We start from the raw sequence: 57,671 nt of genomic DNA, 5'->3' as shown, positions 1-57,671 counted from the left end.
ATACAGCGCATTTATACTTTTATTTACTATGAATATAATTAATGTATTGGTAGACAAGCATTGGATTGATAATAGGAAGAATTTTATTTTTTTCTTAATATCTGCTTTTGGAGTTATGTTTTTTAGACACAATGGAATACTTCCCTTCATGGGTACAATGATACTACTGATTTGTTTCTATAAAAGGAATAGTAAACCCTTTATTATAACAGTAGGAAGCATAATAGTTATTTTCTTTTTAATTAAGATTCCGCTATACAGTTTGATGAAGGTTCATCCTGCTTCTTCCAGTGAAGCTTTTGGAATACCTACACAGCAAATTGCGGCGGTTATAAAGGAAAAGGGATATCTCACTGAGGAGCAAAAAACCATGATAAATGGAATTATGCCATTAGATTTATGGGCAGAAAATTATATGCCTGGAAATGTTGATTATATAAAATTTCATAAGGAATTTAAAACAGATAAACTTATGGAGGACAAAGTAGGATTTTTAAAGATGTGGATAGATATATGCAGGCAAAATCCATGGATAGCCTTAGAGGCATACGGGGATCAAACCTCAATAGCTTGGTCAGTTAAGGGATATACTAACTGGGGTAGCAGAAAGATATATGCAAATGAATTTGGATTAGAACAAAAGAATATTGCTCAGCCAGTTAACTATATTGCTAATAAAGCATTAAATTTTACCCAAAAGAAAGGAATAGACCAATTCTTCTGGAGGCCTGCTATGCCGATGTTTCTTATATTACTGTTTGGGTTTGCAGCTATATTAAAAAATGGTTTGAAAGCTACGCTGGCTATAGTTCCAGTGACCTTAAACATGGCAACAGTTTTAATTGCTACGCCTGCACAGGATTATAGGTATTTATATGCAAGTACCTTGGTTTATTTAATAATTATCTTATTTGCTTTCGTTAAAATACCAGCTAACACATATAAATATTAGCACGGCTGTTGGATTACATTGTATAAATCCAGAATCAGTCTGAAAGTAATTTGTCACTTGTCAGGTGCCTGGCACTTGTAAAATACTGGAGGTAAAAGCGTTATTGCTTGCGGAAGTGCTTTCCATGGTAAGACTAAACTTAAAATCAAAATTGGGGTATAGCTGTGTATGAGAATATTCCTATAGCTTCATATATATAACATAATAGGTATATCTCTATTTCCGGTCCATGATACTTTATAATTCTAAATGAATATATATAACATAATAGGTATATCCATGCAGCAATATCTAAAGCACTAGGGTGGGATTATATCCGGATTCTTATGTTATAAGTTAATTTATAGGCATGAAGTTATAGGGTAAATGTAAGAGAAAATTGAAATTTAAAGCTCTAGAGTCAGGTTTACAGGACTCTAGAGCTTTTTTTGTGTGCAGCTTATTTCTTTATATAATCACTCCATTTAACTTGAAATTTATCTCCATTTTCTTTTGAATATTTATAAAAGCTTGATAAAAACTGAGCTCTACTCTTACTGTAGAAGGATTGTATCTCCTTTTCGTCAAAACCAGCAAGTGCAAGCTGTCTTTTAATTATTTCATCATAAGGTACTGTTTTAGCGTTTTTAACTATGTCATACATAATCATAAAAGTAGTAGTTCTCCCTACACCCTCCTTGCAATGGAAATGAATCCATGTATTTGGAGGCTGAGCCTTAACAAAATCAATAAAATAATCCACCATACCATCTGTAGGAAGCTTACCGTCAGTTACAGGTATGCGAAGGTATGATAGGCCTTTAGATGAAACAAGCTGATTTTCGCTTTCTACCTGTGTAGGAACCACCTTTATTTCAGGGTGATTATAAAAGCTTATAGGTTGATTTAACTTGATGCTTTTTAAAAGCTCATTTTCTTTAGCAATTATCTGTTCCAAGGATAACCCCATATTGGCATTATTTTTTTCGTTTTTCCAGCTAACAGGTATTCCATTTATAAAACCGTGGGATTCCTGTCTTAGGTCAACATCGATTACGGGCATGGCGGTATTTATAGCCTTTAATACAAGAGGCAGATTAAAGGCTGAAAACTGTTGGCTTCCAGAGATGTTTAATCTGTCTAATCCTTTTAGATTAAGTTTTTTATTGTCTAGTGCAGTTAAGCTGGAAGTGGTTCTAAAATGTTTGGGCATGGTGTCATATCTTAATGAATCTATAATAAGATGAGCTTCGTTATTGCTGGAATCTTCCTTTGCAGGTTGTAAGGCATTAGCCATGATGGCAGGGGTGAATATAGAAAAAAATAAAAGTGTAGCAGCTAAACAGAATTTCGGTTTAAAAAATGTTTTCATAAAGATCACCTTCCTTTATAAGATAATATCTTAATAATAAGCTTTTCTTAAAAAGCAGCTTAAATATAATATAGCTTTTTAGGTGGATTATTATACTAAGTGCCAGGAGCCTAACAAGTGAGAAAAATAATTTGTCACTTGTCAGGTGCCTGGCACCGTTTAATAGTTATGGGGTATATCAATTATAGATTAAACATGATATAATATATATGTATATTATATGAGCTATGGAGGGTCTTTATGGATATTAACCAATTTAGAAACAATCTTCAGGAACTTTTTAGAGATACAAGCTCAAAAATAAATAATGTGTTTTTGCCTGTCTATGAATCTTGCAAGCTAACCATGACACAGGCTCTTTTGCTTAATGAAATTCAGCGACATGGTAATACTACTATTGGAGAGCTAGGAAGAGAGCTGAATATTGCAAGAGGCAATACATCCACTATGTGTAAAAGGTTGGAGAAAGACGGGTATATAACCAGAACCAGAGATAACAAGGATGAAAGAATAGTGAATGTTACCTTAACAGAAAAAGGAACCAAAGCCCTGGATAAGCTTAATTACTATTTAAACAATAAGTTTGCTCAAGCTTTAGAAAATGAGGATAAAGACCAGATAGAAGCTATAATTAATGGAATTGAAAAATTAAATCACATTTTGAGCAAAATGGAAGGGGATTGTTAAGGAGAGGCTAGTAGATGTACAATTTAATAATCAAGCTTTTATAAGCTGAAAGATTATAAATAGAGAAATAGAGGAGGTATTAATATTGAAGGAAAAGAAAAACCCTAAGAAACCCTTAATTTATTACTATGGAGTCACTTTGATTATTGTTATGCTGCTCAATGCTCTGATTTTTCCTTCACTTCTGAACATAAGGCAAAAAGAGATTGACTACAATACATTTATTACTATGCTGGAAAAAGGAGAAGTTTCCAGAGTTGAGGTAGATGACAATCAAATAGCAATTTTATCTTCAGAGGATAAAAATAAGATGGTTTATATAACCGGAAGGATGAATGACCCTGAATTAGTAAGCAGACTTCAAAAAGCAGGAGTATCCTATGGAAGAGTAATTCCAAAGGAAAATTCTCCTCTCCTAAACTTTATTTTGACCTGGATATTCCCTATAGGAATATTTATACTCATTGGACAGCTGCTTTCCAAATCCCTGCAGAAGCGCATGGGAGGAGGGAATGCTATGGCTTTCGGTAAAAGCAATGCTAAAATTTACGTAGCTGCTGAAACCGGAAAGACCTTTGCAGATGTAGCAGGTCAGGACGAAGCTAAAGAAGCTTTAACTGAAATAGTAGATTTTCTTCATAATCCGGAAAAATATAAGGAGATAGGTGCTTCAATGCCTAAAGGGGCTCTGCTGGTAGGACCTCCGGGAACAGGAAAAACCCTGCTGGCAAAGGCTGTGGCAGGAGAAGCAAAGGTTCCTTTCTTTTCTATATCCGGATCTGAATTCGTTGAGATGTTCGTTGGTATGGGAGCTGCAAGAGTTCGTGATTTATTCAAGCAAGCTCAGGAAAAAGCTCCCTGCATAGTGTTCATAGATGAAATAGATACTATTGGTAAAAAGCGTGATAATGGAGGAATAGGCGGAAATGACGAGAGAGAGCAGACGTTAAATCAGCTCCTTACTGAAATGGATGGATTTGATGGGGGATTAGGAGTAGTTATACTGGCTGCAACCAACAGACCTGAAACCCTTGATAAAGCTCTTTTAAGGCCGGGAAGGTTCGATAGAAGGATTCCTGTAGAGCTTCCAGACCTTAGAGGCCGTGAAGATATATTAAAGGTTCATGGGAAAAAGGTTAAGGTATCTGAGGCTGTTGACTTCAATGCTATTGCAAGGGCTACCTCCGGCGCATCCGGTGCAGATCTTGCAAATATAATAAACGAAGCTGCTTTAAGAGCTGTAAAATGCAACCGTCATGAAGTGGAGCAAAATGATTTGGAGGAAGCGGTAGAGGTAATAATTGCAGGATATCAGCGTAAAGGGGCTGTAATTTCTCCAAAAGAAAAGAAAATTATTGCATATCATGAAATAGGCCACGCGTTGGTAGCTGCGATGCAGACAGAATCTGCTCCTGTACACAAAATTACAATTATTCCCCGTACCTCCGGTGCCCTTGGTTATACCATGCAGGTAGCTGAAGATGAAAGCGTGCTTATGTCTAAAGAGGAAGCTTTTAATAAGATTTCAACTTTTACCGGAGGACGTGCAGCTGAGGAGCTTATATTCGGAACCTTCACTTCAGGAGCCAGTAACGATATTGAGCAGGCAACAAAGCTTGCAAGAACTATGGTAACACGCTTTGGTATGAGCAAAAATTTTGATATGATGGCCTTGGAGACAGTTAACAATCAATATTTGGGCGGAGATACCTCACTTGCTTGTTCTGCTGTTACAGCTTCCAAAATAGATGAGGAAGTGCTGGATATAATAAAGAAAGCCCATGAAAAAGCAATGAACATATTAAAAGAAAACATCAATAAGCTTCACGAACTTTCAGCATATTTAATAGAGAAAGAAACCATAACTGGCGAAGAGTTTATGAAAATACTTAATTCATAGATAAATTTATATACAGGGTGAGGAGAACTTTATGAATATTCTTGTAACATTAAATTCTAATTATATAAAGCAGTTAATTATAATGATGAATTCACTGTTAAAATCCAATCCTACAGATAACTTTAAATTTTATATAGCACATTCCTCTTTAACTAAGGAGGATCTTATAGTAATCAATAGTAAGATCGATAAAAGCAGATGTGAAATTATTGAATTAAAAATAAACTTGGAGACTTTAAATAATGCACCGGTATCCAAACGCTATCCAAAGGAAATGTACTACAGAATATTTGCAGCGCAATATCTACCTAGGGATATGGAGAGGATTTTATATCTTGATCCTGATATTGTAGTTATAAATCCTATTAAGGACTTCTATAATATAGATTTTAAGGGGAAGCTTTATGCTGCTTCCTCTCATCTGCCAAGAAATTTAAGGATAATAAATACTTTAAGGCTTAATCTGCCTTCAGATAATTATTACATTAATTCCGGAGTAATGCTTATGAATCTTTCTCTGCTTAGAGAAAATCAGGACATGCAACAGGTATTTGATTATATAGAAAAATATAAAAATGTACTGCTTTTTCCTGATCAGGATGTGATAAACGGTGTATACTGCAATGATATTTTACCTGTAGACCCTTTGAAGTATAACCTTAGTGAGAAATACTATATGTACTGTAAACTAAGACCGGTGAATTATAAAGTGGGTATAAATATTGACTGGGTTCGCTCCAACACCTGCATAATTCATTATTCAGGAAAGAATAAACCATGGAAAAGAAGATATATAGGAGAACTTGGAGTGTTTTATAATGAGATTAAGGGTAGATAAAATATCAATTTAATTCAATATAACAAAATCATTAATATATTTATATATGAAAGTATTGTGGAAGCTCAAGAATTTAATTAAATATAACCTTTCTCATCAGGGTAAAGGCCTAGAGGAGAAGCTCCAGAGGGCTTTGAATCTAACTAAAAATAACATCCCCCTAACAACTTTGCTATGTTAGGGGGATGCTGTATTTAATATGAAACTTTACTTATTTTAATGTATAAGCTTGAATATTATATATTCTCATCATGATACTATATAGCTCTTGCTACTTCAGCGGCTTCCGCAGTAGAATTTAAAGCTCTTCTAGCTCTCAAAGCATCTCCTATAATATGATAAGGAATATTATTTTCTTCACAGAAGGATGTGATATCATCAAATCTTCGGGATCTTGAGCCTATAGCAACCACTACAGAGTTGCATTCAATGCTTTGAAGCTCTCCAGATTTTTCAACTACAACAGCATCAGGTTTAATCTCAACGCATTTAGCACTGGTAACAGTTTTAATTCCTGAGTGATGCAGGCTTTCCATAACGCATATCCTACGAAGATCGCCAAGATCCTTAGCTACCTGATCAAGCATTTCCACAACAGTTAGGCTGTCAGCCTTTTCTGAAAGATATTCAGCTACCTCTAAACCTACAAGTCCTCCTCCGATTATTACAACCTTTCCTGATGGTGAGGTTTTTCCTGCAAGTACATCATGAGAGTTAGTTACATGAGGTAAATCTGCACCGGTAAGATTTAGCTTAATAGGCTCTGATCCGATGGCTATAATTAATTCCTCAGGAGCTATTTCCTCTAATAATTCCTTTGTAAGAGGAGTGGAAAGCCTGATGTCTATTCCTTGTCTCTTAGCCATTTCTCCCATAGCTATCGCAGCCTGCTGGAGCTCTTCTTTTCTAGGTGCTGCACCAGCTAAAACAAGCTGTCCGCCAAGAGAGTTTCCAGCTTCAATTAAGATAGGGTTATGACCTCTCTTCTTTAAAGTCATTGCCGCTTCTAATCCGGCAACCCCTCCTCCTGCTACTAAAACCTTCTTTGGAGAATCTGTCTTTATAATTTCATATTCTGCTTCTCTTCCTAAGGCAGGGTTTCTTAGACATGTTATGAAAGGAACTTCTGTAGAAACGAATCCATCATAACAGCCTTGATTACAGCCAACGCAGCGTACTATATTATCTACATCACCTGAAGCTGCCTTGTTGCAGAAGTCAGCATCTGCCAGTTGAGCTCTTCCTATTACCACCATATCAGCTTTACCACTGGCTATGATATCTTCAGCCTGCTGAGGATCGTTTATTCTTCCTACAGCCATAGTAACCATTCCAGTTTCATTCTTAATTCTTTCAGCATTATGAACATTGAAGCTTCTTGGTAAATCTACAGGTGGAACCTCGTATTTTACCGCAGCTGAAGAGAAGTTACCTCTAGATACATTAAGAACATCAACCCCAGCTTTTTTGGCTAATTTACAGAATTCAATTGTATCTTCTATAGTTAGTCCATTTTCTAAATAGTCATCATGAGCTACAATACGCATAAATAATGGCATGTCCTCGGGAATATTTTTTCTTATGGATTCTATACATTCTATTAAAAATCTTACGCGGTTTTCAAAAGAACCGCCGTATTCATCTGTCCTTTTGTTAAAATAAGGACTTAAGAAGGAGTGAGGCATATAATTATGACCGGCATGAAACTCTACACAGTCAAATCCAGCTTCTACTGCACGTCTGGCAGCATCTCCGAAAGACTCAACTACTTCTTTTATAAGCTCAACACTTGCTCCGGGAATAACCTTATCAGTACCTCTTATAGGCATATCGCTGGGAAGGATTATAATGGCTTCTTCATAACTTGCAACAGCTAGTCCACCCTGCCATAGCTGAACACCGGCTTTTCCTCCAGCTTGGTGAATAGAATCTGTAAGCTTTTTCAGTCCAGGGATAAATTTATCATCAGAAATTGATAAGAATTTTTTTGGCGCAGATGGAGTATGTACCGATGCCACTTCAGTAAAGTTTAATCCGTTACCGCCTTTTGCTCTTGCAGTATGGTAGTCAATAAGCTGCTGTGTCACAAATCTGTCATCTGATGCCATTTTTGTTCCCATGGCAGGGAAAACTACTCTGTTCTTAAATTCCATACCTCTAATTTTTATTGGGCTGAAAAGTTTATTAAAAGCCATAAAATCTCTCCTTAATATTTAAATTTTATTTTTATTCATATTTTATATAGTAGTATTATTAACAAATTATGCTTTAATATAATGATTGTTTTTATGTAGGATATATATTTAAGAATACAAATCTCATTTTAGAAATGTTGAAATATACCCCTTGACGTATAATTTAATATTTAACAGCTGTTAATTATGATTATAGAATATTTAACAAAGTAAATCAATATGTTTTAAACAAATTGTTTTATTTTTTTATTTTAATTTGCTTTATAGATTTTAATGTAATAAAAAAAGACCGCTTAATACTAAAACGATCTTTGTAAACCTCAATATATGGATTTCCGCATAGTGTATTATAAATTGCTGAGGGGAGGGAGATCCTTGCTGGCTTTAAGCATATTAACTAGGTACTTTATGTATCTCAGCCTGTATTCTCTGCTGCTTAAATAATCATTATTAAAATTTACTGTATCCTTATTAATAATTGGATAGAGAATTGAAGAAAGGAATATTCTTCTGTTATATTCGAAGTTTTCTTTGCTGCCATCTAATACTCGATCTAAGACCTTATCTAATTTGTTATTCATATCTTCTGTAACAGCCATTATTTTATATGCATACTCATCCTTTTCTTTGGAATTAACAGATTCTTTAAGTATGGTAATTATTCCTGGATAACGCAGACTATATTCCATAATTTCATTAGCTACTAATATTACTTTTTCTTCATCTTCATAGTCATCATTTTCAAGTTTTGAATATGCTGATAAGGTGTTATTTATGTAAAATTCTTTTACATGTTTAAGCAATTCGTCCTTAGAGCGAAAATGATAGTTTATGGCACTGACATTTACCTCTGCTTCCTTAGCTATAGCTCTTACGGACACGTTAGAGGAGCCGTTTTTACCAATTAAATATAAAGTTCTGTCCAATATTTTTTCTTGAACGCTGCTTAGCTCTCTCATTTTATCCTCCTAAATTCTTTATGCTTTATTATAAAATAAAAAACTTAAATTACTTAAAGGGTAATAAGTTAAGTTATTTATTTTATCATAGGTTCTTAAATATTATACCAAAAAAATGAGCTATGTTAAAACTTTCATAATTAATTTAATCTGGAAGAAGGTTTATTGAAAGTAAGTATAATTGCAAAAATTCTGTAATTTGTTGTTTTATAAATGGTAAAACAGCATGCAAGGTGAATAAAAGGATTTTTCGTTATAGAAAAGTTTTAAAAAATTAATAGATAGTAATTAAAGGAATAAATTATTTAAATTTATCTTCTTATAAATGAATAAAAATTAAAAATTATAAATAAAAAGAGAATTTTATGAACAAAATAATAAATTTATGTAGAAATTTGTCGTAATATGTAATATAATATGAATAAATAATTTATAACCCATTATAACACTTTTAATAAACAGAGAAAATAAGTATTTAAGCAGAGGTATAAATGAAAAAATGTCTGTAAATGATTACATTTTTAAGTTTGAATCTTATTTTAAATCTTAATAATCTGAAAATTAACGCCGCAAAAAAATATTAAATAGTTTTTACTATTTATATTTTTTATATTTAAAACTAATTAACAAAGGAAGTTAGGAGGGGAACAATGAGACGTTATATTGGAAAAAGGGCATTAACAGGTATTATGATAGTTCTTATTTCTGTCTGCTTCAATTTTGCTTTGATAAGAATGGCTCCAGGAGATCCTATAACCATCATGGCTGGTATAGATAATCCAAATCCGGACATGATAGCAGCTCTTCAAGCAAAATACGGATTGGACAAACCTGTTTTTGAACAATTTATGATGTTTCTAAAGAATGTTGCCAAGGGAGACTTAGGTTATTCTTATGTAAGCGATCAGCCTGTAGTAGAAATGATCGTAGAAAAGATAGGACCAACTTTACTGCTTTCCCTTACAGGCGTAATAATATCTGTGGTGGTAGGGACCATACTGGGAATTTATGCAGCCAGAAAGAATGGATCGTTTTTCGACAAATTTATTTGTAAAATATCCTATTTCTTTGATGCTGTTCCTGGTTTCTGGTTAGGATTAATAATGATTTTGATATTTGCTTCAACCTTGAAGATTCTGCCCACAGCAGGAATGGTGAATCTGAGAGCAAATTATACTGGATTCCGAAGGGTGTTAGATATAGCAGAACATTTAATCCTTCCGGTAGTAACCTTATCTCTGGTTCAAATACCTTATTATTTTAGAATTGCAAGATCTTCTGTGCTCCAGGTTATGTCAGAGGATTATATAACAACACTTCGTGCTACAGGTATGAAGGAATCTAAAATATTTAATAAGTATGTATTAAGAAATGCTATTTTACCTACAGTTACAGTATTTGGAATGAGTCTGGCATTTTTAATTTCCGGTACAGTGCTTATTGAAACGGTATTTGCATGGCCAGGAATGGGAAGACTCCTTATGACTTCCATAACTAAACGTGATTACCCATTATTAACAGGGTTATATTTGGTGATTTCTGTTTCCATTGCTACTATGATGATTTTAGTAGACATAGTTTATGGATTTATCGACCCAAGAATAAGATATGACTAGGAGGTGGCGGAAATGAAGGAAAAATTCAAAAATATACTTAGTAAAATCAACTCAAATGCTCAGTTAAGAAGTGGAATTATATTGCTGCTGTGTTTGCTTTCCGTCGCTATGTTAGCACCGCTTATAGCAACTCATGATCCATATGGTCTATATGAGAAAATTCTTGCTAAGCCAGGTGAAGGCGGTCATATATTAGGAACAGATGGATTAGGACGTGACGTATTCAGTCAGATAGTATGGGGTGGAAGGACATCTATAAAGATAGGTGTAATTGCCGCCGGTATTTCAGCTATAGTTGGAACTTGTATAGGTGGAGTTGCTGGATATTTTGGCGGAAAAGTAGATAGGTTTATAACCGAGTTCATGAATATATTTTTAATGACTCCAAGCTTCTTTTTAATTTTAATCATCATAGCTTTATTTGGAAGCAGCATATTAAATATGATGATTGTTATAGGACTTACATCGTGGACAAGTAATGCCAAGCTTATGAGAGCTCAGGCTATCTCCATAAAGCAGAGGACATTTATAAAAAGCTGTCAGGCAATGGGAGAAAGTAAAGCGAGTATAATGTTCAAGCATATTATACCTAACGGTATCTTCCCTATCATAGCTAACACTACTATGAATGTATCCAGCGCGATACTTACCGAGGCAGGATTATCATTTTTAGGATTAGGTGATCCCAATGTAGTAAGCTGGGGGCAGATTATTTATCATGGTAAAGGCTATCTGCCATCTGGATGGTGGATTTCCATATTCGCCGGATGTGCAGCGGTAATTACTGTATTGACATTTTTCTTAATTGGTGACGGACTAAATCGTGTGCTGAATCCTAAAATGCACGGTAAATAATAAGGAGGCATTATGGCACTATTAGAGATTAGAGATTTAAACGTAACATATAAAACTAATGAAAAAAACGTATATGCTGTACAGCATGTTAATTTAGACATATGTGAACAGGATTCTATCGGAATAGTGGGGGAATCCGGCTCAGGTAAGTCTACTATGGCAATGGCTATATTACAGCTGCTGCCAAAAGATATAACTGAAGTTACTGGAAGTGTTGTATTTCAAGGAAAAGATTTGTTGAAACTCAGCGAAAGTGAATTAGCTGAATTAAGGTGGAAAGATATTTCTGTTGTTTTTCAAAAAGCATTAAACGCCTTAAGTCCTGTTCATAAAATTGGAAAACAGATGGCAGATGTTTATAGAGTTCATTATCCTAATGAAAACAAAGAAGTAATCAAGAAGCGTGTATATGAAATGCTTGAATTAGTTAATTTATCAGACAGGGTTTATGACTCCTATCCTCATGAATTATCCGGAGGAATGATGCAGCGTGTATCCATTGCATTAAGCCTTCTTCATAATCCTAAACTTCTTGTATTGGATGAAGCAACCACTGCTTTGGACGTTGTGACCCAGAGCCAGATATTGAAGGAAGTCATGGAACTGGAAGAAAAAATGAAGCTTACCAGAATTATGATAACTCATGACGTATCTGTAGTGGCATCTACCTGTAAGAAAGTTGCCGTAATGTATGCAGGATGCCTCATGGAGGTAGGTAATGTAACTGACGTACTTCTTAAGGCAAAGCATCCATACACTCAAGGGTTATTAAAGTCTTTCCCATCCTTTAAAGGAGAAAAGAGTAATTTAAGAGGAATTCCAGGAAGTTTAATAGATTTAGCATCTGTTCAAAAAGGATGTCCTTTTGCAGCACGCTGCAGTAAGGCTACAGATATATGCTTTAATAAAAAACCTGAGATTAGAAGCTTCTCTGATACCTGGAAAGTAGCATGTCATAAGGCAGGTGAAGCAAATGAGTGATGTAATCAGCGTAAAGAATGTAACTAAATGGTATATTCAGAAAAAAGTAACCAAGCAAAACGGTAAAACTAGCAAAAAGCAGACAATCAAAGCAGTTGACGGCGTCACCTTCTCCTTACAAAAAGGAGAAACCTTAGGTGTTATAGGAGAGTCCGGATGCGGTAAATCTACCTTAGGAAAACTGCTCATTGCCTTAGAGGATCCTACTACCGGAGATATCCTAATCAATGGTACTTCTACTAAAGAACTTATAAAAAAAGATAGATTAGCCTTTAGAAGAATGGTGCAGATGATATTCCAAAACCCCTTTGATACCTTCGACCCAAGATACACTATATATAAAGTTTTTATGAGCGCTTTAGAGCTTCATAATATAGGAAAAGACAAAGAGGAAAGAGAAAAAATCATAGTTGATACTCTGGAAAAAGGAGGATTAGTACCTGCTGCAGATTATTTAGCAAGATATCCCCATGAGCTATCCGGAGGACAGCTTCAAAGAATATCAATTTTAAGATCTATGCTTTTGAATCCTTTGTTTTTAGTAGCGGATGAGCCGGTATCAATGCTGGACGTTTCTATAAGAGCAGATATTATAAATATGCTTCAGGAATTAACTACTAAAAAAGATACTACATTGGTTTTCATAAGCCATGACATAGCAACTACAAGATATATATCTCAAAAGGTTGCGGTTATGTACTTAGGAAGAATTGTAGAAATGGGATTAACTGATGAAGTGCTTCATAATCCTCAGCATCCTTACACTAAAGTATTAATTTCAAACTGCGCTTCACTGGATCCATTGGAGAAGAGAGAGATTATTCATATAGAAGGAGAACCTCCTACACCTATAAACAATGGACCTGGATGCTACTTTGCACCAAGATGCTACAAGGCTTGTGAGAGATGTTTTAAAGAGTATCCTGAATTCACTGATTTAGGAAATGGCCACATTGCATCCTGCTTTAACCTGATGGATAAGAAAGAATAGAAGGGAGCTGTTAGAATGGATTTTACTAAAATAGTAAAAAATGTTCCAGACTATAAGGAATTTTTAACTGTAGATGAAATGGATGAAAGCTCTAAGAAATTGGCGCAGGAATATCCTGACATAGTTTCCTGCTTTGAAGCTGGTAAGTCCAGAAAAGGTCATCCAATATATTGTTTAAAGATAGGTAATGGTTCTAAAAATGCTCTTATGTTTGGATGTCCTCATCCAAATGAGCCAATGGGAGCTATGATGCTTGAGTATTTCAGCAGAGCTATTACTGAAGATAAAGAGCTTAGAGAAGAATTAGATTATACCTGGTATCTAATAAAAAGCATAGATGTAGATGGTACTAAACTAAATGAAAAATGGTTTAAAGGTCCCTACACTTTAAGTAACTATGCAAGAAATTATTTTAGACCGGCAGGATATGAGCAGGTTGAGTGGACATTCCCCTTTGAATATAAAAAATATTCCTTTAATAATCCAATACCTGAAACTCAAATCTTAATGAAGTTAATAGATGAGCTTAAGCCTACCTTTATGTACTCACTGCATAATGCTGGCTTCGGGGGAACTTACTGGTATCTAACCAAAGAGATGAAGGAAATTTGGGATAGGCTATATGAAACAACTAAAAAGGAAAATGTTCCTCTGCATTTAGGTGAGCCTGAGGTTAATTACATCGTTCCTTACGCTCCAGCTATATTTCCAATGATAAGTCAGAGAGATACTTATGACTATAATGAAAAATACGGCAGTAAGTCACCGGAAGAAGTTATGAGCTGTGGTTCCAGCAGTTCTGATTATGCCGAAAAATATGGCACAGTTACTTTAGTTACAGAGCTGCCTTACTTCTATGAACCAAGAATAGAAAGCGATAAGCTTATGGACTTTACAAGAAGAGAAGCAGCTTTAAAGAATCTGGAAGCAAGCAATGAGAACGCAAAAGCTACCGGTGAATTATATAAAAAGATAAAAGCTTATATATCAGATGACAATCCATTTTCAAAGATGGTTGAAGTATCCTTGAAATTTAATGAAGAAGACTATGATGCTTCTAAGAAATTCATTATGGAAAATGAAGAGTATGCAGGCTTGTGCAAGGAATCAGAAGCCTTAGATAATCTTGATATTCCTAAATTCCACCGTTTATTCATGTGGACTCTGCTTATCCGTTCATGTGAGCATGAGCTTGAGAAAAATCCGGAAGCAGCAGTAAGAAAAGTTCTGGAGGAAGTTCATAAAATCGGAGAAGAAAACTTTAAAAATCTCTCAAATGTGGCTGAAAAATCATTAAACTATCAAGTTGTTCCAATACGTAAGCTTGTGCGTATTCAGCTGGAAAGCGGTTTAATAGTAGCAAGCCATATTAGAGGATTAAAATAAACAATCTAAGGAGGAAAACAATGAAAAAACTAATTTTAGCCTTAGCGCTTATCTTAGTACCTTCAATGGCTCTAACTGGCTGCGGTCAGCAATCAGGAAGTGCAGAAGCAAAAGATAAAACGCTTATCACAAGTGTTGCCGGTGACCCTATAAATTTTCATCCTGATTTAAAAGCTGATGATAATGCTTATGGTATGAACCAAAACATATTTAATCGTCTTGTTAAATTGGGACCAAAGAATAATGTAATACCAGACCTGGCAAAAAGCTGGGAATTTTCAGAGGATGGACTTACATTAACCTTCCATCTTCATGACAATGTTAAATGGCATGATGGAACAAAGTTTACTGCAGCAGACGTTGTGTGGACCTTTGAAACTATGCGTAAAGAAAAATGGAGAGCCAGCTCCTCCTTATCTTCAATTACAAGTATTACTGCTCCAGATGACAATACTGTTGTTATGAAGCTTTCACATCCTGATTCCAGCATACTTGGCATGATTTCCTGGTATGGAACCTTCATTATGCCAAAGCATTTATATGAAGGAACTGACCAGTCCAGCAATGAATACAATAATAAACCTGTTGGTACAGGTCCCTTCAAGTTTTCTAGCTGGGAAAAAGGTGTTAGTGTAAAGCTTACAAGAAATGATGATTACTTCAAAACACCAGCAAAGGTTAAGGAACTTGTATACATGATAATTCCAGATCAAACTACTGCATATCAATCTTTCATTAATGGTGAAATAGACGTATTAGGCGGAGCACCACCAAGTGCAGAAGCTGGCAGCTTAGACAATAATCCTGATTATAATGTATATACTGAATTATGGGCAAACAGAACTTACTTAACCTTTAACTCTAACGATCCACACTTCAAGAAAAAAGAGGTTAGACAGGCAGTTGCATTAGGTATCGACCGTGACTCAGTATTTAAAAGAGCTGCTAAAGGTCAAGGAGCAAGAGCTGATTTCTTCATATCACCTTTATATGAAGAGTACATTGACAAAGATGTAAAATTACCAGAATACAATAAAGAAGCTGCAATTAAGCTTTTAGAAGATGCAGGATATAAGAAAGATGCAAATGGATTCTATTTCTCTACAACTTTAGATGGATTTGAAGACGGTAACTTCAAAGATATAGCTACTATAGTCCAAGCAAATCTTAAGGAAATAGGTATTGATGTAAAAATAAATATGATGGAAAATGCTGCGTGGTCAGATAAAGTACTGAAGAACAAGAACTTCCAAATGACTATGCTTGCAGGATATCAGGGACCAGACGTATCAGGAGTAGCAGGACGTATTAAATCTGACGGTGCTACAAATATGATGAGCTACAACAATCCTAAAGTAGATGAATTGCTTACTAAGGGTGTTCAGGTATCTGACAAGGAAGAACGTATAAAGATTTACAAAGAAGTTCAAAAAATAATGTCAGAGGATATGCCGCTTGTTCTATTAGTAGACAATGGTTCTAAGACTCCTGTTAAGAAATACATAACAGGTTTACCAGTACAGAACCCTGATGAATTGTCTTCTAATGAGTTTACACTTGTTGATATCAATAAGTAATTAATTAATATAAATATAAGAAAAGCGCGGATTAATAAAAGTATCCGCGCTTTTTCATAAGGTATGAGAACAGGAGGAGTAATATGATTACTATAAAAAACGGCTGTGTACATATAGGAAATGGTACAGTCCTGCATAATGCAGATGTAAAAATTGATGAAGGCAGAATAACTGACATAGGAGAAAATCTGGAGGGTGAAGGAACTATTATAGACGCTGAAGGAATGAATGTATTTCCCGGGTTTATTGATGCTATGAGCGTTTGGGGAGCTTTCGGATACTCTTTTTCTGAGATGGATTTTGATGAAAAAACCAATCCTATAACTCCTGATTTAAATGTAGTTTATGCCTTTGATGCTTCAAATATAAATTATCAGGAGCTGTGCGAATACGGTACTACTACTGTGGGGGTATCTCCCTCAAATAATAATATATTAGGTGGTCAGGTTGCGGTATTTAAAACTCAGGTTAATAGTCCTTTTTCCATGCTTGTTAAGGAAAAGGTAGGGTTAAAGGCTTCAGTTACCACAGCGCCTAAAAAGACTTACGGCTCCCAGGGAACTTGCCCTATGACTAAAATGGGTATCTTCGGAGAGCTTGACAGAGTATTTATGGAGGCAAAGCAGTATGATGTTGAAAAGGGTAGGAATGAAAAGCTTGAAGTGGTTAAAAGGGTATTAAATAAGGAAATGCCTCTTATGGCAGCGGTAAATACTAAATCAGAACTTGAAGCTTTAGGTCACTTTCTTAAAAAGTACGATATAGATGTGGTGCTTTGCAATGCTTATAAGGCACCTGAATGCAGAGAGGTTGTAAAGGAGCTCAATGCCTCAATAATATTAGGTGATCAGGTTGCTGCTACAACTGATTACTCTTCCGCTGATATGAAGACCTTAAAGAGAATGATAGAGGAGGGAACCCTTGTAGCTATTTCCTCCGGCTGTGACGGCTCTACTGTAGGAAGGGAAAATCTATTATGGAATACCTTCTATATGGCTCAGGCAGGTATGGAGTCAGAAGATATTTTAACACTTATAACCCTGAATCCTGCAAAGATTTTAGGAGTAGAAGACAAGGTAGGATCTATAGAGGTAGGAAAAGATGGAGATATCACCATCTGGAAGGGAAATCCTTTCGATTCATTCAAAGCAAGCTGCTGCTATACCTTGATTAATGGAGAGGTAGTTTACAAGAAAGGGGTTATTGATCCATGTTGTTAATAAAAAATGCTACAGTTTATACAATGGAAAATGATGTTTTAGAAAATACTGATATATTAGTAGAAAATTCATTGATTAAAGAAGTGGGCCAGAATATCCAGGCCTCTGCAGATGAGATAATAGATGCTTCAGGTATGGTTGTTCTTCCAGGATTTGTAGATGCCCACAGTCATATAGGCGGATTTACTGCTAATATGGTAGATCAAGATGTAAATGAAATGACTAAAAATATAACCCCTGAGGTAGAATCCATATATGCTATAGACTACAGCTCAGAGTATTTTGATTATGCTCTAAAGCATGGAACTACATGCTCCGCTATAGCACCTGGAAGCGGTAATGTTATAGGGGGATATGTATGTGCAGTTAAATCCTACGGGAAATCCATGGAGGATATGGTTATTAAGAATCCTGTAGCTTTAAAAATGGCTTTGGGAGGTAATCCAAAAGGAGTTTATGGAAAAAAAGGTAAGTCCCCAATGACAAGGATGGCTATTGCTCAAATAATAAGAGAATACCTTAATTCCGTTAAAGATTATATGAAGAAAAAAGAAGAGGCTCAGGGAGATATGTCTAAAATGCCTCCTTATGATCAGGGATTAGAAAACGGTATTCCTGTAATAAAGAAAGAGCTTCCTATAAAAATGCACTGCACTATGATGGATATGATGACTATAATAAGAATCGCTAAAGAATTTGATGTTAACTTCACTATAGATCATGCATGGGGAGCCAGCGATTACTATGATGAAATCAGCGAAAGCGGAGTAACAGGAGTAATCTTTGGGCCTATAGGTGTATCCAAATTCCCTGGAGAATGTGGGAAAATAGATATTTACAGCCTCATAGAACTTGATAAAAGAGGAGTTCCCTGCGCTATCATGACAGATGGACCAATATTAAAGGCAGAAATGATGATGGTACAGGCAGGCGAAGTGGTAAGATACGGCGGTGACGTAGAAAGAGTTTTAAGGATGCTTACCATCAACCCAGCAGAAATGCTTGGTATAGATGACCGTGTGGGCTCCATAAAACCAGGGAAGGATGCAGACATAGTTATATTTAAAGGAACCCCTGCTCTAGATACCAGAGCTTCTGTAAAATACACAATCATAAATGGAGAGGTAGTCTACAAAGCGTAGCTATCTATGCGAACATAATGTCAGGTGCCAGGCACCTGACAATTTTTTTATGTATACTGAAATATAGATTAATCTTCTTTACAAATATGGTAAAATAAAGAAAAGATGTAATTAAAGAAAAATGAGGGGGATTAAAATGATTAAGGTTATAGCAGTAAAGAGGGTTAGAGAGGATAAACTTCAGGAGGTACTTAGGCTTACTAAAGAGATGGTGGAGAAAACCGTCAAAGAGGAGGGTTGCATAAGCTATGAAGCTTATCAGGATATTAAGGATCCCGGTAAAATTACTATGGTTGAAGCCTGGGAAAGCCAAGAGGATCTTGACAAGCATATGAATTCAGATCATTTTAAACGCCTTGTTCCCTTAATGGCGGATTTCTCTGAAGGAGATTCAGAGGTAAGTATATTAAAAAGGCTGTTCTAAATAAGTTTAGGTAAAATATTGCTTTATAATATAGTTTTTTTAAATTTGATTTATTGGAGGTGAAAAGGTGAAAAGACTTTTGTTTTTATGCTTTTTTATTATTACCAGCTCTTTTCTAAGGATAGAAGCTTCTGCAAATTCTGCTCCTACTTACTTGAGAGGAAAAGCAGCGTCAGAAATATTATTTGTGGATAAAGACTGTCCTGTGGAGGTTGTGCATGAAAATCTTACTTTTAATATGAATGAAGAAATAAATTCTCCGAAGCAGGGGCTTGCCAAAGTAATAGCAGAGTACGGTATGATTAATAAGGAAAATAAGGAAATCAATGTACAGATGGCTTTTCCTTTTATAAGCAAAGCTACGGAGCTTAATGAAGAGGATATTATAGTTAAAACACAAGGAGGCAAGCTGCCATACAGGCTCCTTTCAGGAAAAACTTTAGAGTATAATCATACTGATAAGGAAGAAGAACCGGTAAATCCATATGATTTTGAAAATATATTAAAAGATATAAACAGCAGTAATCAAGAAAATAAACTTATAAAAGAAAACACTGTAGGCAAACTTTATACAGTGAAAATATCTCAGGGAAATGAAATATATGCAGCAGTAAGCTTAATTTACGATCCTCTTAAGACAAAAATAATCGCAAGGGGCTTTAACGAAGGTACATTCCTTCCTCAGGGCTCTACCTTAACTTCTTTTTACTAGGCAGGGTGATGTTTTAGAATTTTTAGTTTTAGGTGAAGATCCAGAATTTGAGATAAAGGGATATAAAGATTATAAGCTTTCAAAATTAGAAAAATCCTTCAGTTATGAAGTATCTTCTAAGGAGGTAAGGGCAAAGGACTACTTGATGGATATGATTAAAGGAGAACCAAAGATTTCTGAACTTTTATCCTCTGAGGAGCTTTTTAAGATAGTATCTCAGGCTGTAGAACAAGGGACAAAAAATAGAAATGGCGTTTCCAAAGAAAAGGACATTTTATCGGCGCTATACAATGAAAGGATTTTTGTCCTGATTTATGAAACGAGCTTTGCTCCCGGTGAGGAAAAGAAGATAAGCGTAGAATATAAAGCTTTAGGTACTATGGATAAAACAGAAACCCGAACCCCAGTCTACAGATATGATTATATTTTAAATCCTGCAAGAAACTGGAGGAGCTTTAAAGATTTTACTCTCACCATAAACACTTCTAAAGAGCAGCCTTATGTAATAGAAAGCACTATAGACTTAAAAAAACAGGGAGAAAGGCAGTATAAATCTGTTTTAGAAGAGCTTCCAAAGGAGGATCTCATATTTTCTGTTTATAAGAATGAAAGTATAAATGATGGGGATAAGGTTAAGAAAAATATTGAAAGGCAAATAAACCCAGGAGCTTTTCTTCTATCAATAACAGGGGTGATATCTGTTGTTGTATTATTTATTTATATAATAACCGGAAATAAATCTAAAAAACACTAATGATGAAAAAATCTAAAAATAATAGTTACATAAATAGGGTTATTACTAATCTTCCCTATTTAATGTAACTTTTTTATTTCACTTCTTTTTCAAGAGTAACTTCAATAAACTTATATTCCATTGAATTTAGTGCGGGATTTTGCTTTATGACCAACTTTCTAAAGTAAACATGTTTGATAAAGTACATTGACAGACATAGTAATATGTCTTATATTATAATTAATAGGAGGAGGATTAAATGCTGAATAATGTTAGCAGTGATCTTATTAGAGGAAGTATTGATTCTATAATTCTAAGAGTATTATATGAAAAGGACAGTTATGGATATGAAATTATAAAAACTATTCGGGAGGATTCAAAAGGAAGCTATGAGCTTAAAGAACCTACTTTATATTCAAGTTTAAAAAGGCTGGAAGCTCAAGGAATGATAGAATCCTACTGGGGCAGTGAAACTCAGGGGGGAAGAAGAAAATATTATAGAATAAAAGAAGAAGGTATAAGCCATTATAAAAGCAGCTATCAGGCATGGCAGGCTGCCAGAGATTTAATTGATATTTTAATCGAAGAAAAAAAGTAATGCAGGAGGTGTGATTATGAGGGATGTAGATGCATATGTGGATAAACTTTTTTCCAAGTATAAAAATAACGACGAAATAATAGATTTAAAGGAAGAAATAGCGGGAAACCTTAAAGCGAGAATAGAAGACAGCATGGCTCAAGGTCTTACTTATGAAAAAGCCTATAAGGAAGCGGTTAAGGATTTAGGAAGTGTTGAAGATTATATTCCGGGAAGTAAAAGGATTTACATAAATGCTTATAAAAAGGAAATGCTTCAGATTAGCATATTGTATATATTAATTTTATGGATTATTACCATACCTTTAAGGTTATCTTATTCATTAATGATGATAAATATTTCCCTTGCAATAATATTAATAATATTGGGACTGTTAAGCCTGGTGGTTTATTCAAGAAAGGATAAAAAGTTTTATGAAGAAACATCAAGCATAAATACTTTGAAGATTTATAAAATAAAAAAATTTACCTGGCTGATATGGTGGGTTTTCATAATTATTACCACAGGTTTTAATTTCTCAGTGAGATTTGCAAGCAATATATGGTTTTCTCGCCCTATACGGATTCAGGGACCTTACCAATTTGCTGTACTAGCGAGTTCCTTTCTATTACCATTTTTAACTCTGCTTATTCCTTTAATTGTAAGTAAAGCCTATAAGATTATACAGAACCATGAGGTGAAATAACTATGAAGAAACGAGGTATATTAATAGCAATACTTTTAATATTTGGTATAGCATTATTTAGTATTACAGAGTTTGTTTTAAAACCCAGACAGAAAGAAAAAGCTGAAAGGTATGAATTAGAGCAGCAGGATGCAAAAACTCATGATTTTAAAAGGGTTATTAAGTATAAAAGCAAATACATGGGAGATGCCTCAAATTTAATTAATCTTACTTCTAACCTTCCTTTAAGTGATATACAAAGGACTGCAGAAATAAACTCAGAGAGATTGGAATATATAATTAATTATAAAGCAGCGGCTGAAGATATAGGTATGGATAAAATAAAGTCCTCATTAATTTACAATGCTTCTGCCAGCTTTGCTTTAATAGAAAATTTAAAGATAATTACCTTTAATTTTTCTGACGGCTCATACAGTATAAATAGAGATGATGTAGAAAAATGGTGTAATATGGAGCTTTCTGATCTTCAAGATAATAATAAGTGGAAAGAAAATATACAAAGCAAAATGCATGACGAGGTATATATTGATAAATCCTTTAATAGCTTGTTTCAAATGTCAGGTGCCAGGCACCTGACATTCCTTTTAGTTAAAAAATTGTTGATTTTTGTATAATTATATTTCCAATAAGTTCTATATATTATATAATAGTTGCATAGTTAAATATACTTATAAATAAGGAGGTTTCTTGATGAAAAGCATATGCAGACTTATAGGAAAGGCACTTTTGTGTGTTTCCGCATTGATTATCTACTCTGCACCTGCGTCCTATGCCGGAATAGGCACAGAGGACATGCCTCAAAGCATTAAGAACAGAAGATAAATTTATAGGATATATTAAACATTAAAGCACTGAAGATAGGTGTTGATTAAGTATACTGATAGAAGAAATTTTAATGTACAAAAGAACTATGAATTTAAAAGAAATATAGGGTATTTTCATCATTTCACATCTATATATCTTTAGAAGGGAAAGATTTTGTTGCTTATAACAATATTTGATTTACTAACCACCATACTCCAGTCTTTATTATTTGTGTGGATTTGTAATAATATCACCTCTAAGGGAAATAAACTCTCGAAAATCCATCAAGGCATTCTCATTACACTTCTATTTGCTAACTCCATACTATTTACTCATGGGATTATTGAAATTCCCTACGGAAGCCTGATAATGATATTGACTGCATTAACTTTTATACTGTTATTTTACAGAAAATCTATGATAGACGGGCTTTTGGGCTTCGGTTTAACACATTTAATGCTTACTATCATATCTTATATATTACTTTCAGTATATAAAGCTGTTATATTTAAATACAATCCCGGATTTAGTGAGGAATTTTCCCTGATTTTTCTAGTGTTTATTCCTGCCTGGATGATATATGCATTGATATACTTATTCAGAAAGCAATTTTTTGATCTGATAATTGCTCTAAAAAGTATAAGACCCTCGCTTATATTCGTCCTTCAATTAAATTACGTCCTTATTATAGCAGATACCCTCCGAAGTTATTGGCAGGCCCAGGGGATGTTTTTATCAATGAAGAACGGTATTTATGTGATAGGGCTGATTGCTTTCATGTTTGCCATAGTTTACTTTGCAAAGATTAATGATAATGCAAGAGAAGTGACCATGCTTAACGCTGCCTTAAATGACAAAATAGCAGAGCTTAAGAAGTTAAAGCATGATTACGGCAGTGAGATAAGCGGCCTCTATGGGCTTTATCAGCTGGGAAAGATAGATAGAATGGGGCATATGCTGAAAAATATAGTAAACAGATATAACAGTTTAACCACAGCATTAAATATTAATATAGAGTCTACTCCTATGGTGGCATCAGTTTTAAATTCTGCCGTTGCCTCCGGTATAGACATTATGGTTTACGACAGCGGAGAGTATGAACATCTCAATATATCAGATAACGACCTCCTTAAGGTCTTATCAAATATTGTAAACAACTCTATTGAAGCTCTAAAGGAAGTTGAAAATCCTATTATTAAATTCAAGAGCTATAACAATTACAGTGGTATCGTTATCATAATTACGAACAATGGACCTGAGATTCCTAAGGAGATACAGGATAATATGTTTGAAGCTGCCTTTACTACTAAAGATAATAAAACCGGTGATAGAGGCTACGGTCTTAATATTGTAAGAGAAATTATGAATAAATGTAATGGAAAAATCACTGTGGATAGCAATAAGGAGTGGACTTATTTTAGGATAGAAATTCCTAATAAAAAGTAATATAAAATATTCTTAATTATAATTATTAGGAGGATAAATATTGAGAAAATTAATTAGTGTATTTTCTGAATATATTTTTAAAGCCGATAATTATACTAAGGATGAAAAAGAGAAAATAGAATATACTTTAAGAATAGTAATTTATGAGTTTTTAAAGATTCTGGGAAGTACAGCGCTTTACATGATTATGGGTTATCCAGTTCAGGCGCTTACTGCCGCAGCCACCATGGTAATAACCAAGCCTTATATGGGAGGATATCACGAGGACACACAGCTTAAATGCTTTGCTGCTACTTTAATTTTTCTGGGAAGTGTTATTCATTTAAGTGATAATGTATATTTAAACTTATCCTCCAGGGTAATTTTAAGCTTAATACTGATATTCTGTATATGGAATGAAGCTCCCGTTATTAACCCAAGTATGCCTCTTACAAAAAAAGAGCTCATAGATAAAAATAGAAATTCAGCCACTATTCTGGCTTCTGTATCTTTGGCTGCTGCGGTATTTTTAAATAAATACAGCAGTATATCAAATACAATCCTATGGATTATAACCTTTAACACACTGCTGATGTTTAATAAGAGAAAAAATTAATCTAAATATATACTAAAGAAAACAAAATAATAGTATACTTAAGATAAAAAGTTTAATAAAATAGAAAGCAGACGGATATTTTATTTACTTGAAATAGTAGGGGGACAATTAAATGAATTTTGTAGAAATGTCGAAAGCCATTATACTGGGTATAGTACAGGGGATTACCGAATGGCTTCCTGTTAGTAGTACAGGACATCTTATAATAGTAGAGGATTTTATCAAGTTTCAGCTTTCACCTGCCTTTGTAAGCACCTTTTTTGTGGTGATTCAGCTGGGATCAATATTGGCTGTTTTAGTGCTGTATTTTAGAAAGTTAAATCCTTTTGACTCCAGAAAGACCGCAGTAGAAAAAAGTGAAACTCTAAACCTTTGGACAAAGATAATAATAGCTACAGCTCCTGCTGCAGTTATAGGATTTTTATTTGACGATATTATAGAAGAGGCTCTGTATAATCCGACTACAGTAGCTTTAATGCTTATAATTTATGGTGTTATATTTATAGTTTTGGAAAATAGAAATAAGAGGCCAAGAATAAATAGTCTGACGGATTTAAGCTATAAAACCGCTGTTCTTATAGGTATGTTTCAAATGCTTGCTCTTATTCCCGGAACCTCAAGATCCGGAGCAACTATTATAGGAGCGGTGCTTCTGGGAACCTCCAGATACATAGCTGCTGAATTTTCCTTCTTTCTGGCTGTACCGGTTATGCTGGGAGCCAGTGGATATAAAATGCTTAAGTCTGGGATGGCCTTCAGCGGAATAGAGTGGGCTGCATTGGCAGCAGGCTCCTTTGTAGCTTTTATAGTATCAATAGTAGCTATAAAATTCCTTATGGATTATATTAAAAAGCATAACTTCAAGGTGTTTGGATACTACAGAATAGCACTGGGAATTTTAGTTTTAGCTTATTTCTATGTTATAAAATAAAGATTATAGACCTGATAGCAGCTCAAAGCTGTTGTCAGGTTTAATTTTTTATAAAAATAGTAAACTATATTTATTGACTTCATAGTCAATGATGTAATATAATTTTATTGACCACTAAGTCAATAAAAGTGGTTTTATGAAAGGAGAAGGCTTATGTTTGCTATAGAAACTAATAATTTAACTAAAAATTATGGGAAAAGCAGAGGTATTAAAGATGTAAACCTACAGGTTAATCAGGGAGAGTTTTACGGATTCATAGGCCCTAACGGAGCAGGTAAATCTACAACCATAAGATTACTTCTTAATTTTATTTATCCTACTTCAGGAAACATGAAAATTCTAGGCAGAGATTGCGTAAAGGAAAGCAGGATAATAAAAGAACAGCTTGGATATGTACCCAGTGAAGTGAACTATTACAAAAATATGAAGGTTAGTGAAATAATTGAAATATGCAGAAAGTTTTAAAGGAAGCAAAAACTTAGACAGGCTTCAGGAGCTGTGCAGCATCTTTGAGGTAGAAAAAAATAAGCTTGTAGAAGAGCTTTCTTTAGGAAATAAAAAAAAGATAGCAATAATTCAAGCTCTTATTAATGAACCTAAGCTTTTAATACTAGACGAGCCCACTAATGGATTAGATCCACTAATGCAGAAAAAGCTTTTTGATATTTTATTACAGGAAAATAAAAAAGGTACTACAATATTCTTTTCTTCTCATAATTTAATGGAAGTGCAGAGATTCTGCCATAGGGTTGCAATTATAAGAGAAGGAAGCATAGTTGAGGTTAAAAGGGTTGAAGAACTTTTAGGAGCTAATTCGGTAAAGGTGAAATTCAGCAGCGGTGACAGCTTAGAAAAACTGCTAAACCTGGGTGGTGTCTCTAATACTTTTAGGGAGGAAAAATTCATATCCTTCTTATTCAATGGAGATATAAATATGCTTATAAAAGAGCTGGGCAGGATTAATTTAAGCGATTTAAGGATAGAAGAACCAGCTTTAGAAGATACCTTTATGAGCTATTATGACAGGGAGGAAAAATAGTATGAACATGTACAGGGTAGAAATTAAAAATATGTTTAAAAGCCTCATTATATGGACAGTGGTTATGATAGGGATCGTAAGTTTGTTTATGTCCATGTTTCCTTCTATGGCTGGCAGCGGTATGAGTGAGCTTATCAGAGCAAAAATAGATGCTATTCCTGAAGCTATGAGAAAATCCTTCGGCTTGTCTCAAAGTGTGAATCTTTCTGATCTTCTGCAGTATTTTGCCTATAGTGCACAGTATATACTCATAGGAAACTGCATTTATGCCGGTATATTAGGAGCAAACTCCTTAATAAGGGAAGAAAGTGAAGGGACTATTGAGTTCTTATATGCTCAGCCTATCTCCAGAGGTAAAATAGTGGCGATAAAGATGCTGTCTACTATAACTATACTTATAATATTTAACATAATATTATTTTTAACCTCCTTTGCTTTCTTTGAAATGTTTAAGGAGCAGGGATATAAATATTTTATAGAGTTTTCCGGAGTTTTTAAAGGTATGTTTTTAGCACAGATGGTATTTTGGTCTATAGGCTTTATACTCTCTGTGATTCTTCCTAAAGCCAGTCTTGCCACGCCAACAGCCTTAGGAGTCTTTTTCACAACTTATATGCTTGGCATGTTCTCCAATATAATAGATAAACTTCATTGGATGAGATATTTATCTCCGGTAGAGTATGTAATGCCCGGTAACATAGTAAAAGCAGGAGGGAGTATTGAAGGAGAATATCTGATAATTTCTCTGGTAATTATTATAATCGGTACAGTATTCACCTTTGTAAGATATAAATCAAAGGATTTAAAGCTGTAGTGGAGAAAATAATATTGGTATCTATAGATAACAAATTGAGGATTTGCTTCATTTTTGTTATTATAGATACCAATTAGTTTTTTACAGCATATGAAAAAAACGCAGTGATATAATAAATTATAAGCTATAAAAAGGGGGTAAATATATGAAAGATAAAGCTGTAAGATTTGGAGTTATAGGAACTAACAATATTACTCAATGGTTTTTAGCCGGTGCGGCTAAGGTGGAGGGATTTGAATTAAAGGCAGTGTACTCACGCAGCAGAGAAACTGCAGAAAAATTTGCAGAAAAATATGGAGTGGAAAATATCTTTACGGATTTGGAAGATATGGCACAAAGCCCTATGATAGATGCTGTTTATATAGCATCTCCCAATGCCCTCCACTATAGTCAAACCATGCTTTTTCTTAAGAATAAAAAACATGTTTTATGTGAAAAAGCATTTGCATCCAATGCTTTTGAAGCTGAAGAAATGATAAAAGCTGCAAAAGAAAATAAGGTGCTTTTAATGGAGGCTATGAAAACCAGTTTTATCCCCAATTTCAGAGTAGTAAGGGAAAGTCTCCACAGGATAGGAAAGGTTAGAAGATATTTCGGGAGCTTTTGCCAGTATTCCTCCAGATATGATAAGTATAAGCAGGGAATAGTATTAAATGCATTTAATCCTGTTTTCTCCAATGGTTCCCTTATGGATATAGGGGTATACTGCATACATCCTATGGTAAGCTTATTTGGAAAGCCTGAGGAAATAAAGGCTTATGGCCTAATGCTGGAATCCGGAGTGGATGGAGAAGGTACAGTGATTTTTAAATATAAAGATATGGATGCTTTAATTATGTTTTCTAAGATAGCAAATTCTTATCTTCCATCTGAAATTCAGGGGGAGGAAGGAAGCCTATTAATTGAAAATATGAACAATTTTAATAAGGTAAGGATGATTTTGAAAGACGGTGAAGAGGAAGATCTTTCTGAGAATGTGGATAAAGATGATATGTATTACGAAGCTCAGGAATTTATAAATTTAATAAGGCAAGGGAAAACAGAGTCTTCTGTAAATACCTTTGAAATTTCTAAAACTGTTATGGAAATTATGGATGATATAAGAAAGCAGATAGGTCTTGTATTTCCTGCAGATAAAAACAGAGTATAAAAGGTAAATAAATATATAAATAAGATAATTTGCTGAAAACAAAGGGGATATAGACCTATCTAAACTTCTACAGAAAATTGTATGGGAAATAATTCGTTAAAATTAAAGGAGCTGCCGATGAAAAAGACCCTTATATCTAATATAGAAGTTATTAAAGAAACGGTTAATGATTTTAAAAACACCTTAATGAAATATTTATTTTTTGAAGTAAGCTATAAGCTTTTAACCAGTTCTGTGCTTATACCATTTCTAATATTTACCTTCAGAAGGTTTATTAATTTATATGGAATAAGCGGTCTTACAAATTCTCAGATACTGAATTTTGCTTTAAGCTTAAAAGGTTTCTTAGTGATTGGTATAGTAAGCCTTATGGCTCTTATAATAATATTCGTTGAAATAAGCGTGCTTGTGATTATATCTCAAAAGAGTTATTTTAATAAAAGTATTTCTGTTTCTGATGCATTAAGAACAAGCTTTAGAAGGATACCTTATATAATTGGGGCAGGTACTATACCGGTGATTTTATTTTTATTAATCTTGATTCCTTTTGGAGGTTTAGGTTTGGGTGCATCCTTCTTTGAAAGTGTACCCCTTCCTAAATTCATTGAAGGAGAAATATATAATTCTATAAAATATACCATGCTTTACATTTGCTCTGCAGTATTTTTGGCTTTTATACTGACAAAGTTCGTATTCATATTTCACTGCATAATTATAGAAAGACTTAGCATTACAAAGGCTATAAAAAGAAGCTCTGAAATTGCAAAGGGAATGAGAAGAAAAATAATTGCCATAACTCTGGGGTGGAATTTATTCCTTGCAGCGGTAATGTTTCTCTTATTAGCCATTGCTGCAGGAGTGATGCTGCTTATAAGCTTTTTGTTTAAGCTTAATATGAGTATTACAAACATAGAATTGAATCTTGTGAATTTTGGAGGAGTAGTATTATTTATATTTTCATTCCTGGCTGCACCCTCAAACATAAGCATTATAACTAAGGTTTATTACTTTCAAAGGAATAAGATAGATGGTATAGTTCAGGATGAACTGAATACTGAAAAGAAGAAAAAGAAAATAGATACCATAGAAAGCAGAGTATATAATTACCTTAAAGGGCATAGAAACATTCTTGTATTATTCATGGCCGCAGTAGTTGTGCTAACCACTGCATTGGGCAGCTATTTTGCAGAAGAGGTGTATTTTAATATTAAAAAGGTAAAACTGATTTCCCACAGAGGAATTACTGAAAGGGAGCCTGAAAATTCATTAAGTGCCATAAAGGCTTCTATAGAGCATAATCTTAACTATGCAGAAATAGATGTACAGATGACTAAGGATGGAGTAGTGGTGTTAATGCACGATGAAACCCTTAAAAGGCTGGCGGGGATAAATAAAAAAGTAAGAGATATTAACTACAATGAACTTAAAAATATTGATATAGGTATGAGCTACCCTGCTGAATTTTGAGGAGAGAAAATAATAACACTTGAAGAAGCCATAGAAGCCAGCAGGGGGAAAATAAAGCTTTTAATAGAGTTTAAGCCTTATGGGTCAGGAGATGATTTGGTAAGAGCTGTAGTGGATATAATAGAAGAAGAGGATTTTGTTGATGAGTGTTTAATTCAATCTTTGAGCTATAAAGAACTTGAACTTGTTAAAGCTATAAATCCTAATATAATAACTGGATATGTAGTGTACCTTACTTTAGGAGACTTAACAGCCCTGAATGTAGATTTTTATACCATAGAACAGACTATAATAACAAAAAAGCTGGTAAAATCTATTCACCGCAGCAAGAAAGAAGTATTTGCATGGACAGTTAATGATGAAGAGGATATGGAATCTGTGCTTAATTTAAATGTAGATGGAATAATTACAGATAGACCTAAATTACTGAAAGAAGTTATAAAAAACGAAATGAAATAATTATGAACAAAGGTGTTGGCGAATTGAAATTAGAATATCGCCAATACCTTTATTACGTAGAGTTAGAAATGATTTTATATAAATGAAGAAAATGTTAACAAAATGTAAAATGTTGCTAAGTGTATTGACAACGATTTCAAAGGTGATTAGAATTTAATTAACCGGTTAACTGAACCGGTTAAATGAAAATGTAAAGGTGGATGGGTTATGAATAAAGTCTGTATACTTGGAAGTTTAAATATGGATTTGGTAGTTAAAGTAAAAGAAATGCCTACGGTGGGACAAACCATAATCGGTGAAAGCTTTACTAAGGTTCCTGGAGGAAAAGGTGCTAACCAAGCAGTGGCATCTAAGAGAACAGGTTCTCAGGTGTATATGATCGGTAAAGTAGGAATAGATGAAAATGGTAATGAACTTATAAAAGAACTTGAAAAGGACAATATAATAACAGATTTTATTTTCAAAGATGATAGTAACCCTACAGGAACCGCTATTATAAATGTAAACAACCATGGAGATAATTCTATTGTTGTTATACCAGGAGCTAATATGGAAATGAGGGAAGAAGAGCTTGATAATGCAAAGGAAGCAATAAAAGCCAGTGATATACTCATTGCTCAATTTGAAACCTCACTTTCCATAACTATAAAGGCTTTTAAATTTGCAAAGGAAAATGGAGTTATAACCATTTTAAATCCTGCACCGGCAAAATCCATACCGGAAGAGCTTTTAAAATATACCGACATAATAGTTCCTAATGAAACTGAAGCTTTCGACATCACAAAGGTTAAGGTAAAAGAACTTAATAGTGCAGTAAGCGCTGCAGAGATATTTTTAAAGCAGGGAACAAAATATGTGATTATAACCATGGGTGACAAAGGTGCTGCAGTAATCAGCAGATCCCGGGGAGAACTCATTCCTGCATATAAGGTATCTGCTGTGGATACCACTGCGGCTGGAGACAGCTTTATAGGCGCTCTGGCCAGCAAATTAAATGCTGCTGAATTAAACTATGAAACCTTAAAGAAAGCTGTAATCTTTGGAAATATGGTTTCGTCCATAACCGTTCAGAGAAGAGGTGCACAGCCTTCTATTCCCACTATGGAGGAAGTGCTGGAAGTATATAAGGAGGCTTAATTATGAGAAAAACAGAGCTGTTAAATTCACAAATATCAGAAGTTATTTCCAAAATGGGACACACTGATATGATAGCTATAGGAGACTGTGGGCTTCCTATACCGGAGGATACAAAAAGAATAGATATCGCACTGATTAAAAATGTTCCAGGGTTTATAGAAACATTGAAAGCCGTTCTTTTAGAGCTTCAGATAGAAGAGGTGATATTAGCTGAAGAAACAAGAAAAGTCAGCGGTAAATTATTTGAAGAAATTCAAGAAGCTGTTGGAGATGTAAAAGTTACCTGGATTAACCACGAAGAGCTTAAGGAAAATTTGAAAGCCTGCAGGGCAGTAATTCGGACAGGAGAGCAAACACCCTACGCCAATATAATATTAAAATCAGGAGTGGTGTTTTAAGGAGGAATTGCCATGAAGGAAAGAGCACCTATTTTAGAAATGAAAAACATATCTAAATCCTTTCCCGGAGTTAAGGCTCTGGAGGATGTAAATTTAAAGGTATATCAGGGAGAGGTGCTGGCTTTGCTTGGAGAAAACGGAGCCGGCAAATCCACATTAATGAAAATATTAAGCGGAGTATATACCAAGGATAAAGGACAGATATTTATAGACGGTGAAGAAATTGAAATAAAGGATATAAAGCATGCTGAAAGCCTGGGAGTTTGTATTATACATCAGGAACTCAGCGTACTTCCTAACCTTACTGTGGCGGAAAATTTATTTTTAGGAAATGAGAAATATTCTTCTGCAAGCAGAAGGATTAATAAGAAGCTTATGAAACACAGAGCGGTAGACTTCCTTGAACAGATAGGAAGTAAGGTAAGTCCTGAAATGCTGGTAAAGGATATCAATGTTGGAGAAATGCAGATGCTGGAAATTGTTAAAGCAATTGCTAAAAATTCTAACATAATTGTTATGGACGAGCCTACTACAGCCCTTACTGAGGTTGAAACTCAAAGTCTCTTTAATGTTATCGAAAAGCTTAAAGAAAAAGGCATAGCTGTTATATATATATCCCATAGAATGGACGAGATATTTAGAATATGCGACAGAGTTACAGTTTTAAGGGATGGTAAATATATAGGAGAAGCAGAAACTAATGAAGTTACCAAGGATGATCTTATTACCATGATGGTTGGAAGAAAGCTTGAAGATCAATTTCCATATAAGGAAGTAAAGGATAAAAAGGTAATAATGGAGGTAAATAATTTAAGCTTTGAAGACAAGGTTAAAGATGTTTCCTTTCAGATAAAATCCGGCGAGATACTGGGTATTGCAGGTCTTATGGGAGCAGGAAGAACTGAGCTTGCAAAGACGATATTCGGAGAATATAAAAAAGCCTCCGGACAGATATTTATAGAAGGCAGAGAGGAAAGCATAAGCTCTCCTAAAGATGCAATAAAATTAGGGATAAGCTATCTTTCAGAGGACAGAAAGAAGGAGGGGTTAATTTTACCTCTTTCAGTTAGAGAGAATATGTCTTTATCTAATTTAGATAAATATGAAAACAAAATGAAGAAAATAGATAGAAAAGCAGAAAAAAATGAAGTTGATAAATATATTAAGACTCTTTCCATCAAGACGCCTAATCAAGAGCAGAAGATAAAAAATCTCAGCGGGGGAAATCAGCAGAAGGTTATATTTGCAAAATGGCTGATGAAGTCTCCAAGAGTTCTAATTGTAGACGAGCCTACCAGAGGTATTGATGTTGGAGCTAAAAAGGAAATATATGATGTACTCAATGAATTAAAAGCTTCAGGAAAAGCTGTGGTGATGATTTCTTCTGATATGCCGGAGATAATAGGTATATGCGATAGGGTTTTAGTAATGCATGAGGGTAAGCTTATGGGAGAATTGTCAAGAGAAGATGCAACTCAGGAGAATATAATGAAATTAGCCATAGGCGGTTAGCTTACTGCTATACTCTATAGGATAAGGAGAGATAATAAAGATGAAAAAGGAATACAAAAATTTTCTTGTGAAATATATGTCTTTAATCGGGTTGATTATACTTTGTGCTGTAGTTTCAATAATTACACCAAGATTTTTAACCTGGAGTAACATAACTAATGTACTTACACAAGTGTCTGTTAATGCTATCATTGCTTTAGGAATGACCTTTGTAATTTTAACCGGAGGTATTGATCTTTCCGTAGGCTCAGTGGTAGCTATTACAGGAGCGGTAGCAGCTTTTTTGATAAAAAGCAATGGAGTTTTTGTAGGAATATCAGCAGCATTAGTATTAGGAGGAATTATTGGATATTTGAATGGTTTTATTATTGCCAGAGGGAAGATACAAGCCTTTATAGCAACCTTGGCAACTATGACTATTTTTAGAGGAGTAACCTATGTATTTACAGGTGGGAATCCTATTTCAGGACTTGGACAAAGCTTTATGACAATTGGAAATAAAAAGCTTTTAGGAATCCCCCTTCCGGTTATATTGATGGTATTAGTCTTTTTAGCAGCAGCTTATGTTTTAAATGAAACAAGATTTGGAAGATATGTTTATGCTATTGGAGGAAATGAAGATTCAGCAAGGCTTTCAGGTATAGGTACCAAGAAAATAAAAAATCTGGTTTATATGATTTCAGGTATAACCGCAGCTGTAAGCGGTGTAATCGTAACAAGCAGAATAGGCTCTGCATCCCCTAATGCAGGCAGTGGTTTTGAACTGGATGCCATTGCGGCGGTAGTACTAGGCGGGACAAGCCTTACCGGGGGAGAAGGTCACATCTACGGGACTATTATAGGTGCTATAATCATTGGAGTTTTAAATAACGCTCTTAATCTTATGAATGTATCACCTTTCTATCAATCCATAGTAAAAGGTGCAGTTATTCTGCTTGCAGTGCTTGTTGACAAAAAAAATAATAAATAAATATTTTCCATTAAAGGGAGGAATAAAAAATGTCAAAAAAGGGTAAATTATTATCTTTAATAATCACCGGTGTTATGTTTGCCGGAGTTCTTGGAGGGTGTGCTTCCACTCCAGATAAGGGTGCTTCAGGCGAAAAGAGCAAGAAGATAGGAATGGTAATTTCTACACAGAATAATCCTTTCTTCGTATCCATGAAGGAAGGTGCAGAAAAGAAGGCAAAGGAGCTTGGATATGAGCTTATAGTACTGGATTCCGGCAATGATGCAGGAAAAGAAAGATCAAACATAGAGGACCTTGTGCAAAAAGGTGTTGGAGCTTTAATAGTTAACCCAACAGACAGTGACGCAGTAGTTAATGCAGTGGGTGTAGCAAATGATGCTAAAGTACCTGTATTAACAGTGGATAGGAAGTCTAACGGAGGAGAGGTTGTTTCTCATATAGCTTCTGATAATGTAGCCGGTGGTGAAATGGCTGGTAAGTATATATTAGAAAAGCTTAATGCAAAGGCTAATATAGTTGAGCTTCAGGGAATTCCGGGAGCTTCTGCTACAAGAGACAGAGGAGAAGGTTTCCATAAAGCTGTAGACGGTAAAGATGGGGTTAAGGTAGTAGCAAGTCAGGCAGCGGATTTTGACAGACAAAAGGGCCTAAACGTAATGGAAAACATTATTCAGGCAAATCCTAATTTTGATGCTGTATTTGCACATAATGATGAAATGGCTTTAGGAGCAGTGAAAGCATTAAAGGCTGCTAATAAAAATGTTATGGTTATAGGTTTTGACGGAAATGATGATGCTAAAAAGTCAGTAGAAAGCGGAGATATGGCAGCTACTATAGCTCAGCAGCCTGATTTAATGGGGGCAATGTCTGTAGAAAATGCTGTAAAGGTGATAAAGGGAGAGAATGTAGAAAAAGAAATCCCTGTAGAGCTTCAATTAGTAAAAAAACAATAGGATAAGGACTTTAGACAATCCAGGAGAGTTTTTCCTGGATTGTCTCATATAATAATGATCAGTAAAGTTTTAGGTAGTTTTCATCGTATATATTAATAAAATTATTCCTTAAGTTCTTTTCAAAGAAGTATTAATAGGATACAATTTTATAGAAAGTTAAAAAACAACATATAAATTAAAGTAAAGAAATGAAAAGTATAATTGATATGGGTTGGAGGAAAATCATGAAAAAGGTAACTATTATGGATATAGCTAATAAGGTGGGAGTTTCAAAAGCTACCGTTTCCATGGTTTTAAATAAGAAAGACAGCAGTATAAGTCAGATTACAAAGGATAGAATACTTAATACTGCAAAGGAATTGGGATATATCCCTAACTCACTGGCAAGGAGTTTAAGCACCAGGAAAACCTGTACAATAGGTGCAATACTCCCGGATATTGTTAATCCCTTTTTTGCCCAGGTGGCACGTGCTATTGAGGATTCGGCTCAGGAGCTGGGGTATAATGTAATATTCTGCAACAGCGACAGTGACATAGAAAAAGAAGAAAAGTATATTAAGCTTTTAATAAGCAAGCTTGTGGATGGTGTAATATTTGCAGCAGGAGGCAAAAGTGATAAAAATCTTTCTTATTTAAGGAATAATAATGTTCCTTTTGTATTGGTTGACAGATATATTGAAGGTTATGAGGATGCTTATGGAGTATACTGCAACAATAAAGAGGGTGTTATGGAAGGGATAAAGTACCTTTATAACAAAGGAAACAGGAAGATAGCCTTTGTAATGGGACCTGATAAAATACAAGTCAGCCTTCAAAGATTAAGCGGATATAAAGAAGCAATGCAGAGTTATAACTTGTATAATGAGGATTGGGTTTATCAAACAAAGCTTACATTAGAAGGCGGGATGAAGGCCACTGAAGAGCTTATAAATAAATTGGAAAATATAGATGCTATATTATACAGTAATGATATGATGGCTTTAGGGGGAATTAAGTATCTTACCAGAAAAGGATATAAGGTCCCTGAAAACATAAGAGTTATGGGCTTTGACAATATCACTTTTTCTGAATTTACTGAACCGGAACTTACAACCATAAGCCAGCCTATTTATGAAATGGGAAGAGAGTCCTGTAAGCTTTTAATAGATGTAATAAACAATGAGGCAAAGCAGGAACAAATTTATTTTAAGCCTGAAATAATCATTAGAGGTACAGCTTAATAGCATTAAGGTTAATTTATTATACATAGATTTAAATAGATAAATATGTTAAGACTGAGATATTTGAATTATATCTCAGTTTTTTATTTGTAAAAGTTAAGCTTAAACATTAAGAAGGGGAACAAAACTATATAATTCCTCATAACAATGTACTAGTAATATTGAAAAAAGGTGTGTAAATGAATTACTTTATGAATAACCCTAGAAAAGGATGGACAGGAAGTGAAAGAAATCAAAGCTGTTACTATTTTACCAGGGAAAGAATTCACTTAAGGAGAATGGAGAGTGTTAAAGCTGAACACTCTGCTGATATAAAATTAGAGGAACAAAAGCTAAGTCCTAAAAGTTTCAGTATTTCCTATCCTTTTATTCCTGAAGGAGAATTATATAAAGGGAAGGATAAGATAAATGAAGGCATTATAAATGAATGCTCCGAACTTTTTAAAAATCAGGTGCTTCTTCCTGAGAAAGTTGATTTCCTGGAAGTTTTGGGTACCTATGAGATCACATTAAATAAAAATAATATAATAAGTGTATTATTAAGCCTATATACCTATGTTAATATGGCTGCCCACGGCTTCACCGCTTATTCTTCCATTACCGCTAACGCTGATACCGGGGAAATATACAGTTTTGAAGACTTATTTAATCCAAAGTTTTCTTACGCTGCCGCCATTGATGAAATAGCAAGAGAATATATTAAGAAGAACAATATAGCACTTTTAAATGATTTTAAAGGAATTGAGCCTAATCAGCAGTTTTATTTAACTTCTGACAGTTTAATAGTTTATTATCCCGTTTATAAATACACTCCCTATTATTATGGGTTATTCAAAATTGAAATACCCTATAACAAAATAAGTAATCTTATTACCCCTGTAAGCCCTATAACTGAATTTATTTAAAATTTTGTTACAAGAATATAAGATGAGACTATAGGTAAAAGAATGATACTTTTGGCAAAAAGCTTTGATTTTAAGGGCTTTTTTGCTGTAGAAAAATTCTTGATTTTAATGATTAAAGGAATAAATTAAAGAAAGGTGAGAAGCTTTACACAATTTAAACATAATTCTCCATTGCTTGTCACCTTTAAAATTTGGTATAATTCTTTATGGTGAATTATAAGGAATTTTAATGCAATCACTTGTTTTTTATATAAAAGCGTAATATGAGTGAATTTTTGTAAAATAGTAGCCTTAGAAAATTATTGGGGGAGTAGAAATATGAAAGATTATATTATTATGACGGATTCCTGCTGTGATCTGCCTAGGGAATATATAGAAAAAAATAATATTCCATTTGTAAGCCTTACCTGCAGGTTTAAAAATGAGGAATATAAAGATGATTTTGGTACAAGCCTAGATTATAAAACCTTTTACGAAGGTATGAGAGAAGGGGAAGTTCCTAAAACATCACAGCCTAATGCAGAGGCTTTTTATAAAGTCCTTAAGGAAATAATAGACAAGCACAATGATATTTTATATATATGCGTATCCTCCGGATTAAGCGGTACTTATAACAGTGCTAACATAGCAAAAAACATGATAAAGGATGAGTATCCGGAAGCAAGGTTGGAAATTGTAGATATATTAACTGCTTCCCTAGGACAGGGGCTTATGGTTATGAAAGCTCTGGAAATGAAGGAACAAGGCGCATCCCTTGATGAGGTTTTAGGCTATTTAGAAAATACTAAATTAAAGCTAAATACATATATAATTGTTGACGATTTAAATCATTTAAAAAGAGGCGGAAGAATATCTACAGCAGCAGCCATCGTAGGGTCCATGTTAAGCCTTAAACCGGTACTTACTTTAAATGATGAAGGAAAGGTTCTGGTTATAAGAAAGGCAAAGGGAAGAAAGTCTGGAATAAATGAGCTTGCTAAATATGTTATAGAAAAGGTTGAAAACCCTGAAGAAAATTATATAACTATCTGTCATGGCGATTCTGAAGCTGATGCTGAAAGATTAAAAGAAGCGATATTGAAAGAGGTTACTCCAAAAGGCATAAGCATTAACTTTATAGGACCTGTGGTTGGAACCTATGGAGGCCCGGGAGCTCTTGCAGTATTCTTTATAGGAAAACACAGACAAAACCATATAATAGATGTTCAAAGGAACTAAAAGCTGAAAAATACAAATGCTTGTCAGCTTTGTCAGGTGCCTGGCACCTGACAAAGTTGACAAGCTTTATTGCATTTAAAGCATATTATGGTTATAGTTATAGATAAAACAGCATAAAAAGAGGTTAACATATGAAAAATACAGCTTTTCACCATTTTAATTTAAGTGAAGAAATTACTAGAGCAATTACAGCCTTGGGATACAAGGTTCCTACAGAGGTGCAGCAGAAGGTAATACCTGCTGCTTTAGAAAACAGGGATTTAATTGTTCAATCACATACAGGCAGTGGAAAAACTGCAGCTTTTGCAATACCTTTATGCGAAAAGGTTATATGGGAGGAGAATAAGCCTCAGGCATTAGTGCTCACTCCTACAAGGGAGCTGGCGGTACAGATTAAAGAGGATATAACTAACATTGGACGTTTTAAACGCATAAAGGCGGCAGCAGTATTCGGAAAGCAGCCTTTTTCTATTCAGCAGAGGGAGCTGAAGCAGAAAACCCATATAGTGGTGGGGACTCCGGGAAGGGTTATGGATCACATAAGCAGAGAAACCCTAAGTCTTGAAGAAATAAAGTATCTCATCATTGATGAAGGTGATGAAATGCTTAATATGGGGTTTATAGATCAGGTGGAGGGAATAATAAAAGCTCTTCCTGAAAACAGGGTAACCATGCTTTTTTCAGCTACTATTCCTGAGGAAATCAAAAGACTTTGTTCAAGCTACATGAAGAGGCCGGAAACCATTGAGATCGAATCACAGTCTATAGCCACAGAAAGTATCGAGCATTATATTTATGAGGTGAGGGAAGAGGATAAATTTAAGCTGCTTGATGACATAGCTGTTACAGAAAATCCCGATAGCTGTATAATTTTCTGCAGAACAAAAGAGCAGGTGGATAATCTTTATAATAAATTAAAGGCAAAGGATTATCCCTGTGAAAAGCTTCATGGAGGACTTTTACAGGAGGATAGGCTTGAGGTTATGCAGGATTTTAAGCGGGGTAGGTTCATGTATCTTGTGACCACGGATGTAGCTGCCAGAGGAATAGATATAGATAGTGTAAGCCTGGTTATTAATTACGATATCCCTCTGGAAAAGGAAAGTTATGTTCATAGGGCAGGAAGGACCGGAAGGGCAGGGAAAGCCGGTAAAGCTCTGACCTTTGCCGCTCCTTATGAAAATAGGTTCTTAAAGCAGATTGAAGAATATATAGGATTTGAGATAACGAAGGCTAGTCCTCCAGCTAAGGAAGAGGTAAATAAAGGCCAGGAGGAATTTAGAAACAAGATAACCAGAAAGCCTAAAATTAAAAAAGATAAAAGCTCTGAACTTAATAAAGAGATTATGAAGCTTTATTTTAACGGCGGGAAAAAGAAAAAGATAAGAGCTCTGGATTTTGTAGGAACTATATCCAACCTTTCAGGAGTTTCAGCTGAAGATATAGGGATAATAGATATTCAGGATAACATATCTTATGTGGAAATATTAAATGGCAAAGGTCCTAGAGTTTTGGAAGCTATGAAAACTACTAAAGTAAAAGGCAAGCTGCTCAAGGTTCAGAAAGCCAGAGATTAAAAAAAGGTGCCAGGCACGTGACAAGTGACAATCAGCAAAAAGCTGATTGTCACTATCACCTGAACGGCACCTTTAATTTATTGTAGGCATAGCTACGGGCAATTTACCTTTAGGTTTAACGAGTCCAAAGATGGTTCTCATACCTACGGGGATGTTTATAGGCAGAGAAGCATTGCTTCCGGAGGTTATGTCATAACCTGTAGGTCCATATACTGCAAGCACTGCTTTAGCATCAGGAAGATATACCCCGTCATAAGGGTTCCTATATGCCATAACCACTAAAGGTTTATTTTTTTCTGCAGCATATTCTGTTATAGCTTTAGCCAATCTGTCAGGCTTTGAAGCTAAACTTTCCTTGCCGGGAATTACCTTAAGGTTTAAGGTACCTAATATTATATTGTCTGATTCATCTATAGCTTTTTTAAAATTCTCGGGAATATCAGGACCAAAGGAGGAATAGTCCAGAGTTGAATACTCTATTTTCTTCCCGGTCTCCTTCATAATATCTTTAAGAGCTAAAGTCATTAGGTCTACTCTGCTTTTGCCATAACCTATTATTAATAATTTGTTATTCTTTTTTAGCTTGAAGGGTAAAGTTTTGTTTTCATTTCTAATAAGGGTCATAGCTTTTTCTGCGGCGATTCTTTCAATGCGCTTATGATCTTTGCTTCCAAGGGTTTTTTCTGCTTCAGATATTATTTCTTCTATGGTTCTTGCATCTTGAGAACCTATTATGCCTCTTTTAATCTTTATTGTTATTATCCTTTTAGCTGATTCAGTTATTCTGCTTTCAGGTATAGTTCCATCCTTTACAGAATTTATAAGGGTGTTGAACATGATTTCAAGTTCAGCCTCTGCTGAAGAATTCCATACAGATACAGGCATAAGCACGATATCCGTTCCAGAATTTATGGTTTTTATAACTGCCTCTGTTTTGCCAAAGTGGTCAGAGATAGCTTTCATGTTCATAGCATCCGTTACTATTACTCCTTTAAAGCTAAGCTCTTCTCTAAGAAGTTCTGTGAGTATTTTTTTGGAAAGGGTAGCAGGTATACCTACCTCTTTTCCATCTTTTTTGGAAATAGCTTTATCATTGTCTATGGCAGGTACCGTTACATGAGCGGTCATAATCATATCAATACCGTCCACTATAGCTTTTTTAAAAGGTACGAGATCTATTGAATGAAGCTCTTCCAGGCTGTGATCTACAACGGAAACTCCTAAGTGAGTATCATTGGCGGTATCTCCATGTCCTGGAAAATGCTTTGCTGTTGCAGCAACTCCTGTAGACTGAAGGCCCTTTATAAAAGCAGACCCTTGTTTTGCTACAAGGTCAGGAAATCCTCCAAAGGAACGTATCCCTATTACAGGGTTATCCGGATTAACATTAACATCCAGAACAGGGGCAAAGTTCACGTTTATCCCTAAAGCTTTAAGCTCTTCACCTATAGCTTTTCCAACCTTTTCGGTTATTTTTACGTTATCTGCAGCTCCCAAAGCCATATTTCCCGGCATATTGGTACCGGTCTGAAGCCTTGTTACAAGACCTCCCTCTTGATCTATTGTAATCATAAGAGGCGTCTTTGCAGCCTTTTGAAGATCATAGACTAAGCGGGTGGTTTGTGCTGTACCTGGGACATTTTCTTTAAAAAGAATTATGCCTCCTAAATGATATTTTTTAATAATGCCTGCAACCTGTTCATTCATAGAGGTAAAGGGAATGTTTTTTCCCTGAGAATCCTTTCCCCAATACCTAAAGTCAGGCATTATCATCTGCCCTAATTTTTCTTCCAAAGTCATAGAGTTCACTATGCTTTCAGCCTGTGCTTCAGCAGAAGAATCTGCAGCGTGAGCTTTATACATAGTTAAGGGAGAACTGCCAAAGGATGCGGTGAGCGTAAACAATGAAGCGAAGATAACATAACGAAGTTTATTAATTTTCAAATTAATTCCTCCTTTTAATAAATCTCCTAAACCTCACAGCTTAAAAGCTATTAAAATATTATTTGGTTTTCTTATAGATATAATACTTTTCAGTGGACTTTTTAAAGCTTTCAGATTCTTCATCAATCTTTTCAAATAATTCTTCCAAAGTGTGTTTGCCTTCTCTTACATAGCTGTTTCCTACCAATTTATCTATAAAGTTAGTAGACAGGTACTGGAATTTATCAGGATACATATCCCTTACTGTATAGAGCATAGCAAGACCTGTTTTTACAGAGTTAAATTCCTCTCTGTCAGTAACGTATACTTGAACTCCTCCGCAGGCGTCTGCATTTTTTATCTTGTTTCCTGCTTTATCAAATACAGGACCGTATTTTGAGAAAGTAGGGGTAAAGGAGGCTGCTCTGAATTTAACACCAGGAAGATTTAAAGCATTAAGTTTATCTGCAAGCTGCAGGGGATTTATCCATGGGGCTCCTATGAGCTCAAAGGGACGGGTAGTTCCTCTTCCTTCGGAAAGGTTTGTACCTTCAAATACACAGGTTCCTGTATAAACTATTGCAGTATCTAAAGTAGGCATATTAGGAGAAGGCATTACCCAAGTCTGAAGCTCTGTATCGTCGTAGTACATGCCTCTGGTCCAGCCCTCCATAGGGATAACCTCAAGTTTGCAGTTTATATTTTGAGTTTCATTGATATACTTTGCATATTCACCAATTGTAAGCCCATACCTCTGTACTATAGGATACATTCCCACGAAGGAACTATAGGCTGGATCCAGAACGGTTCCCTGTACCTGATTTCCTCCCACCGGATTAGGCCTGTCAAAAACCACAAAGGTTTTATTATTTTCTGCTGCTGCCTGCATGGCATAGGCAAGAGTGTTTATATAGGTATAAAACCTGGCGCCTACGTCCTGCATGTCATAGGCTAGTATATCAACGTTTTTTAGCATTTCTGCTGTGGGCTTTTTTGTAGAACCGTAAAGGCTGTATACCGGAAGTCCTGTAACTTCATCAACGGTATCTCCTACATCGGATCCTGCCTGGGCATTTCCTCTTATTCCATGCTCTGCAGCAAAGAGAGTAGTAAGCTGAGTTTTTTCATAAAGTACGTCTATAGAGCTTTTGAATTCGTTGTTTATTCCAGAAGGGTTTGTAATAAGACCTATCTTTTTCCCTTTGAATATATTTATGTGCTTATCTAGGTTGTCTATTCCTAAAGTTACCTTAGGTTTTTTATGTTTTGGTTTTGCCTCAGCATTAAAGCCCATATAGCTTACTCCTACTAAAGTGAGGGCTAGTATAGATGCAGAAAGCAGTTTAACGGATTTTTTCATTTTTTTGCCTCCTAAAATTTATTTTTTTAAAAATAAGGTAGTTCTAGTTAGCTGATATAAATCTTTGTAACTACTTAAAAAATTTTTATTTACTAAAACATAAGCTTAAAATGTCCATATTTATAAAAATCTTAAAGAAGCTCATATATTTTTTTAACTATATCCTTATAAAGATTATTATTTGAGTCGTTTATCTGAGGGATTTTTATTATTACAGCCATATCATGTATAGGGTCAATTATTATTTTGGTTCCATCAGCTTCGGTAACTCCGTAAGACATATAGTTTGTGATTTTTCTTTCATATCCTAATCCTCTGGAGGGATTGTTATTAAGAGGCTTTACAAATTGATCCGAAGTTTCTCCGTTAAATAGACGTATTCCTCCATAACCTCCACGGTTTAATAGGCTTTGACCCATGACTGCTAAAGCAGTTTCTTTAGAAGTTTTATCTGTTATTCCAAGAGGATTGTATATATTTTGCAGAGCATATTCTTTAAAGCTTAATCCTGCAGCTTTTTCTATAATTCTTATCAATAAACCATAATCAGGTTTTTCAGAGGATAAAAGCTGCCTTAAAGTAGCGGTATTCTTATTTATAGAGGTGCCTTCTGGGATTAAATTTCCTAAAGGCTTATCTAAATCAAGGGTGCCTTCGCTTACGAGTTTTTCCAAGGCTATATTTGCCGTTAGTTTAGGGATAACCTCATCCAGAGAAGCCTCATTATTAGGATTTTTATCATTGCTCCACTGCATAATTAACTTTCCGTTTTTAACTATAGTTAAAGAAGAGGATTTTACACCCTTCAAGGTCTGATTAAAAATCTTTTCTTTGTTAAGAAAACTGTTCTCCTTAAAGCCTGCTTCTTTAGGATTTCCCTTTACCACTTGAGGATAGTGAACGCTAACGTTTACAAAACTTCCTTCAGGTTTTACATTAAGGACTTTAAGGGAATTCTGTCCTGTAACTACCAAGGTGCTTATATCAAAGGAAGCAGCTCCTTGATGTGATTTTAGTGCTGATGAGATGTCGATTTTCTTTCCGTTAATATACAAATCTGCGGTTTCCGCACCGTGGTTTTCTACTCTGATGCTGCCGCGTCCTCTATAACCCTTAAATACTCCTCTGCTCCTTGCATAAACTCTGCTGGTAGGATCATCTTCAGGGAATTTCATAGAGGTTTGGGATGCGTTTCCTTCTGCAGTATTTGTAATTGCTTTACTTCTATCCTTTTTAACAGTGTCTCTATTTTCCATAAAAGCTTCATATACTTTAGACATAATACTTCCGTATCTGCCGGTCTCCCATTTAGAACCTTCAAAATTATTTAAAACCGTTGGAGAATGTCTCATATTAGTTAGAAGTATCACTGCCATGTTATTTAAAGGATCGATATTCACAACACATCCGGTCCAGCCTGTATGACCTATTGTAAGATAGCTTGCATAAGGTCCAAACTCCCAAGTCTTTTTGCCATCACCTTGTCTATCCCAACCGAGACCGTAGGTTATATTTTTATCTGCAGGCTTGGTGAATTCTGATAATACATCTCTGCTGAATATATTAACATCGCCGTAAGTTCCACCATTTAAGATAAGTTGGCTTAATACCGCCAAATCCCCGGTAGTAGAAAACAGTCCTGCATGACCGGATACTCCTCCCATGGAATACCAGGCTTTTTCATCATGGACCTCTCCTTGAAGGGTATATTCTCTTATATTATTAAATAGAGGTATAGAATAGTCTCGGGTGTTTCCGTTCCTTTCAGTAGCAGCCGCATCTTCAGGTTTAAAACCCTTTTTCAAAGGATTGTACATAGTGTTTTTTAAACCTAAAGGCTTATATATTTCTTTTTCAACATATTCATCCTGTCTCATTCCTGTGATTTTTTCTATTATTAGGCCAAGAAGCATATAGTCAGTATCGCTGTAAACCACCTTCGTACCCGGTACATAGGCTAAGGGAGCCTTGGGTAACAGTTCTAAAGTGGTATTTCTATCCTGGGAATAGAATTTACCTGCTGAATTATTATCAAAAAATCTTATTTCAGGAGCAAAGCCTGCAGTATGATTTAAAACATTTCGTACTGTGATTTTGCTTTTTCCTTTAATAGGGTCTTCAGCAGAATCCTTAAATTCAGGTATATATTTAGAAACAGGAGCATCTAAATCCAGTTTGCCCTGGCTCACCAATCTCTGAAGAGCTAAATTTGTACTCATCATCTTTGTTATGGAAGCTACATCAAATAAAGTATCTACTGTCATTTTTTCAGGCTTTGACATAAGGTTATTCTTATCCCATTTCTTTTTATAGCCGTAAGCGGAATTTTTTACTACTTTGCCGTCTTTAATAACTGTAAGTACAGCTCCGGGGAAGCCTTCCTCCACCTCTTTATTTATAAAGTCATCAAGTTCCTGAAGCTTTTCTTTAGAAAACTCTTTCTGCATAATATCCTTTTCATTACCTTCAGAAAGCACCTTTCCTGTACCATTATTTAAGTTATCCGGCTGAGAAACTGCTGCTTGGGAAGTCAAATGCCAGTTAAGAGTCAGAGCGGCAGCCATCAAAAATGCAATAGTTCTTTTTCTTTTTAACATTGCCTATACCTCCTTAAAATTCATCTTTATAAATATTTGGTTGTTGCAAGTGAATTATGTAGGTTGTATATAATGATATGTATTGAAACTAAAATTCAGGTTATAAAAAAGCTAAAAGTATAACTACCTTTAGCGCATGTCCTGTTAATCTCCTTTAAAGTCTCCGGAAAACTTTAAAAATTTCATATAAATTTAATTATATTTTTAATTTCATAATATATATTACTAAAATACCATTATAAGGTCAATAAAAGCATACGCAAAAAAGGCTGAATTACACAATTTTAACAGTTTATTTAAAATTGTGGTGCCAGGCACGTGACAAGTGACAAAAATCTAATTTTTGTCACTTGTCACGTGCCTGGCACCATCCCCCTATTGACATGATAATAATCTTGAATTAAAATTCTTTATAAAAGAAAAAATAATTGAAGTACAAAATATACTTTAAATTGGTCCAGTGAGGCCAGAAAGGGGATAGCAATGACTATGATTTTTTGTGGTGCACAGTTTTGTCAAAATCAAATATTTATTAACCTTAAAATAGGCTGTAAAGGATAATTCAGGGAATAGTGTAGTATTCTCTTAATTATCCTTTTATTTTGATTATTCTGGAGGTTAAATAAATGAAAGCAAAATTGATTTTAGAAAATGGTATGGTTTTTCAGGGAAATGCGCTGGGATACCTGAAGGAAACTGTAGGAGAAGTGGTTTTTAACACAGGAATTACAGGATATCAGGAGGTCCTAACGGATCCTTCCTACTACGGACAGATAGTCACTATGACTTATCCTCTCATTGGAAATTACGGCTTAAACTTAGAGGATGGAGAATCACAGAGTCCAAAGGTTAGAGGCTTTATAGTGAGAGAAGCCTGTGATTATCCAAATAACTTCAGATGTGAAATTAAGCTGGAGGATTATTTAAGAAACAATAAAATAATGGCATTAGAAAATATAGATACCAGAGCCCTTACAAAGGTTTTAAGAAGCACAGGAACCATGAAAGGAATCATTACCTTAGAGGAGCTTAGTGAGGATTATATAAAGGAAAAGCTTAAAGACTTCACTAACGAGGATGCGGTGATGCAGGTTACTTGTAAGGAAGCCTTTACTATAGATGGTGAAGGAAAGCATGTAGCTGTAATGGATTTTGGAATAAAAGAAAACATAATACGAAGCTTCAAAAAGAGAAACTGCAAAATTACAGTATTCCCTGCAGATACAAAAGCAGAGGAAATTTTAAAGGCTGATCCGGATTTGATATTCTTATCTAACGGTCCTGGGGATCCATCAGATTTAAGAAAAGTAATTGAAAACATTAAAGAGCTTATAGGTAAAAAGCCTATAGCAGGAATATGCCTTGGTCATCAGCTTTTGGCTCTTGCCATGGGAGGAAAAACTGAAAAGCTGAAGTTTGGACATAGAGGCTGCAATCATCCGGTAAAGAGCCTTGAGCAGGGTAAAGTGTATATAACCTCTCAAAACCACGGCTATTTTGTAAGTGAGCTTCCAAAGGACACAACGGCAACTCATATAAGTGTCAACGATGGTACTGTAGAGGGAATGAAGCATAACACACTTCCTATATACAGCGTTCAGTTCCATCCTGAGGCCTGCCCGGGACCTAAGGATGCAGAGGGAATCTTTGATAGATTCTTAGAGCTTTAATTATAAAGGTTCATGGGATTTCAAGAAATTAAGGATAAAGCTGCAGATAATAATTCGAATAATTTGGAGGTAGTATAATGCCATTAAATAGAGATATAAAGAAAGTGCTGGTAATAGGGTCAGGCCCTATAGTAATAGGACAGGCTGCTGAGTTTGATTATTCTGGAACTCAAGCCTGCGAAGCCCTTAAGGAAGAAGGGGTAGAGGTTGTGTTAATAAACAGTAACCCTGCCACCATAATGACAGATAAAGAGGTTGCTCATAAAATATACATAGAGCCTCTCACCTGTGAATTTGTTGAAAAGGTCATAGAAAAGGAAAGACCGGACAGCCTTCTTGCAGGAGTGGGAGGACAGACAGGACTTAATCTTGCAGTGGAGCTTTACGAAAAAAATATACTGGATAAATATGATGTAAAGGTCATAGGAACTTCCATTGAAGCCATTAAAAAAGGGGAAGACAGAGAGCTTTTCAGAGAAGAAATGAATAAAATAGGTCAGCCCTCCATTGAAAGTGAAATAATAACCACTTTAGAAGAGGGAAAAGCCTTCAGCAGAAAGATTGGTTACCCAGTTATAGTGAGACCTGCCTATACCTTAGGAGGTACAGGAGGCGGAATAGCTGAAAATGAAGAGGAGCTTATAAAGATACTTCAGCAGGGACTTCAATTAAGTGCCATTGGACAGGTGCTTATTGAAAAAAGCGTTAAGGGCTGGAAGGAAATTGAGTACGAGGTAATGAGGGACTCTGCAGGAAACTGCATCACCATATGCAACATGGAAAATGTGGATCCCGTAGGGATACATACCGGAGACAGCATAGTAGTAGCACCAAGCCAAACCTTAAGCGACAGAGAATATCAGATGCTTAGAACAGCCTCTATAGACATAATAAATGCCATAGGCATTGAAGGAGGCTGTAACGTACAGTTTGCTTTAAATCCTCATAGCTATGACTATGGAGTTATAGAGATAAACCCAAGGGTGAGCAGATCATCAGCCTTAGCTTCAAAAGCCACAGGCTACCCAATAGCAAAGGTAGCAGCAAAGATAGCTTTAGGCTACACCTTAGATGAAATAAAAAATGCAGTAACTAAAAAAACCTATGCCTGCTTTGAGCCTCTTTAGATTATGTGGTGGTTAAAATACCAAAATGGCCTTTTGATAAATTCAACAATGCAGATAGATTTTTAGGCACTAAGATGATGGCTACGGGAGAAGTCATGGCTATAGGAAGCAATTTTGAAGCAGCCTTTTTGAAGGCTATCCGTTCCTTAGAGCTTGGAAAATACACCTTAGAGCATAAAGGAATGACAAAGCTGTCCTTAGAAGACTTAAAGAAAAGAGTTATGTCACCGGACGATGAAAGGATATTTGCCCTGGCTGAAATGATAAGAAGAAACTACAGGGAAGAGATGATATCTCAAATCACAGGAATAGACAGCTTCTTTGTAAGAAAGATAAAAAATATAGTGGACAGAGAAGAGGAGCTTAAAAGCCTTACCATAGATGAGGTTTCCAGAGATATGCTTTATAAGCTTAAGAGCATGGGCTTCTCTGATAAAGGGATAGGAGATTTCTTAAAGGTAAGTCCTGACGAAGTATATAAGCTTAGAAGAAAGTGGGACATTCATCCTGTATACAACATGGTAGATACCTGTGCAGGAGAGTTTGAAGCTTTAACTCCATACTTCTACTCCACCTATAACACCTTTGACGAGGTAGAGGTAAGCAATAAGGAAAAGGTGGTTGTAATAGGCTCCGGTCCTATAAGAATAGGGCAGGGAATAGAATTTGACTATGCTTCAGTACACGCCGTTAAAGCCCTTAAAAAGATGGGCATTGAAACCATAATAATAAACAACAATCCTGAAACTGTAAGTACGGATTTTGATATATCAGATAAGCTGTATTTTGAGCCCCTCACTGAGGAGGAGGTTTTAAATATCATAGATAAGGAAAAGCCTCATGGAGTAATACTTCAATTTGGAGGGCAAACGGCTATAAAGCTTGCTAAGTTCTTAAAGGAAAAGAATATAAAAATACTGGGTACCGATTCCGATCAGATAGATGCAGCAGAAGACAGAGAAAAGTTTGAAGCTCTTCTTGAAAAGCTTAATATAGAAAGACCTAAGGGTACTGCAGTATGGAACATTGAAAGCGGATTAAAAGAGGGGGAAAGCCTGGGATACCCTGTGCTTATAAGACCTTCCTACGTACTTGGCGGACAGGGAATGGAAATTACCTATAACGAAAAAGAGCTTAAATATTATCTTAAAAATGCCTTTGAAAAGGACAAGAAAAATCCTGTGCTCATAGATAAATATCTTATGGGAAGAGAAATAGAAGTGGACGCTATCTGCGACGGAGAGGAAATACTTATCCCCGGTGTTATGGAACACTTAGAAAGGGCAGGAGTTCACTCCGGAGACAGCATAACCATGTATCCTGCACAGAACGTTTCTGAAAAAATCAGAGAAGAGGTCCTTGATTATACTAAGAAGCTTGCTATAGAAATAGGCATAAAGGGTATGATAAACATTCAGTTCATAGAATTTAAAGGTAAGCTTTATGTTATAGAGGTTAACCCTAGAGCCAGCAGAACGGTACCTTATATAAGCAAGGTCAGCGGAGTGCCTATAGTGGAGCTTGCCACAAGGGTTATGATGGGCGAAAAGCTTAAGGATATCGGATATGGAACAAACATATACAAAGAGCCTGATATAGTTTCAGTGAAGGTTCCTGTGTTTTCCACTCAAAAGCTTCCAAGGGTAGAGGTTTCCTTAGGACCGGAAATGAAATCCACAGGAGAGGTATTAGGAGTTGGAAGAACTTTAAATGAGGCGTTATATAAAGGCTTCCTTGCAGCAGGCATGGAGCTTAAAAAGAAAACCTCTCTCATATTAGCTACTATAGATGACCATCAAAAGGATGAATTTATAAGTATAGCTAAGGAGCTTAAAGAGCTGGGCTACAGCTTTGTGAGCACAAAAGGAACTGCAGAAAGCTTAAGGTCAGCAGGTATTGAAGTAAGAGAAGTAAATAAAATTAAAGATGGTGAACCAAATATTTTAGATACCATAAAAAATATGGAGGTTGACCTTGTAGTAAACACTCCTACCAAGGGAAATAATTCTCACAGAGACGGCTTTGTCATAAGAAGAACCGCCATAGAAAAGAACATAGAGGTAATAACCACTATGGATACCTTGAGGGCTTTAGTAGAAACTGCTAAGGTATATAAGGATAAGGAAAGTACAGAAGGATTAGAAATTTATCCACTGTAAAAATAAATAATAATTATAAATTGATGCTCCGGGGATGGGATTGACCTTGGGGCATCTTTATTTAAGAAGTCAGATTTGAGAGGTCAGATGTCAGAGGTGAGAAGTGAGAGAGTGGAAAGCAGGGAGAACAGGTCAGAAAAGATAATTAAAAATTGGGAATTTAAAATGAAGGAGGAAATTCCGGAGGAATTTCTTTAAAATTATAATTGTAGTAACTCCGGTAAGAGTTTTTATATTCCATAATGCCTTGTATATTATTTACATATACTTGTAGAAGTTCTCTAATTATGAGTATTTATCAGTTTATCATAATTCGTATAAGCTATCATATTTACGATAAACTTATCGTTTTGATATAAATCATAATTTATATCAGAGCCGTATCTTGTTTTTTTAAAGCCATTTCCCATATATTCTTTAATGCTTCCATCTGAAATATAGGTGTATTTTATTATTTCGCCATCAAGATTTAATTTTTTTATTGCTGGTTCTCCTTCGATATTATAAATTACAATTTTAATGCTATCAGGCTTATTAAGAAATACATTCTCAAAAAATCTCCAAACAGGTAGTTTATTATCGATTTCTTTTATTGAATCTATAACAGCATCGATTGGTTCATTATCAAAGGTGGGTTCTACTCTATTAAATAACATCATTTTCCTTCTTCAAAAATATTGATCATTACATTTTATTCCATGGTTTTCTATCTGTGATGTTTTGTAAATATAATTTGTACCTGAGTATAATAAGATTGATAAAATCTTTTTGTTTCCCTAATTCTATGTATCTAAAGTATCTAAACGGGGTAAATCACCCATCTCGCTCAGAGCACTGATATATCCTAAGAAACGGGCACTTCGTTTTTTGATATCTTCTTCTCCTACACCCATAAAAGCAATCAATTGATTCATTAGGCTGCGGCCGCCGCCACTGGACTGACAGTGTCCCGTGGTCTCCTCAAAGAAAAAACAAATATCCTGCATTTCAATTTGCTTTAGTTTATTATTAGAATGTTTCATTGATTTTTGTGCTTCCTGATAAGCTTCCTCATAAAAAATTAAATTACGCTCTGTATGGGGCAAACAGTACCCACGAATATTAAGTCCAAACTGTTCAGGAGAAGAATTCATAGCCTCCTGACGCATAGAATTCTCTTCTTTGCGCCATTTCTCCATTTCCTCATCGGACATGTCAAAGGAAAACTCTGGTGCCTGATGCTCTAATTTATCTTTGCAGTAGTTCATAATAACATTGGATTGAAAACTCTTCATGCGTCTATCCTTTGCTTCAATAAGCACAGCATCACAGTTATCTAAAAAATATTGTTCTGTTTCCTTAATTGTGTGAGGGCACGCAGTTACTAATTTTGCACAGTCTTCCACCCATAATCGGAACCTTTCTTCCTGTTTATCATTTGATTCACCTATTATTTTACTTATAACAGTTAAACCATTATTGCTTTTAATTGAGATACTGCCATCCTTATATCTATCAACTGCCATTTCTATTCCTCCGATTTTATAATCAATTATTGGTGTAGGAGATTATAGTCTTTATAAACTTATCTCTCTGTTTCAAAGCTAAAATCTATTTTTTATCTTATGGGCTGTGATAATTGTATAGCTATAAGCATTTATAGTTATTTCACAATTGTCTATATTTACATACCAGTTTTTGCCCTTTCTCATTAAGGAAGCATTAGGATTCTGTATTTTTTCTCTGCACCAATTCACAACATCCTCTACATCCAAAGAAAGATTTTTTTTAATTCGTCCAATTCCTAAGTCAGTTGTATGCAACTTTTCTAAGTTTAATATCAGTTGGTTTGTATTAATATCATTCATTATTCTTTCCTTATAATAACCTTTCAAATTCATAGATATCTATTACATTAAATATTATACTATGTCTTTTATATATTAATATCTTTTTCCATAATCATATGTCCATCAAATACTTTAGAAGGCTTGTATCCACTGAGTACATATAAAGAATGTGCTTTTCATTAAAATTAAATACATTTAAACTAATTTTGGTATACCCATGTGCTTTTGCATCTTTTTCAAATTCTTCCTGAGTAATTTTTCTAAATTTAATCATAATTTTGTCCTCATAAATCATTGTAATATACTGTATGGTTATATACTTGCTGATAAATTGGAATCTTATGAAGGGGTTACAGCACCTCAATGTCACGAAGCATTGTATATACATAGGGCTCAAAATATTTGCTCCAGAATCCCCTTGCATTAGGGTTTGCCGTTCCGTGTTCCACCCACAAAAACTCTGTACCATTATTTTTTTCCGTTTCGTTTGCATACAGCAACAGATTATGCGCTATATTGAGTCCTCGATATTCCTCATCAACATAAACATCACCTATGTTTCTGCATCTAGTGTTCTTTGTTAAAATATCATTTGTACCGGAGTTTGTTTCAATAATTCCTACTAATCTTCCTGATTTTTCTGCAATGCTTTTCCCGCGATTAATTAATTCATTGAATAATTGATCTTTAACACCAAGCTTGTTTTCTATATCTTTTACTGAGATTTCTATATATATGTTTAACCTGGTATGATCAAATATTTCAGAGGACATAAATGGTGAAATGACAGCTTCGCCAACTAAATTGTCATTAGTATCATAAGCCTCTAACACATTTTTTCAAATACTATTTTTGATAGAGTATTTCATAGTTCCCCCTAATTCATAAAGATTTTGTTCAATGCGATTTCAAGTGGTGGTAAATTTTCTTTAAAATTACCGGTGGAGTAGTTAATTACTATGTACTCTATATTTTATATAATCCTTTAATGATGTACATATACACAATTATCAAGAACTATTTTCGACATTTTTCATATATTGAAAGTGGAGGGAGGTGTGAATATGAGCGATAAAAATCAATGTAGTCTTTGCCAGCGGTTTGCTTCAATTCTTGGAAGTGAAATTCTGCAATCTAGTGAAAATCTCTGTGTAGTAACAAGAAAGAGAAGAATTCCTGCAGAAATATTAGAAAGGCCAACATCAAGTCCGCTTGCTCTCAATGCATTATTTTCTTTTGAGGATATAGATGAATTTGGTAGAGCATTGAATCTAGGTGAAACTGTAATTCTTGAACGTGAAATCAATCCATTCATTAGCGTGCTTAGAGAAGAAGGTATTAAGGTTACTGCCCTTCATAACCATTGGTTATTCGATAGGCCAAGATTAATGTATATCCATTTTCTCTCCATTGATGACCCGATTTCCTTTGCTAAGAAAGTTGCCAGGGCATTTAAACTTCTTGAAACTAATTGTTAAGATTACTTTGGCTTAAGTAGTGATACTTAAGCCTTTTACATATTGGTAATCCTCTGCTCCAAGTTCTTCTGTAATGTATTTATAACTGCACGTTTCCATAACCTTAACAGAATGAGTATTCCCATGGGTGTATTAACTAATCATTACTTAGAAATAATCCATAATAAACTTAGTTAACGAAATTTCCTGTTGTAAGTAGTTATTTGTTTTTAAAGACTATATTGATAACTGCTAATATAGTAATAAGTAGAATAGAAATTCTTATAAATAAATTGTTGCCTTCCATAATTGCAGATGAAATGGCAAGTATAACTACTGAAATGAAGATAATATGATTTAAAAGTCGAAGGTGTTTTTTATCCATTTATAATTCCTCCACTTGATAATAATTGCTTATATTAATTTGGCTTAAGTAATTGATATTTAAGCTTTTACATCACAATAAACTTTTTATTGCTCTCGTTAAAACAGTATTCCAGGGTCTTGATTCAATCAATCTAATACCATTCTGATTACAAGTATCTGCTATCCACTTCCCATATGTAATACTTATTTCAGCTCTGTAATGTTGTAAAGCGCCGCCTTCTCTTGATAAATGGTTCTGCAGTATTTGATCCATGTCTGATTCATTCACAAAAATTGATTTTACCTCTGGATTGTTGAAAGATGTTGTAAATTCCGGATAGATAAAATCGCCCTCAATAATAATAGGTAAGTTGTCTTCAAGATGTCTATGTACAAGCTCTTTCAATACTGGAATCATTTCTTTGCTTACATCAATCAACCAGTTTACATTGCCATCAGCTCCGATGTCTTTCCAATTTACACCGGTATTCCAATAATGTATTGCAGGAAAACTTTCCTTTGTGGTAACTGTTTCTATAGATAGGTGAACATCATCTACTTCCAGGACATTCACACCATAGAATCGACCAATTTCATAAGCTATACTTGATTTGCCTATTCCCGAAGCTCCGCCAATAAATAAAACCGTCCAGTTTCTATCATTATTCATTTATTAATCTCCTTTATAAATTTCTATACTAAAGGCCTTGATTATCTTACACATTAAGTTAAATTATAACATATATACAATATTTTACATATAATATTCAAAGCTATTATAATTCAATCTTTCAAGAAGATTATTTTACCATCTAATAATGATTTTCTTTTAATAATGAATAGAAAAGTTCTTATATAACTATTATAATAGATATATAACCGGATATTAATATATACAAAGGAGTGTGGATTATGAAGCTCATATCCTGGAATGTTAATGGAATCAGAGCCTGTGTGCAGAAGGGCTTTTTAGATTTTTTCAAAGAAGTGGATGCTGATATTTTCTGCATACAGGAAAGTAAGCTGCAGGAAGGACAGATAATCCTTGAATTAGAGGGCTATTATCAGTACTGGAATTATGCTGAAAGAAAAGGATATTCAGGTACGGCAGTTTTTACAAAGAAAAAGCCTATTAGCATTGAATACGGAATTAATGTTGAAGAGCATGATAAAGAGGGCAGGGTTATTACCCTTGAGTTTGAGGATTTCTTCCTGGTTACCGTTTATACACCAAACTCTAAGGAAAAGCTTGCCAGACTTGAATACAGGATGCAGTGGGAGGATGATTTCAGAGCTTTCTTAAAGGCTAAGGATGAAATCAAGCCTGTGATTATTTGCGGAGATTTGAATGTAGCTCATAAGGAAATAGACCTTAAAAATCCAAATAACAACAGAAGAAATGCTGGCTTTACCGATGAAGAAAGAGAAAAGTTCACTACCTTCTTAGACTCAGGATTTATCGATACCTACCGTTACTTCTATCCTGATAAGGAAGGGGTATATTCCTGGTGGACCTACAGATTTAATGCCAGAGCTAATAATGCAGGATGGCGTATAGACTATTTCTGTGCTTCAGAAAGATTGAAGGATAGATTAGTAAGTGCTGATATACATACAGAGATTTTAGGTTCAGACCACTGTCCTGTGGAATTAGTTATTAAATAAAAATGGTGCCAGGCACGTGACAAGTGACAAAAGCTCAGCTTTTGTCACTTGTCACGTGCCTGGCACCATCTTTACATTTTATCTATGAACTTTTCTAAGTCATCCAGCATGAGGTTTGCAGCCTTTATGCCTCCTGAAGTATTCCAAATCACGTCATTCACCTTAAATGCTTTGTTGTTTTTAACGGCATTTAAGGATTTAAACATAGGATCTTCAAGCCATTCCTTTTCTCTGGCTAAGCCCTTTCCGTCACCGGTTTCATAGGTGAAGTAAAACATAACGTCTCCATCTGCTTCATTAAGCCTTTCTTTTCCGATTTCATTTACAAATTTATCTGTAGCCTGTTGTGCTTCCGGTCTTGCAAAGCCGAGTTCTCTGAGTATTATACCGGAGAAGGTGTCGCCTAAATAAATTCTGGTCTTTCCGGACATGAACCTTACAAGAGAAACCTTTGTATCTAGCTTATCTTTAGAAGATTCTCTGATTTCTTTAATTCTATTGTCAAAATCACTTATTAACTTTTCTCCTTCAGCTTCTTTGCCTAAAACCTTAGCATAGAATTTAAAGTTTTCCTTCCATTCACCTCGTAATGTGTTTGAAAACACTGTAGGAGCAATAGACTGCAGCTTAGAATAAATCTTTTCATGTCTCATCTTATTTCCGATGATTAAATCCGGCTTTAAAGCAGCTACAGCCTCTAAATTAATAGAGTCCTCCTTGCCTAATCCTTTAACACCCTCCATATCCTTTTTTATATGAGGATACCATTCTTCTGTCCAGGAATTTGCCGCACCAGCAGGCTTAACACCTAAGGCAAGCAGCGCTTCTGTACCTTCATTGGTCAATATAACAACTTTTTTAGGTGCTTTAGGAACTTCTGTGGTTCCCATAGCATGTTCTATAGAAATTGTGTCTTCAGCTTTTTTGGTATTATCCTGAGGTGCAGTACATGCAGCTAAAGAAAACAGCATAATTGATGATAATGTGACAGCAAGTAATTTTTTTATCACTGTAAACCCTCCTAATATTACTAAAAGTTTATTTTGTATAAACATGGAATTCCTGCAAAAGATATGATAACATAATTGAGGAGGATTATCAATTGGAGTTGATAATCAAAA

General features: G+C 34.9%; 52 protein-coding genes and 2 pseudogenes (1 of these 54 only partly in view). 40 read left to right on the top strand and 14 right to left on the bottom strand.

The window, feature by feature from the left end; translation table 11 throughout:
- On the top strand, positions 1-952 hold the 3' portion of the coding sequence (locus tag TA89_RS14885) for a DUF6020 family protein (RefSeq protein WP_052447537.1). It extends 767 nt beyond the left edge of the window; 952 of the gene's 1,719 nt are visible here — the last part of the coding sequence; its start codon lies off the left edge, out of view; it ends in the stop codon at positions 950-952.
- 439 nt (positions 953-1,391) lie between these two features.
- Here the strand turns inward: TA89_RS14885 and TA89_RS14880 are convergent, their stop codons facing one another.
- The gene (locus TA89_RS14880; protein ID WP_040214535.1) at positions 1,392-2,303 is read right to left on the bottom strand and encodes a phosphatase domain-containing putative toxin; all 912 of its coding nucleotides are present in this window, start codon (positions 2,301-2,303) and stop codon (positions 1,392-1,394) included.
- 240 nt (positions 2,304-2,543) lie between these two features.
- Here TA89_RS14880 and TA89_RS14875 point away from each other — a divergent pair, with 240 nt between their 5' ends.
- From TA89_RS14875 to TA89_RS14865, 3 genes are all read left to right on the top strand, one after another.
- A complete protein-coding gene (locus TA89_RS14875) occupies positions 2,544-2,990 on the top strand; it encodes a MarR family winged helix-turn-helix transcriptional regulator (RefSeq protein WP_040214533.1) in 447 nt (148 codons plus the stop codon).
- Between the two features lie 85 nt (positions 2,991-3,075).
- On the top strand, positions 3,076-4,890 hold the full coding sequence (ftsH, locus tag TA89_RS14870) for an ATP-dependent zinc metalloprotease FtsH (RefSeq protein WP_040214531.1): 1,815 nt from the start codon (positions 3,076-3,078) through the stop codon (positions 4,888-4,890).
- A gap of 31 nt (positions 4,891-4,921) precedes the next feature.
- Complete coding sequence (locus tag TA89_RS14865; protein WP_040214530.1) at positions 4,922-5,728, top strand: glycosyltransferase family 8 protein; 807 nt, start codon at positions 4,922-4,924, stop codon at positions 5,726-5,728.
- 257 nt (positions 5,729-5,985) lie between these two features.
- On the opposite strand, the gene baiCD is transcribed toward TA89_RS14865, so the two are convergent.
- Together baiCD and TA89_RS14855 are read right to left on the bottom strand one after the other, a co-directional pair.
- Positions 5,986-7,923, bottom strand: coding sequence for a bile acid Fe-S flavoenzyme BaiCD (gene baiCD, locus TA89_RS14860; RefSeq protein WP_040214529.1), 1,938 nt, complete (start codon positions 7,921-7,923; stop codon positions 5,986-5,988).
- Positions 7,924-8,270: 347 nt separating this feature from the next.
- Positions 8,271-8,882 (bottom strand): TetR/AcrR family transcriptional regulator, encoded by a 612-nt coding sequence (locus TA89_RS14855; RefSeq protein ID WP_040214528.1) that lies wholly within the window; start codon positions 8,880-8,882, stop codon positions 8,271-8,273.
- A 650-nt stretch (positions 8,883-9,532) separates the two neighbouring features.
- Between TA89_RS14855 and TA89_RS14850 the strand changes: the two genes are divergently transcribed.
- The 32 genes and pseudogenes from TA89_RS14850 to TA89_RS14705 all read left to right on the top strand — a co-directional run bounded on the left by TA89_RS14850 (position 9,533) and on the right by TA89_RS14705 (position 40,397).
- Positions 9,533-10,498: an ABC transporter permease gene (locus tag TA89_RS14850; protein WP_040214527.1), complete on the top strand. Its 966-nt coding sequence runs from the start codon at positions 9,533-9,535 to the stop codon at positions 10,496-10,498.
- 12 nt (positions 10,499-10,510) lie between these two features.
- Positions 10,511-11,353, top strand: coding sequence for an ABC transporter permease (locus tag TA89_RS14845; RefSeq protein ID WP_040214525.1), 843 nt, complete (start codon positions 10,511-10,513; stop codon positions 11,351-11,353).
- Between the two features lie 12 nt (positions 11,354-11,365).
- On the top strand, positions 11,366-12,334 hold the full coding sequence (locus tag TA89_RS14840; RefSeq protein WP_040214523.1) for an ABC transporter ATP-binding protein: 969 nt from the start codon (positions 11,366-11,368) through the stop codon (positions 12,332-12,334).
- Positions 12,327-13,325 carry an oligopeptide/dipeptide ABC transporter ATP-binding protein gene (locus TA89_RS14835; RefSeq protein WP_040214521.1) on the top strand — a complete coding sequence of 333 codons (999 nt, stop codon included), beginning with the start codon at positions 12,327-12,329 and terminating at the stop codon, positions 13,323-13,325. Before TA89_RS14840 ends, TA89_RS14835 begins: the two co-directional genes overlap by 8 nt.
- A gap of 15 nt (positions 13,326-13,340) precedes the next feature.
- Complete coding sequence (locus tag TA89_RS14830) at positions 13,341-14,711, top strand: M14 family zinc carboxypeptidase (protein WP_040214519.1); 1,371 nt, start codon at positions 13,341-13,343, stop codon at positions 14,709-14,711.
- 20 nt (positions 14,712-14,731) lie between these two features.
- The gene (locus tag TA89_RS14825) at positions 14,732-16,288 is read left to right on the top strand and encodes an ABC transporter substrate-binding protein (RefSeq protein ID WP_040214517.1); all 1,557 of its coding nucleotides are present in this window, start codon (positions 14,732-14,734) and stop codon (positions 16,286-16,288) included.
- A gap of 83 nt (positions 16,289-16,371) precedes the next feature.
- Positions 16,372-17,508, top strand: a complete 1,137-nt coding sequence (locus tag TA89_RS14820; RefSeq protein ID WP_040214516.1) for an amidohydrolase family protein — start codon at positions 16,372-16,374, stop codon at positions 17,506-17,508.
- Positions 17,499-18,650, top strand: a complete 1,152-nt coding sequence (locus tag TA89_RS14815; RefSeq protein ID WP_040214513.1) for an amidohydrolase family protein — start codon at positions 17,499-17,501, stop codon at positions 18,648-18,650. The genes TA89_RS14820 and TA89_RS14815 overlap by 10 nt, the downstream gene beginning before the upstream one ends.
- Positions 18,651-18,786: 136 nt before the next feature.
- Positions 18,787-19,074, top strand: a complete 288-nt coding sequence (locus TA89_RS14810; RefSeq protein ID WP_040214511.1) for a putative quinol monooxygenase — start codon at positions 18,787-18,789, stop codon at positions 19,072-19,074.
- Between the two features lie 67 nt (positions 19,075-19,141).
- Positions 19,142-19,786, top strand: coding sequence for a hypothetical protein (locus tag TA89_RS14805; RefSeq protein WP_040214510.1), 645 nt, complete (start codon positions 19,142-19,144; stop codon positions 19,784-19,786).
- Between the two features lie 145 nt (positions 19,787-19,931).
- A complete protein-coding gene (locus tag TA89_RS14800) occupies positions 19,932-20,540 on the top strand; it encodes a hypothetical protein (protein WP_040214508.1) in 609 nt (202 codons plus the stop codon).
- Positions 20,541-20,778: 238 nt separating this feature from the next.
- Positions 20,779-21,117 carry a PadR family transcriptional regulator gene (locus TA89_RS14795; RefSeq protein ID WP_040214506.1) on the top strand — a complete coding sequence of 113 codons (339 nt, stop codon included), beginning with the start codon at positions 20,779-20,781 and terminating at the stop codon, positions 21,115-21,117.
- Positions 21,118-21,133: 16 nt separating this feature from the next.
- Complete coding sequence (locus tag TA89_RS14790; protein ID WP_040214504.1) at positions 21,134-21,802, top strand: permease prefix domain 1-containing protein; 669 nt, start codon at positions 21,134-21,136, stop codon at positions 21,800-21,802.
- 2 nt (positions 21,803-21,804) lie between these two features.
- A complete protein-coding gene (locus TA89_RS14785) occupies positions 21,805-22,416 on the top strand; it encodes a DUF4825 domain-containing protein (RefSeq protein ID WP_052447536.1) in 612 nt (203 codons plus the stop codon).
- Between the two features lie 76 nt (positions 22,417-22,492).
- Positions 22,493-22,624 carry a hypothetical protein gene (locus TA89_RS19080; protein WP_278246250.1) on the top strand — a complete coding sequence of 44 codons (132 nt, stop codon included), beginning with the start codon at positions 22,493-22,495 and terminating at the stop codon, positions 22,622-22,624.
- 156 nt (positions 22,625-22,780) lie between these two features.
- On the top strand, positions 22,781-24,052 hold the full coding sequence (locus tag TA89_RS14780; protein ID WP_147590145.1) for a sensor histidine kinase: 1,272 nt from the start codon (positions 22,781-22,783) through the stop codon (positions 24,050-24,052).
- Positions 24,053-24,092: 40 nt separating this feature from the next.
- Complete coding sequence (locus TA89_RS14775; RefSeq protein WP_040214499.1) at positions 24,093-24,647, top strand: accessory gene regulator ArgB-like protein; 555 nt, start codon at positions 24,093-24,095, stop codon at positions 24,645-24,647.
- A 112-nt stretch (positions 24,648-24,759) separates the two neighbouring features.
- On the top strand, positions 24,760-25,578 hold the full coding sequence (locus TA89_RS14770; protein WP_040214498.1) for an undecaprenyl-diphosphate phosphatase: 819 nt from the start codon (positions 24,760-24,762) through the stop codon (positions 25,576-25,578).
- Positions 25,579-25,731: 153 nt separating this feature from the next.
- Complete coding sequence (locus TA89_RS19210) at positions 25,732-26,043, top strand: ATP-binding cassette domain-containing protein (RefSeq protein ID WP_341350012.1); 312 nt, start codon at positions 25,732-25,734, stop codon at positions 26,041-26,043.
- Positions 26,021-26,617, top strand: a complete 597-nt coding sequence (locus tag TA89_RS14765) for an AAA family ATPase (RefSeq protein WP_341350011.1) — start codon at positions 26,021-26,023, stop codon at positions 26,615-26,617. Before TA89_RS19210 ends, TA89_RS14765 begins: the two co-directional genes overlap by 23 nt.
- Position 26,618: 1 nt before the next feature.
- On the top strand, positions 26,619-27,431 hold the full coding sequence (locus TA89_RS14760; protein WP_040214495.1) for an ABC transporter permease subunit: 813 nt from the start codon (positions 26,619-26,621) through the stop codon (positions 27,429-27,431).
- A 145-nt stretch (positions 27,432-27,576) separates the two neighbouring features.
- Positions 27,577-28,581 carry a Gfo/Idh/MocA family protein gene (locus TA89_RS14755; protein WP_040214494.1) on the top strand — a complete coding sequence of 335 codons (1,005 nt, stop codon included), beginning with the start codon at positions 27,577-27,579 and terminating at the stop codon, positions 28,579-28,581.
- An 81-nt stretch (positions 28,582-28,662) separates the two neighbouring features.
- Positions 28,663-30,507: pseudogene (locus tag TA89_RS17815) on the top strand (glycerophosphoryl diester phosphodiesterase membrane domain-containing protein).
- Positions 30,508-30,714: 207 nt separating this feature from the next.
- Positions 30,715-31,644 carry a ribokinase gene (rbsK, locus tag TA89_RS14745; RefSeq protein WP_040214493.1) on the top strand — a complete coding sequence of 310 codons (930 nt, stop codon included), beginning with the start codon at positions 30,715-30,717 and terminating at the stop codon, positions 31,642-31,644.
- Between the two features lie 2 nt (positions 31,645-31,646).
- Positions 31,647-32,042 carry a D-ribose pyranase gene (gene rbsD / locus TA89_RS14740; RefSeq protein WP_040214491.1) on the top strand — a complete coding sequence of 132 codons (396 nt, stop codon included), beginning with the start codon at positions 31,647-31,649 and terminating at the stop codon, positions 32,040-32,042.
- A 12-nt stretch (positions 32,043-32,054) separates the two neighbouring features.
- Entirely contained in the window at positions 32,055-33,554 is a 1,500-nt protein-coding gene (locus TA89_RS14735) for a sugar ABC transporter ATP-binding protein (RefSeq protein ID WP_040214489.1), read from the top strand.
- 40 nt (positions 33,555-33,594) lie between these two features.
- Positions 33,595-34,524 carry an ABC transporter permease subunit gene (locus TA89_RS14730; RefSeq protein ID WP_040214487.1) on the top strand — a complete coding sequence of 310 codons (930 nt, stop codon included), beginning with the start codon at positions 33,595-33,597 and terminating at the stop codon, positions 34,522-34,524.
- 29 nt (positions 34,525-34,553) lie between these two features.
- Positions 34,554-35,477, top strand: coding sequence for a ribose ABC transporter substrate-binding protein RbsB (gene rbsB / locus TA89_RS14725; protein ID WP_040214486.1), 924 nt, complete (start codon positions 34,554-34,556; stop codon positions 35,475-35,477).
- A gap of 224 nt (positions 35,478-35,701) precedes the next feature.
- Positions 35,702-36,697, top strand: coding sequence for a LacI family DNA-binding transcriptional regulator (locus TA89_RS14720; RefSeq protein ID WP_040214484.1), 996 nt, complete (start codon positions 35,702-35,704; stop codon positions 36,695-36,697).
- Between the two features lie 179 nt (positions 36,698-36,876).
- Positions 36,877-37,602, top strand: coding sequence for an RsiV family protein (locus TA89_RS14715; RefSeq protein WP_242850163.1), 726 nt, complete (start codon positions 36,877-36,879; stop codon positions 37,600-37,602).
- A gap of 318 nt (positions 37,603-37,920) precedes the next feature.
- Positions 37,921-38,820 (top strand): DegV family protein, encoded by a 900-nt coding sequence (locus TA89_RS14710; protein WP_040214482.1) that lies wholly within the window; start codon positions 37,921-37,923, stop codon positions 38,818-38,820.
- A 131-nt stretch (positions 38,821-38,951) separates the two neighbouring features.
- Positions 38,952-40,397, top strand: coding sequence for a DEAD/DEAH box helicase (locus TA89_RS14705; RefSeq protein WP_040214481.1), 1,446 nt, complete (start codon positions 38,952-38,954; stop codon positions 40,395-40,397).
- Positions 40,398-40,469: 72 nt separating this feature from the next.
- Here the strand turns inward: TA89_RS14705 and TA89_RS14700 are convergent, their stop codons facing one another.
- From TA89_RS14700 to pbp4b, 3 genes are all read right to left on the bottom strand, one after another.
- On the bottom strand, positions 40,470-42,341 hold the full coding sequence (locus TA89_RS14700; RefSeq protein ID WP_082023966.1) for a glycoside hydrolase family 3 protein: 1,872 nt from the start codon (positions 42,339-42,341) through the stop codon (positions 40,470-40,472).
- 58 nt (positions 42,342-42,399) lie between these two features.
- Positions 42,400-43,680, bottom strand: coding sequence for an exo-beta-N-acetylmuramidase NamZ family protein (locus TA89_RS14695; RefSeq protein WP_040214479.1), 1,281 nt, complete (start codon positions 43,678-43,680; stop codon positions 42,400-42,402).
- A gap of 131 nt (positions 43,681-43,811) precedes the next feature.
- Positions 43,812-46,277 carry a penicillin binding protein PBP4B gene (gene pbp4b / locus TA89_RS18125; protein WP_147590144.1) on the bottom strand — a complete coding sequence of 822 codons (2,466 nt, stop codon included), beginning with the start codon at positions 46,275-46,277 and terminating at the stop codon, positions 43,812-43,814.
- 626 nt (positions 46,278-46,903) lie between these two features.
- Between pbp4b and TA89_RS14685 the strand changes: the two genes are divergently transcribed.
- Together TA89_RS14685 and carB are read left to right on the top strand one after the other, a co-directional pair.
- Positions 46,904-47,947, top strand: a complete 1,044-nt coding sequence (locus TA89_RS14685) for a carbamoyl phosphate synthase small subunit (protein ID WP_040214476.1) — start codon at positions 46,904-46,906, stop codon at positions 47,945-47,947.
- 77 nt (positions 47,948-48,024) lie between these two features.
- Positions 48,025-51,233: pseudogene (carB, locus tag TA89_RS14680) on the top strand (carbamoyl-phosphate synthase large subunit).
- 281 nt (positions 51,234-51,514) lie between these two features.
- Here carB and TA89_RS14675 read toward each other — a convergent pair.
- From TA89_RS14675 to TA89_RS14660, 5 genes are all read right to left on the bottom strand, one after another.
- A complete protein-coding gene (locus TA89_RS14675; RefSeq protein ID WP_052447533.1) occupies positions 51,515-51,889 on the bottom strand; it encodes a DUF4362 domain-containing protein in 375 nt (124 codons plus the stop codon).
- A 126-nt stretch (positions 51,890-52,015) separates the two neighbouring features.
- Positions 52,016-52,738 (bottom strand): hypothetical protein, encoded by a 723-nt coding sequence (locus tag TA89_RS14670; protein ID WP_040214475.1) that lies wholly within the window; start codon positions 52,736-52,738, stop codon positions 52,016-52,018.
- 78 nt (positions 52,739-52,816) lie between these two features.
- Positions 52,817-53,080, bottom strand: a complete 264-nt coding sequence (locus tag TA89_RS14665; RefSeq protein WP_040214473.1) for a DUF3781 domain-containing protein — start codon at positions 53,078-53,080, stop codon at positions 52,817-52,819.
- Between the two features lie 94 nt (positions 53,081-53,174).
- The gene (locus TA89_RS18385) at positions 53,175-53,336 is read right to left on the bottom strand and encodes a hypothetical protein (RefSeq protein ID WP_156120045.1); all 162 of its coding nucleotides are present in this window, start codon (positions 53,334-53,336) and stop codon (positions 53,175-53,177) included.
- A gap of 76 nt (positions 53,337-53,412) precedes the next feature.
- On the bottom strand, positions 53,413-53,895 hold the full coding sequence (locus TA89_RS14660; protein ID WP_147590143.1) for a GNAT family N-acetyltransferase: 483 nt from the start codon (positions 53,893-53,895) through the stop codon (positions 53,413-53,415).
- Positions 53,896-54,126: 231 nt separating this feature from the next.
- Between TA89_RS14660 and TA89_RS14655 the strand changes: the two genes are divergently transcribed.
- Entirely contained in the window at positions 54,127-54,540 is a 414-nt protein-coding gene (locus TA89_RS14655; protein ID WP_040214469.1) for a DUF1259 domain-containing protein, read from the top strand.
- 199 nt (positions 54,541-54,739) lie between these two features.
- Here the strand turns inward: TA89_RS14655 and TA89_RS18380 are convergent, their stop codons facing one another.
- The gene (locus tag TA89_RS18380; protein ID WP_156120044.1) at positions 54,740-54,904 is read right to left on the bottom strand and encodes a hypothetical protein; all 165 of its coding nucleotides are present in this window, start codon (positions 54,902-54,904) and stop codon (positions 54,740-54,742) included.
- A gap of 72 nt (positions 54,905-54,976) precedes the next feature.
- A complete protein-coding gene (locus tag TA89_RS14650; protein WP_040214468.1) occupies positions 54,977-55,555 on the bottom strand; it encodes a hypothetical protein in 579 nt (192 codons plus the stop codon).
- 242 nt (positions 55,556-55,797) lie between these two features.
- On the opposite strand from TA89_RS14650, the gene TA89_RS14645 reads away from it, so the two are divergent.
- Positions 55,798-56,550, top strand: a complete 753-nt coding sequence (locus TA89_RS14645; RefSeq protein ID WP_040214466.1) for an exodeoxyribonuclease III — start codon at positions 55,798-55,800, stop codon at positions 56,548-56,550.
- 71 nt (positions 56,551-56,621) lie between these two features.
- On the opposite strand, the gene TA89_RS14640 is transcribed toward TA89_RS14645, so the two are convergent.
- Positions 56,622-57,560, bottom strand: a complete 939-nt coding sequence (locus tag TA89_RS14640; protein WP_040214464.1) for an ABC transporter substrate-binding protein — start codon at positions 57,558-57,560, stop codon at positions 56,622-56,624.
- Positions 57,561-57,671 lie beyond the last annotated feature (111 nt).

Origin of the sequence: Clostridium polynesiense (genome assembly GCF_000820705.1) — a bacterium.
Classification (GTDB): domain Bacteria; phylum Bacillota; class Clostridia; order Clostridiales; family Clostridiaceae; genus Clostridium_AA; species Clostridium_AA polynesiense.
Note: the sequence above shows the minus strand (reverse complement) of the source record. Positions and strands in the feature narration are given on the sequence as shown.

Excerpts from the sequence above, each read along its gene's own strand:
- TA89_RS14880 (WP_040214535.1), bottom strand. The coding sequence starts at position 2,303 with ATGAAAACATTTTTTAAACCGAAATTCTGTTTAGCTGCTACACTTTTA.
- TA89_RS14875 (WP_040214533.1), top strand. The coding sequence starts at position 2,544 with ATGGATATTAACCAATTTAGAAACAATCTTCAGGAACTTTTTAGAGAT.
- TA89_RS14865 (WP_040214530.1), top strand. The coding sequence starts at position 4,922 with ATGAATATTCTTGTAACATTAAATTCTAATTATATAAAGCAGTTAATT.
- baiCD (WP_040214529.1), bottom strand. The coding sequence starts at position 7,923 with ATGGCTTTTAATAAACTTTTCAGCCCAATAAAAATTAGAGGTATGGAA.
- TA89_RS14855 (WP_040214528.1), bottom strand. The coding sequence starts at position 8,882 with ATGAGAGAGCTAAGCAGCGTTCAAGAAAAAATATTGGACAGAACTTTA.
- TA89_RS14850 (WP_040214527.1), top strand. The coding sequence starts at position 9,533 with ATGAGACGTTATATTGGAAAAAGGGCATTAACAGGTATTATGATAGTT.
- TA89_RS14845 (WP_040214525.1), top strand. The coding sequence starts at position 10,511 with ATGAAGGAAAAATTCAAAAATATACTTAGTAAAATCAACTCAAATGCT.
- TA89_RS14840 (WP_040214523.1), top strand. The coding sequence starts at position 11,366 with ATGGCACTATTAGAGATTAGAGATTTAAACGTAACATATAAAACTAAT.
- TA89_RS14835 (WP_040214521.1), top strand. The coding sequence starts at position 12,327 with ATGAGTGATGTAATCAGCGTAAAGAATGTAACTAAATGGTATATTCAG.
- TA89_RS14830 (WP_040214519.1), top strand. The coding sequence starts at position 13,341 with ATGGATTTTACTAAAATAGTAAAAAATGTTCCAGACTATAAGGAATTT.
- TA89_RS14825 (WP_040214517.1), top strand. The coding sequence starts at position 14,732 with ATGAAAAAACTAATTTTAGCCTTAGCGCTTATCTTAGTACCTTCAATG.
- TA89_RS14820 (WP_040214516.1), top strand. The coding sequence starts at position 16,372 with ATGATTACTATAAAAAACGGCTGTGTACATATAGGAAATGGTACAGTC.
- TA89_RS14815 (WP_040214513.1), top strand. The coding sequence starts at position 17,499 with ATGTTGTTAATAAAAAATGCTACAGTTTATACAATGGAAAATGATGTT.
- TA89_RS14810 (WP_040214511.1), top strand. The coding sequence starts at position 18,787 with ATGATTAAGGTTATAGCAGTAAAGAGGGTTAGAGAGGATAAACTTCAG.
- TA89_RS14800 (WP_040214508.1), top strand. The coding sequence starts at position 19,932 with ATGGATATGATTAAAGGAGAACCAAAGATTTCTGAACTTTTATCCTCT.
- TA89_RS14795 (WP_040214506.1), top strand. The coding sequence starts at position 20,779 with ATGCTGAATAATGTTAGCAGTGATCTTATTAGAGGAAGTATTGATTCT.
- TA89_RS14790 (WP_040214504.1), top strand. The coding sequence starts at position 21,134 with ATGAGGGATGTAGATGCATATGTGGATAAACTTTTTTCCAAGTATAAA.
- TA89_RS14785 (WP_052447536.1), top strand. The coding sequence starts at position 21,805 with ATGAAGAAACGAGGTATATTAATAGCAATACTTTTAATATTTGGTATA.
- TA89_RS19080 (WP_278246250.1), top strand. The coding sequence starts at position 22,493 with ATGAAAAGCATATGCAGACTTATAGGAAAGGCACTTTTGTGTGTTTCC.
- TA89_RS14770 (WP_040214498.1), top strand. The coding sequence starts at position 24,760 with ATGAATTTTGTAGAAATGTCGAAAGCCATTATACTGGGTATAGTACAG.
- TA89_RS19210 (WP_341350012.1), top strand. The coding sequence starts at position 25,732 with ATGTTTGCTATAGAAACTAATAATTTAACTAAAAATTATGGGAAAAGC.
- TA89_RS14760 (WP_040214495.1), top strand. The coding sequence starts at position 26,619 with ATGAACATGTACAGGGTAGAAATTAAAAATATGTTTAAAAGCCTCATT.
- TA89_RS14755 (WP_040214494.1), top strand. The coding sequence starts at position 27,577 with ATGAAAGATAAAGCTGTAAGATTTGGAGTTATAGGAACTAACAATATT.
- rbsK (WP_040214493.1), top strand. The coding sequence starts at position 30,715 with ATGAATAAAGTCTGTATACTTGGAAGTTTAAATATGGATTTGGTAGTT.
- rbsD (WP_040214491.1), top strand. The coding sequence starts at position 31,647 with ATGAGAAAAACAGAGCTGTTAAATTCACAAATATCAGAAGTTATTTCC.
- TA89_RS14735 (WP_040214489.1), top strand. The coding sequence starts at position 32,055 with ATGAAGGAAAGAGCACCTATTTTAGAAATGAAAAACATATCTAAATCC.
- TA89_RS14730 (WP_040214487.1), top strand. The coding sequence starts at position 33,595 with ATGAAAAAGGAATACAAAAATTTTCTTGTGAAATATATGTCTTTAATC.
- rbsB (WP_040214486.1), top strand. The coding sequence starts at position 34,554 with ATGTCAAAAAAGGGTAAATTATTATCTTTAATAATCACCGGTGTTATG.
- TA89_RS14720 (WP_040214484.1), top strand. The coding sequence starts at position 35,702 with ATGAAAAAGGTAACTATTATGGATATAGCTAATAAGGTGGGAGTTTCA.
- TA89_RS14715 (WP_242850163.1), top strand. The coding sequence starts at position 36,877 with ATGAATTACTTTATGAATAACCCTAGAAAAGGATGGACAGGAAGTGAA.
- TA89_RS14710 (WP_040214482.1), top strand. The coding sequence starts at position 37,921 with ATGAAAGATTATATTATTATGACGGATTCCTGCTGTGATCTGCCTAGG.
- TA89_RS14705 (WP_040214481.1), top strand. The coding sequence starts at position 38,952 with ATGAAAAATACAGCTTTTCACCATTTTAATTTAAGTGAAGAAATTACT.
- TA89_RS14695 (WP_040214479.1), bottom strand. The coding sequence starts at position 43,680 with ATGAAAAAATCCGTTAAACTGCTTTCTGCATCTATACTAGCCCTCACT.
- pbp4b (WP_147590144.1), bottom strand. The coding sequence starts at position 46,277 with ATGTTAAAAAGAAAAAGAACTATTGCATTTTTGATGGCTGCCGCTCTG.
- TA89_RS14685 (WP_040214476.1), top strand. The coding sequence starts at position 46,904 with ATGAAAGCAAAATTGATTTTAGAAAATGGTATGGTTTTTCAGGGAAAT.
- TA89_RS14675 (WP_052447533.1), bottom strand. The coding sequence starts at position 51,889 with ATGTTATTTAATAGAGTAGAACCCACCTTTGATAATGAACCAATCGAT.
- TA89_RS14670 (WP_040214475.1), bottom strand. The coding sequence starts at position 52,738 with ATGGCAGTTGATAGATATAAGGATGGCAGTATCTCAATTAAAAGCAAT.
- TA89_RS14665 (WP_040214473.1), bottom strand. The coding sequence starts at position 53,080 with ATGAATGATATTAATACAAACCAACTGATATTAAACTTAGAAAAGTTG.
- TA89_RS18385 (WP_156120045.1), bottom strand. The coding sequence starts at position 53,336 with ATGATTAAATTTAGAAAAATTACTCAGGAAGAATTTGAAAAAGATGCA.
- TA89_RS14655 (WP_040214469.1), top strand. The coding sequence starts at position 54,127 with ATGAGCGATAAAAATCAATGTAGTCTTTGCCAGCGGTTTGCTTCAATT.
- TA89_RS18380 (WP_156120044.1), bottom strand. The coding sequence starts at position 54,904 with ATGGATAAAAAACACCTTCGACTTTTAAATCATATTATCTTCATTTCA.
- TA89_RS14650 (WP_040214468.1), bottom strand. The coding sequence starts at position 55,555 with ATGAATAATGATAGAAACTGGACGGTTTTATTTATTGGCGGAGCTTCG.
- TA89_RS14645 (WP_040214466.1), top strand. The coding sequence starts at position 55,798 with ATGAAGCTCATATCCTGGAATGTTAATGGAATCAGAGCCTGTGTGCAG.